At 65.7% G+C, this 52,667-nt stretch carries 40 protein-coding genes and 1 pseudogene; 24 read left to right on the top strand and 17 right to left on the bottom strand.

Annotated elements, in window-relative coordinates:
• Positions 1–170 precede the first annotated feature (170 nt).
• From BST27_RS15925 to BST27_RS15915, 3 genes are read right to left on the bottom strand one after another with little or no spacing between them, the layout of a single operon-like run.
• On the bottom strand, positions 171–1,616 hold the full coding sequence (locus BST27_RS15925; RefSeq protein WP_069419917.1) for an amino acid permease: 1,446 nt from the start codon (positions 1,614–1,616) through the stop codon (positions 171–173).
• Between the two features lie 37 nt (positions 1,617–1,653).
• Positions 1,654–2,631 (bottom strand): amidohydrolase family protein, encoded by a 978-nt coding sequence (locus BST27_RS15920; RefSeq protein ID WP_069419918.1) that lies wholly within the window; start codon positions 2,629–2,631, stop codon positions 1,654–1,656.
• Positions 2,632–2,635: 4 nt separating this feature from the next.
• On the bottom strand, positions 2,636–4,168 hold the full coding sequence (locus BST27_RS15915; RefSeq protein WP_083148535.1) for an aldehyde dehydrogenase family protein: 1,533 nt from the start codon (positions 4,166–4,168) through the stop codon (positions 2,636–2,638).
• Positions 4,169–4,251: 83 nt separating this feature from the next.
• On the opposite strand from BST27_RS15915, the gene BST27_RS15910 reads away from it, so the two are divergent.
• The gene (locus tag BST27_RS15910) at positions 4,252–5,148 is read left to right on the top strand and encodes a LysR family transcriptional regulator (protein ID WP_069419919.1); all 897 of its coding nucleotides are present in this window, start codon (positions 4,252–4,254) and stop codon (positions 5,146–5,148) included.
• On the opposite strand, the gene BST27_RS15905 is transcribed toward BST27_RS15910, so the two are convergent.
• Entirely contained in the window at positions 5,135–5,791 is a 657-nt protein-coding gene (locus BST27_RS15905; protein ID WP_069419920.1) for an enoyl-CoA hydratase-related protein, read from the bottom strand. The genes BST27_RS15910 and BST27_RS15905 overlap by 14 nt on opposite strands.
• Entirely contained in the window at positions 5,788–6,414 is a 627-nt protein-coding gene (locus BST27_RS15900) for a TetR/AcrR family transcriptional regulator (protein WP_069419921.1), read from the bottom strand. Before BST27_RS15900 ends, BST27_RS15905 begins: the two co-directional genes overlap by 4 nt.
• Positions 6,415–6,791: 377 nt before the next feature.
• Between BST27_RS15900 and dnaK the strand changes: the two genes are divergently transcribed.
• Genes dnaK through BST27_RS15880 form a run of 4 tightly spaced genes read left to right on the top strand, consistent with a single transcriptional unit; the run spans position 6,792 to position 10,949 of the window.
• The gene (dnaK, locus tag BST27_RS15895) at positions 6,792–8,669 is read left to right on the top strand and encodes a molecular chaperone DnaK (protein WP_069419922.1); all 1,878 of its coding nucleotides are present in this window, start codon (positions 6,792–6,794) and stop codon (positions 8,667–8,669) included.
• The gene (grpE, locus tag BST27_RS15890) at positions 8,666–9,358 is read left to right on the top strand and encodes a nucleotide exchange factor GrpE (RefSeq protein WP_069419923.1); all 693 of its coding nucleotides are present in this window, start codon (positions 8,666–8,668) and stop codon (positions 9,356–9,358) included. Before dnaK ends, grpE begins: the two co-directional genes overlap by 4 nt.
• Before the next feature lie 41 nt (positions 9,359–9,399).
• Positions 9,400–10,566 (top strand): molecular chaperone DnaJ, encoded by a 1,167-nt coding sequence (gene dnaJ / locus BST27_RS15885; protein WP_069419924.1) that lies wholly within the window; start codon positions 9,400–9,402, stop codon positions 10,564–10,566.
• The gene (locus BST27_RS15880) at positions 10,566–10,949 is read left to right on the top strand and encodes a heat shock protein transcriptional repressor HspR (protein WP_069419925.1); all 384 of its coding nucleotides are present in this window, start codon (positions 10,566–10,568) and stop codon (positions 10,947–10,949) included. Before dnaJ ends, BST27_RS15880 begins: the two co-directional genes overlap by 1 nt.
• Before the next feature lie 30 nt (positions 10,950–10,979).
• Here BST27_RS15880 and BST27_RS15875 read toward each other — a convergent pair whose 3' ends face one another.
• From BST27_RS15875 to BST27_RS15865, 3 genes are all read right to left on the bottom strand, one after another.
• Entirely contained in the window at positions 10,980–21,464 is a 10,485-nt protein-coding gene (locus BST27_RS15875; protein WP_083148533.1) for a PPE family protein, read from the bottom strand.
• Between the two features lie 118 nt (positions 21,465–21,582).
• The gene (locus BST27_RS15870) at positions 21,583–22,509 is read right to left on the bottom strand and encodes an aldose 1-epimerase (protein WP_069419927.1); all 927 of its coding nucleotides are present in this window, start codon (positions 22,507–22,509) and stop codon (positions 21,583–21,585) included.
• 24 nt (positions 22,510–22,533) lie between these two features.
• Positions 22,534–23,706: an FAD-binding oxidoreductase gene (locus tag BST27_RS15865; protein WP_069419928.1), complete on the bottom strand. Its 1,173-nt coding sequence runs from the start codon at positions 23,704–23,706 to the stop codon at positions 22,534–22,536.
• 168 nt (positions 23,707–23,874) lie between these two features.
• On the opposite strand from BST27_RS15865, the gene clpB reads away from it, so the two are divergent.
• Positions 23,875–26,421 (top strand): ATP-dependent chaperone ClpB, encoded by a 2,547-nt coding sequence (gene clpB, locus BST27_RS15860; RefSeq protein WP_069419929.1) that lies wholly within the window; start codon positions 23,875–23,877, stop codon positions 26,419–26,421.
• A 65-nt stretch (positions 26,422–26,486) separates the two neighbouring features.
• Here clpB and BST27_RS15855 read toward each other — a convergent pair whose 3' ends face one another.
• Positions 26,487–27,299: an enoyl-CoA hydratase/isomerase family protein gene (locus BST27_RS15855; RefSeq protein WP_069419930.1), complete on the bottom strand. Its 813-nt coding sequence runs from the start codon at positions 27,297–27,299 to the stop codon at positions 26,487–26,489.
• Positions 27,300–27,442: 143 nt separating this feature from the next.
• On the opposite strand from BST27_RS15855, the gene ttfA reads away from it, so the two are divergent.
• From ttfA to BST27_RS15830, 5 genes are read left to right on the top strand one after another with little or no spacing between them, the layout of a single operon-like run.
• Entirely contained in the window at positions 27,443–28,309 is an 867-nt protein-coding gene (ttfA, locus tag BST27_RS15850; RefSeq protein ID WP_079219658.1) for a trehalose monomycolate transport factor TtfA, read from the top strand.
• A gap of 7 nt (positions 28,310–28,316) precedes the next feature.
• A complete protein-coding gene (locus BST27_RS15845) occupies positions 28,317–29,090 on the top strand; it encodes an SDR family NAD(P)-dependent oxidoreductase (protein ID WP_069421002.1) in 774 nt (257 codons plus the stop codon).
• Between the two features lie 4 nt (positions 29,091–29,094).
• Positions 29,095–29,628, top strand: coding sequence for an orotate phosphoribosyltransferase (gene pyrE / locus BST27_RS15840; protein WP_069421003.1), 534 nt, complete (start codon positions 29,095–29,097; stop codon positions 29,626–29,628).
• A gap of 10 nt (positions 29,629–29,638) precedes the next feature.
• Positions 29,639–30,535 (top strand): hypothetical protein, encoded by an 897-nt coding sequence (locus BST27_RS15835; protein ID WP_069421004.1) that lies wholly within the window; start codon positions 29,639–29,641, stop codon positions 30,533–30,535.
• Positions 30,532–31,194 (top strand): TrmH family RNA methyltransferase, encoded by a 663-nt coding sequence (locus BST27_RS15830; RefSeq protein WP_372515495.1) that lies wholly within the window; start codon positions 30,532–30,534, stop codon positions 31,192–31,194. Before BST27_RS15835 ends, BST27_RS15830 begins: the two co-directional genes overlap by 4 nt.
• A 15-nt stretch (positions 31,195–31,209) precedes the next feature.
• Here BST27_RS15830 and BST27_RS15825 read toward each other — a convergent pair whose 3' ends face one another.
• Together BST27_RS15825 and BST27_RS15820 are read right to left on the bottom strand one after the other, a co-directional pair.
• Positions 31,210–31,425, bottom strand: coding sequence for a dodecin family protein (locus tag BST27_RS15825; protein WP_069421006.1), 216 nt, complete (start codon positions 31,423–31,425; stop codon positions 31,210–31,212).
• 71 nt (positions 31,426–31,496) lie between these two features.
• Positions 31,497–32,471, bottom strand: coding sequence for a LysR family transcriptional regulator (locus BST27_RS15820; protein ID WP_069421007.1), 975 nt, complete (start codon positions 32,469–32,471; stop codon positions 31,497–31,499).
• 45 nt (positions 32,472–32,516) lie between these two features.
• On the opposite strand from BST27_RS15820, the gene BST27_RS15815 reads away from it, so the two are divergent.
• The 10 genes and pseudogenes from BST27_RS15815 (at position 32,517) to BST27_RS15770 (ending at position 44,403) form a co-directional block, all read left to right on the top strand.
• Positions 32,517–33,674, top strand: coding sequence for an XdhC family protein (locus tag BST27_RS15815; RefSeq protein WP_079219659.1), 1,158 nt, complete (start codon positions 32,517–32,519; stop codon positions 33,672–33,674).
• A 32-nt stretch (positions 33,675–33,706) separates the two neighbouring features.
• The gene (locus BST27_RS15810) at positions 33,707–34,597 is read left to right on the top strand and encodes an FAD binding domain-containing protein (protein WP_069421008.1); all 891 of its coding nucleotides are present in this window, start codon (positions 33,707–33,709) and stop codon (positions 34,595–34,597) included.
• Positions 34,598–34,599: 2 nt separating this feature from the next.
• Positions 34,600–35,097: a (2Fe-2S)-binding protein gene (locus BST27_RS15805; protein ID WP_069421009.1), complete on the top strand. Its 498-nt coding sequence runs from the start codon at positions 34,600–34,602 to the stop codon at positions 35,095–35,097.
• Positions 35,094–37,493, top strand: coding sequence for an aerobic carbon-monoxide dehydrogenase large subunit (locus BST27_RS15800; protein ID WP_069421010.1), 2,400 nt, complete (start codon positions 35,094–35,096; stop codon positions 37,491–37,493). Before BST27_RS15805 ends, BST27_RS15800 begins: the two co-directional genes overlap by 4 nt.
• Before the next feature lie 27 nt (positions 37,494–37,520).
• Positions 37,521–38,228, top strand: a pseudogene (locus tag BST27_RS15795) (XdhC family protein); the annotation flags it as partial.
• 176 nt (positions 38,229–38,404) lie between these two features.
• Positions 38,405–39,007, top strand: a complete 603-nt coding sequence (locus BST27_RS15790) for a nucleotidyltransferase family protein (RefSeq protein WP_069421012.1) — start codon at positions 38,405–38,407, stop codon at positions 39,005–39,007.
• Complete coding sequence (locus BST27_RS15785; protein WP_069421013.1) at positions 39,004–39,882, top strand: AAA family ATPase; 879 nt, start codon at positions 39,004–39,006, stop codon at positions 39,880–39,882. Before BST27_RS15790 ends, BST27_RS15785 begins: the two co-directional genes overlap by 4 nt.
• Positions 39,883–39,894: 12 nt before the next feature.
• Positions 39,895–40,557, top strand: a complete 663-nt coding sequence (locus tag BST27_RS15780) for an SRPBCC family protein (protein WP_069421014.1) — start codon at positions 39,895–39,897, stop codon at positions 40,555–40,557.
• A 68-nt stretch (positions 40,558–40,625) separates the two neighbouring features.
• The gene (locus BST27_RS15775; RefSeq protein WP_069421057.1) at positions 40,626–41,783 is read left to right on the top strand and encodes a vWA domain-containing protein; all 1,158 of its coding nucleotides are present in this window, start codon (positions 40,626–40,628) and stop codon (positions 41,781–41,783) included.
• A 418-nt stretch (positions 41,784–42,201) separates the two neighbouring features.
• Positions 42,202–44,403, top strand: a complete 2,202-nt coding sequence (locus BST27_RS15770; protein ID WP_069421058.1) for an acyltransferase family protein — start codon at positions 42,202–42,204, stop codon at positions 44,401–44,403.
• A gap of 14 nt (positions 44,404–44,417) precedes the next feature.
• On the opposite strand, the gene eat is transcribed toward BST27_RS15770, so the two are convergent.
• Entirely contained in the window at positions 44,418–45,791 is a 1,374-nt protein-coding gene (gene eat / locus BST27_RS15765) for an ethanolamine permease (protein WP_069421015.1), read from the bottom strand.
• A 32-nt stretch (positions 45,792–45,823) separates the two neighbouring features.
• On the opposite strand from eat, the gene BST27_RS15760 reads away from it, so the two are divergent.
• Positions 45,824–46,921: a glycoside hydrolase family 76 protein gene (locus BST27_RS15760; RefSeq protein ID WP_069421016.1), complete on the top strand. Its 1,098-nt coding sequence runs from the start codon at positions 45,824–45,826 to the stop codon at positions 46,919–46,921.
• An 8-nt stretch (positions 46,922–46,929) separates the two neighbouring features.
• On the opposite strand, the gene BST27_RS15755 is transcribed toward BST27_RS15760, so the two are convergent.
• A complete protein-coding gene (locus BST27_RS15755; RefSeq protein ID WP_069421017.1) occupies positions 46,930–47,619 on the bottom strand; it encodes a DedA family protein in 690 nt (229 codons plus the stop codon).
• A 62-nt stretch (positions 47,620–47,681) separates the two neighbouring features.
• Here BST27_RS15755 and fbaA point away from each other — a divergent pair, with 62 nt between their 5' ends.
• On the top strand, positions 47,682–48,716 hold the full coding sequence (fbaA, locus tag BST27_RS15750) for a class II fructose-bisphosphate aldolase (RefSeq protein ID WP_069421018.1): 1,035 nt from the start codon (positions 47,682–47,684) through the stop codon (positions 48,714–48,716).
• 83 nt (positions 48,717–48,799) lie between these two features.
• On the opposite strand, the gene BST27_RS15745 is transcribed toward fbaA, so the two are convergent.
• Complete coding sequence (locus tag BST27_RS15745; protein ID WP_069421059.1) at positions 48,800–49,642, bottom strand: Rv0361 family membrane protein; 843 nt, start codon at positions 49,640–49,642, stop codon at positions 48,800–48,802.
• A gap of 71 nt (positions 49,643–49,713) precedes the next feature.
• On the opposite strand from BST27_RS15745, the gene BST27_RS15740 reads away from it, so the two are divergent.
• Entirely contained in the window at positions 49,714–50,127 is a 414-nt protein-coding gene (locus tag BST27_RS15740; RefSeq protein WP_069421019.1) for a DUF3151 domain-containing protein, read from the top strand.
• Here the strand turns inward: BST27_RS15740 and BST27_RS15735 are convergent.
• The 3 genes from BST27_RS15735 to BST27_RS15725 all read right to left on the bottom strand — a co-directional run bounded on the left by BST27_RS15735 (position 50,124) and on the right by BST27_RS15725 (position 52,667).
• Entirely contained in the window at positions 50,124–51,017 is an 894-nt protein-coding gene (locus tag BST27_RS15735) for a cation diffusion facilitator family transporter (protein WP_069421020.1), read from the bottom strand. The two genes, BST27_RS15740 and BST27_RS15735, sit on opposite strands and share 4 nt — an antisense overlap.
• A 281-nt stretch (positions 51,018–51,298) precedes the next feature.
• Positions 51,299–52,051, bottom strand: coding sequence for a site-2 protease family protein (locus BST27_RS15730; RefSeq protein ID WP_069421021.1), 753 nt, complete (start codon positions 52,049–52,051; stop codon positions 51,299–51,301).
• A gap of 10 nt (positions 52,052–52,061) precedes the next feature.
• On the bottom strand, positions 52,062–52,667 hold the full coding sequence (locus tag BST27_RS15725; RefSeq protein WP_083148531.1) for a peptidase M50: 606 nt from the start codon (positions 52,665–52,667) through the stop codon (positions 52,062–52,064).

Here is a 52,667-nt window from a genome sequence, read left to right as displayed (position 1 = left end):
GCGTCCCCAGTGTTCGTTGAGACTGCGGTGGTGGCGGGGGTTACTCGCATTTTGTCGCCACAGGCGCAGTGTCAACGTGCGCGCGTCCCCAGTGTTCGTTGAGACTGCGGTGGTGGCGGGGGTTACTCGCATTTTGTCGCCACAGGCGCAGTGTCAACGGCCGGTGAAGGCTACGCCTGAGGCGCATCCTCCGCCGCCGCAGCGGTCGCCGCGGCGGCCTCGCGCACGCGATTACGCACCAGGAACCACCCGCCGATGAGCGCGGGAATGCCCAGCAGCGCGGCCGCGAACATCCACTTGCCGAACACGTCGTCGAAGAACATCAGGATCAAAACGCCCAGCAGGAACGCCAACGTCACGTAACCGCTGTAGGGCGACAGCGGCATTCGGAACTTCGGCCGTTCTACCTGCCCCGTCGTCGACAGGTGGTGGAACCGCAGTTGGCACGCCACGATCGTCACCCAGGCGACGATGACGCCCGTGGCAGCGATGTGCAGCACGATCTCGAATGCCTGGCTCGGCTTGATGGCATTGAGGACGATGCCGAACAGGCCGATCCCTGCGGTGAGCAGGATGCCGCCGAATGGCACGCCGTTCTTCGACATCGGCGCGGTGAATTTGGGACCACTGCCGTTGATCGCCATCGACCGCAGGATCCGGCCCGTGGAATACAGCCCGGCGTTGAGGCTGGACAGCGCGGCGGTGAGCACCACAAGGTTCATCAGGTCATCGCCCCAGCTCAGGCCGAGCCTGTTGAAGAACGTCACGAACGGGCTCTCGTGGGCGCGGTAGGCGGTGTAGGGGAGGAGAAGGGCCAGCAGAATCGTCGACCCGACGTAGAAGACGGCAATGCGGAACACCACCGAGTTGATCGCACGCGGCATGATCCGTTCCGGATCCTCGGTCTCGCCCGCCGCGATGCCGACGAGTTCGATTGCGGCGTAAGCGAAAACCACCCCTGAGGTGACGAGTACCAGCGGCAACAGCCCGACCGGCAACAGCCCGCCGTGCTGGCTCCACAGTGACCACCCGGTGTCATGGCCGTCGACCTTGAAGCGGCCGGCCAAAAAGATCGTCCCGACGACCAGGAACGTGACCAGCGCCAGCACCTTGATCAAGGCGGCCCAGAACTCCAGCTCACCGAAGAGTTTGACCGAGATCAGGTTCATTGCCAGCACGACCAGCAGCGCGATCAGCGCCAGCGTCCACTGCGGGATGGCCTGGAAAAAGTTCCAATAGTGGCAGTAGTGGGCGATGGCGGTGGTGTCCACGATCCCGGTCATCGCCCAGTTCAGGAAGTACATCCAGCCGGCGGCGTAGGCCACCTTCTCGCCAAAAAATTCCCGGGCATAGGAGACGAACGATCCCGACGACGGGCGGTGCAGGACCAGTTCGCCGAGGGCGCGCAGAATGAAGAACACGAATACGCCGCAGATGCCGTAAACAATGAACAATCCCGGCCCGGCCGTTTCGAGCCGTTCGCCGGCGCCGAGGAAAAGACCCGTTCCGATCGCGCCGCCGAGGGCGATCATCTGCAGTTGTCGGTTCTTGAGAGCCTTGTGATACCCCTCGTCTTCGCGGCTGAGCCGCTCGACGTCGGTGTCTGACGGTGCCATCGAGCTCCTATCGCCGCGAAGCGGATTGGCTGTCAGGCTAACTCACGGCGAGGTCCCGCGCCGACGAGAGATTGAGTAGCTGTTGAGCGTTGCCGTGCGCGATGCGTTCTCGATCCCCATGGGAAAGGGGAAGGTTGTCGAGGAACGCGCGGTTCGCCGACATGGAGCCGAAGGGGTAATCGGTCGAGAACGCCACTCGGTCGACGCCGACTTGAGCGACCAGATTGGCGAAGGTCGCCTCGTCGGTGAAGTTGGCGAAGGTGTAGTAGAAGTTATGCCGGAGGTAGGCACTGATCGCACGTTCCAGACCGGTCAGTTCCGGCTTCAGCGTCGCGTCGAATCGCGGCAGCATGAACGACGTCCCTTCGCCCATGTGCCCGATGATGAATTGCAGCGTCGGATGGCGGTCGAACACCCCGCCGAGAATGAGGCGCAGGACGTGCGTGGCCGTGTTGACGTGCCAGCCCCATCCGACCGTGGCCAACGCGAACGTGACGTCCTTGGCGAACCCGGCGTAGCAGGACTCGATAACCGCGGCGGGCGGGATGGTGGGATGAAGGTAGATCGGAACGTTCAGCGCCGCCGCGCGCTCGAGGACGCCGTCGAAGCGCGGGTCGTCCAGGTAGACGCCCTGGCAGTGGCCGTTGACGGCGGCGCCCACAAAGCCGAGTTGATCGACGGCCCGTTGGAGTTCGTCGGCCGCCGCGTCGGGGGCGCTGATCGGTAGGGCGGCAAAGCCGTGCAGCCGGTCCGGGAAACGCCGCACCGCTTCGGCAAGTTCGTCGTTACAGGCTCGGGCCATCAGAATTGCTGCCGGACCGTCCAGCTGCTCGACGCCGGGTGCCGCCAACGACAGCACCGCAACGTCGACACCGGCGTCGTCCATCGCGGCGATGCGCGCGTCACCGAGCTCGGCCAGCTGTTCCGCCAGGCCCGGCCGCTCATGCAACCAGTCGCCCGGTCCGCTGAGGAATTGCGTTGTCGCGTAGTGCTCTTCGAGGGCTATGGTCCGCATGTCGTCAGTCCTCCAGCACTCTGGCGGCCGCGGTCCAGTGCGGAAGTTGGTGCGATCGCTCCGGGCAAGGGGTCGCGACCCGCTGCGCCCGGCTCTGCCGCGCTTGCGATCGCTCCGCGTCGGCCGCCAGCCGAATGGTCTTGCTGTATCCGTATTCGGTCAGGGTCTCGCGGGCATGTTCGCGACCGAACCCGCTGTGCCCGACGCCGCCGAAGCCGGTGCCGACGGCTATGCGGACGTAGTTGTTGACGAAGACGGTCCCGGCCCGGATCTGCCGGCTCACCCGCAGCACCCGGTCGCTGTCCTGGCTGAATACGCCTGCAACGAGCCCGAATTGGGTGTCGTTGGCGATGCGCACCGCCTCGTCCTCGTCGGCGAACGGAATCAGCGCGACGACCGGACCGAAGATCTCCTCGGTGGCCACCCGCATCTTGGGGGTGACGTCGGTCAGCACCGTCGGGGCGACGTAGTAGCCGTCGGCCAGTCGGGGGTCGGTCGGCAGGGGGGCCTGGGCGGCTATTCGAGCGCCCTCGGACACGCCGATGTCGAGGTACTCCAGGACGCGCTTCTGCTGTTCGGCGGTGACCAGCGGCCCGACGTCGGTGGTCGGGTCGGCGCCGTCGCCCACCTTCAACCGGCTCACCGCGGCGGTGAACCTCTCGGCGAACTCATCGAAGATGCTGTGCTGAACCAGGATTCGCGATGCCGCGGTGCACGCCTCGCCCTGGTTGAAGAAGCCGCCGTCGATCGCCGCGAGCAGCGCTTGGTGCAGGTCGGCGTCGTCGAAGACCAACAACGGGTTCTTGCCACCCAGTTCCATGAGTGTCGGGGTGAGGTTGTCGGCGGTGGTCCGCAGCACCGCGGCGGCCGTCTGCGGCGAACCCGTGAAAGACACCTTGCCTACCAAGGGATGCCCGGCGAGCGCGGCACCGACTTCGCCACCGCCGGGTACGACGTGCAGCAGGTCATCGGGCAGTACCGACTGGATGAGTTCGGCCATGCGCAGCACCACCGACGGCGCCTGCTCCGGCGGCTTCAGCACGACGGCGTTGCCCACCGCCAGCGCCGGCGCCGTCTTCCCCGCGGTGTGGATGGGAGGCCAGTTGAACGGCACGATCCCGGCGATCACGCCATAGGGCTCCAGGGTGGTGACGTCGAAGACGTTGCCGTAGTCGCGGGCGTGACTGGGCAGCGCCTCGACCAGGCTGCCGAAGTACTCGAAGATCTCGATCGCGGCCTCCACATCGAACTGGCGTGCCTGGCTGACCGGCTTTCCCATTTCGAGCGACTCGAGCGCCGCGATCTCGTCTGCGTTCGCGCGGATCACGTCGGCAATCCGGCGCAGCACGCGACCGCGCTCACGTGCTGGACGCCGCTTCCAGTCCAGGTGTGCCGCGTGTGCCGCACGCACTGCCTGGTCCACCTGCTGCGGTCCGGCCCCGTGGACGAGGGCGACCGGCCGCCCGGTGGCCGGGTTGTCGACGGTGAACCGGTCGTCCGGGCGCGACGACGACCAGCGGGTACGGGTGACCTCCACTGCGCCGAAGCTACGCCGGAGTTAGGCATCGCAGCCAATGAAACTTTCAGATAGTTGCCAGCACGATCCGTGATAATCGCTGGATGGAGCTCCGCCAGCTCGAATATTTCCTGGCCGTCGCGGACAACCTGAGCTTCACCCGGGCCGCCCGGCAACTGAACGTCGTCCAATCGGGCGTCTCGGCGACCATCAAGGCGCTCGAACGCGAACTGGGCGCGGAACTTTTCGTTCGGCACCCCACGGGCACGGCGCTCACTCCGGCGGGCCAGGAGTTGCGCCCGCACGCCCGCGCGACCCTCGACGCCGCCCGCGCGGCCAAGGATGCCGTCAATGCCACCCGCGGGGCCGTCCGCGGCGCCGTCACCGTCGGAACCCTTACTTCGATCACCGTCATCGACCTGCCTGCGCTGCTGGCCGAATTGCACCGGCGGCACCCCGAGGTGCTGGTCCAGCTGCGCGCGGCCAGCGCGGGATCGGCGGGCCTGGCCCGGCAACTGCGCGACGGCGATCTGGACATCGCATTCCTCGTCTTCACCGGGGCGCCGCCGACCGACCTGCGGGCACGGCTCGTCGCGGCCGTCCCCCTGCTATTGGTGGTCCCGGCCGGGCATCCGCTGGCGAGTCGAGGCGAGGTGCCGCTGTCCGCGCTGGCCGGCTTGCCGTTCGTCGACAGCCCGCCGGGATACGGCACCAGGGCGGTGGTCGACAAGGCGTTCGCGGCCGCCGGTGTAGAGCGGACGGTCACGATCGAGGTCGCCGACCTTGGCACGGCCGCGGGCTACATCCGGAACGGGCTGGGTGTCGGATTCTTGAGCTGGTCCATCCTCGACGGCATCGACGACTCGGGCCTGGTGACGGTCCGCATCGCCGATCAGGACCTGACTTGGCGCCTCTATGTCGCCACGTCGGCGGCCCGACCGCCCAGCGCGGCCGCTAGGGCGCTGCTGGCCCTGATCGAGGACGAGCTCAGATCGCGGTGAGTGCCTTGACCGCTTCGCCGAACATCGTCTGTTTGATGGCACCCAGCGTGCCCTGGTCCTTGGCGCCCAGCGGGCGCAGCAGTTCGACGGCGGCGGCGGTCACGGCACCCTCGGCCGCGGTGGCGTCGACGATTCCGATGCTTGCGGCGTCGACGCCACCGAAGCGGCGGCCCGTCGTCATCGAGGCGACCGCCGTCTGCGGAGCCAGCTTGGCCTGGATCAGTGCGGCCATACCCGGGGTGAACGGAATGTTGATGTCGACCTCGGGGAAGCAGAAGTAGCCCCGGTCGGCGCGCATCACCCGGAAGTCGTGGGCGACCGCCAACATTGCGCCCGCGCCGAACGCGTGCCCGACGACGGCGGCCGCAGTCGGAATCGGCAGGGTGAGCACGCGGGCCAGTAGGCCCTGGACCCGCCCGACGTACCACTGGGTCTGGTCACCGTGTGCGCCCAGCCAGTCCAGGTCCAGGCCGTTGGTGTAGAACTTGCCGGTCGCGGTGGTGACCAGGCCGTGCGGACGGCTGGCGACGATCTCGTCGAGCTTGGTCTCGATTTCATCGAGAAAGCCTGGCGAGAAACGGTTTTCGTCGTCACCGAGGTCAAGAATGGCGATCTTTTCGGCATAGGTCAGGGTGATCGTCACGCTGCTGTCCTTTCTGGTGGCGGACCGATGTCCAGTACTGCTGTCACGGCGGCGCGGAGTTGCTCGCGTGCGGTACTGCTGCCCAGGCGGTTTCGGCGCAGCAGGATCGCGGTGGGCAGGTCGACGATGCACGTGGTGATGGTGTCGACGGCTCCGGCATCCTTGCGTTCCCATACGCGCAGCGCCAACCGGATCATCAGGCCTATCAACCGCGTCTCGAGCGTCTTTATCTCAGAACCGATTTCATCGGGCAGATCCGGTTCGAGCAGCTCCTCTCGACGGACCACCAGAAGCAGCATCGACGAGTTCGGATACTGCTCGGCGAACACCGCGGGCGCGTCGGCGGCGGCGACGACCGCGTCCACTCCGGCCTGTCGGCCCGGCGCCGACAGCGCCTGATCGACTAACGCGGTTTGGGCGTCGAGGAAGCGGCGACCGGCCCGTAGCCACACTCGGCCCAGCAGTCCCGCCCGCGACCCGAACGTGTGGTACACCGCGCCGTTGGAAACGCCGACGGCCGCGCTGATCGCGCGGATGGTCACCGCCGCCGGGCCGGACGTGACGGCCAGCGACTCGGCCGCGTCCAGCACGCGGTCCGTGTCGTACACGCGGGGGCGGGGCATTCATCAGACAGTAACAGAGCGTTCGCTCTGTTACTAGCGCCCGGGTGTGTGCAGGGTGAGTTCCGGAAAGGTGCTTGACCTGCTGGACTTGAGGTGTGGTGTGGAGCTTCCCCAGGGAAGAGAAAACCCGCCCCCATTAAGACAGGCCACCCGGTTGACTGTGGCTGCGTCCCGCGCCGATCGCTCAGGTGCAAACCCGCAAACAACTTGTGCAAACCCGGGAACAAGACGCGAACTACCCGCGTTAGCATGGTCAGCAAGTTGAGCGAACCAGACTCAAGCTTGGGTTGACAGGAGATCCTCGTCAGGAGCAGTCTTGAGCGGGGTTCACTCAGCATAGTGCAAAAGAACAGGCTATTTACTCAGGAGGAATCACTATGGCTCGTGCGGTCGGAATCGACCTCGGGACCACCAACTCCGTCGTCGCGGTTCTCGAAGGTGGCGACCCCGTCGTCGTTGCGAACTCCGAGGGCTCACGGACCACTCCCTCCATCGTCGCGTTTGCGCGCAACGGTGAGGTGCTGGTCGGCCAGCCCGCGAAGAACCAGGCCGTGACCAACGTCGACCGCACGATTCGGTCGGTGAAGCGGCACATGGGGACGGACTGGACCGTGGAAATCGACGGCAAGAACTACACCGCCCCGGAGATCAGCGCTCGCGTTCTGATGAAGCTCAAGCGCGACGCGGAGGCGTACCTCGGTGAGGACATCACCGACGCGGTCATCACGACCCCCGCCTACTTCAACGACGCCCAGCGTCAGGCCACCAAGGACGCCGGTCAGATCGCCGGCCTCAACGTGCTGCGCATCGTCAACGAGCCGACCGCAGCCGCACTGGCCTACGGCCTGGACAAGGGCGAGAAGGAACAGACCATCCTGGTCTTCGACCTGGGCGGCGGCACGTTCGACGTGTCCCTGCTGGAGATCGGTGAGGGCGTGGTCGAGGTTCGTGCCACCAGCGGTGACAACCACCTCGGTGGCGACGACTGGGACCAGCGCGTCGTCGACTGGCTGGTCGACAAGTTCAAGGCCAGCAGTGGCATCGACCTGACCAAGGACAAGATGGCCATGCAGCGGCTGCGCGAAGCGGCCGAGAAGGCCAAGATCGAGCTGAGCTCGAGCCAGAGCACCTCGATCAACCTGCCCTACATCACCGTCGACGCGGACAAGAACCCGCTGTTCCTGGACGAGCAGCTGACCCGTGCGGAGTTCCAGCGGATCACCCAGGACCTGCTGGACCGGACCCGTAAGCCGTTCCAGTCGGTGATTGCCGACGCCGGCATCTCGGTCGCCGACATCGACCACGTGGTGCTGGTGGGTGGTTCGACCCGTATGCCCGCGGTGACCGACCTGGTCAAGGAGCTCACCGGCGGCAAGGAGCCCAACAAGGGGGTCAACCCGGACGAGGTTGTGGCCGTCGGCGCCGCGCTGCAGGCCGGTGTGCTCAAGGGCGAGGTGAAAGATGTTCTGCTGCTTGATGTTACGCCGCTGAGCCTCGGTATCGAAACCAAGGGCGGCGTGATGACCAAGCTGATCGAGCGCAACACCACCATCCCGACCAAGCGGTCGGAGACCTTCACCACGGCCGATGACAACCAGCCGTCCGTGCAGATTCAGGTCTACCAGGGTGAGCGTGAGATCGCGGCGCACAACAAGCTGCTCGGATCCTTCGAGCTGACCGGTATCCCGCCGGCGCCGCGCGGTGTCCCGCAGATCGAGGTCACCTTCGACATCGACGCCAACGGCATCGTGCACGTCACCGCCAAGGACAAGGGCACCGGCAAGGAGAACACGATCCGGATCCAGGAAGGCTCTGGCCTGTCCAAGGAAGAGATCGATCGGATGATCAAGGACGCCGAGGCGCACGCCGAGGAGGACCGCAAGCGGCGCGAAGAGGCTGATGTCCGCAACCAGGCCGAGACGCTGGTCTACCAGACGGAGAAGTTCGTCAAAGAGCAACGTGAGGCTAAAGAGTCTGGGGGCGGCTCTACGGTCCCCGAAGACACGCTGAACAAGGTGGACGCCGCGATCGCCGACGCGAAGACGGCGTTGGCGGGTAGCGACATCACCGCGATCAAGTCGGCGATGGAGAAGCTGGGTCAGGAGTCGCAGGCTCTGGGCCAGGCGATCTACGAGGCGACGCAAGCCGCGGGCGGCGGAGATGCCGGCGGGTTCCAGCCCGGCGGTAGCGCCGGACCGGGTGCTGACGACGTCGTGGACGCGGAGGTGGTTGACGACGACCGGGAGGCCAAGTGACGGGCGGAAACGAAACACCGCATGACGGCCAGCAAGAGCCGGTAACCGTCACCGACAAGCGGCGGATCGACCCCCAGACGGGTGAAGTTCGGCAGACCCCTCCCGGCAATTCGCCGGGAGGGAAGGCCGCCGGGGAGTTCGCGGGCGAAACGCCGGAAGAGGCGGACAAGGCCGCCGAGTTGGTGCGCGATCTGCAACGGGTACAGGCCGATTTCGCCAACTACCGCAAGCGGGCGCTGCGCGACCAGCAGGCGGCGGCGGACCGGGCCAAGGCCACCGTCGTCAGCCAATTGCTGGGCGTGCTCGACGATCTCGACCGCGCCCGCAAGCACGGCGATCTGGAGTCCGGCCCGCTGAAGTCGGTCGCCGACAAGCTGGCCAGCGCTCTGTCCGGTCTCGGGCTGAAGCCGTTCGGCGCCGAAGGCGAGGACTTCGACCCGGCGTTGCACGAGGCCGTGCAGCACGAAGGTGACGGCGGCCCGAACTCAAGGCCGGTGATCGGCACTGTCATGCGGCAGGGTTACCGACTGGGCGAGCAGGTGCTGCGGCACGCGCTCGTCGGCGTCGTCGACACGGTTGACACGCCTTCCGGCGAAGCCGAGAAAGCGCCTGCTGTTGACCCTTTCGAGCAGATCCTCGAAAGCGAGCAGGCCGACTCGGGTGATAAAGACAGCGGCTCGGGCGAATAGGGCTCAAAATCAACGGGAAAGGTGAGAGGGGGTGACGCGACATGGCCCAGCGTGAATGGGTCGAAAAAGACTTCTACAAGGAGCTAGGCGTCTCTCCTGACGCTACTGAGGACCAGATCAAGAAGGCGTACCGCAAGCTGGCTTCGGAGTTTCATCCGGACAAGAATCCCGAGGGCGCAGAGCGGTTCAAGGCGGTGTCCGAGGCCTACAGCGTCTTGTCGGACGAGGCGAAGAAGAAGGAGTACGACGAAACCCGGCGGCTCTTCGCCAACGGCGGGTTCGGTCGGCGGCGCTTTGACACCGGTGGTTTCGGCGGCTTCGGCGGCGGCGACGGCGTTGAGTTCAACCTCAACGACCTGTTCGACGCCGCCAGCCGGGGCGGCGGCACCAACATCGGGGACTTGTTCGGCGGCCTGTTCGGACGCGGCGCAAGTCCCCGGCCTAGCCGGCCGCGGCGCGGAAACGATCTGGAGACCGAGACCGAACTCGATTTCGTCGAGGCCGCCAAGGGTGTGGCGATGCCGTTGCGGCTCACCAGCCCGGCGCCGTGCACCAACTGCCACGGCAGCGGCGCGCGTCCGGGCACCAGCCCAAAGGTGTGTGCCACCTGCAACGGCGCCGGTGTGATCAACCGCAATCAGGGTGCGTTCGGCTTCTCCGAACCGTGCACCGACTGTCGGGGCAGCGGCTCGATCATCGAGCACCCCTGCGACGAGTGCAAAGGCACCGGAGTCACCACGCGAACCCGCACCATCAATGTGCGGATTCCGCCGGGCGTCGAGGACGGACAGCGAATCCGGTTGGCCGGCCAGGGTGAGGCGGGCTTGCGTGGGGCGCCCTCGGGTGACCTGTATGTGACGGTGCATGTACGCCCCGACAAGGTGTTCGGGCGTGACGGCGACGACCTCACCGTGACGGTCCCGGTTAGCTTCCACGAATTAGCTTTGGGCTCAACGCTTTCGGTGCCGACATTGGACGGTACCGTCGGGGTTCGGGTGCCGAAGGGCACCGCCGATGGCCGCATCCTGCGGGTCCGCGGCCGGGGTGTGCCCAAGCGCAGCGGCGGAAGTGGTGACCTGCTCGTAACCGTCAAGGTCGCCGTTCCACCGAACCTGGAAGGCGCCGCCCAAGAGGCGCTGGAAGCCTACGCGGCGGCCGAAAGAGCCAGTGGATTCAACCCAAGGGCGGGATGGGCAGGTAACCGCTGATGGCCAAGCACCAGAAAAGGGAAGAAGCTCGGACCTTCATGATCTCGGTGGCCGCCGAGCTGGCCGGAATGCACGCGCAGACCCTGCGCACCTACGACCGGCTCGGCCTGGTCAGTCCGCAGCGCACTTCCGGTGGCGGGCGGCGTTATTCGCAGCACGACGTGGAACTGCTGCGTGAGGTGCAGCGCCTTTCGCAGGACGAGGGCGTCAACCTCGCGGGCATCAAGCGGATCATCGAGCTGACCAACCAAGTCGAGGCGTTGCAGGCGCGCTTGCAGGAGATGTCAGAGGAGCTGGCGGCCTTGCGTGCCAAGCAACGCCGCGAAGTTGCGGTGGTGCCGAAGAGCACCGCCTTGGTCGTCTGGAAGCCGCGCAACCGCTGAGCGGTGCCACCGCCGTGACGGCCGAACGGCCTAGGGCACCAACACGTTGTCCTGCAGGATGCCGGACAGGTGGTCGCCGTAGTTACCGAAGCCGGAGAGGAAGGCTTGGGTAAGGATGTCCAGCACGGTGCTGTTGTAGAAGCCGGAAATGAAGTTGCCCAGGTTCGCCCAGCCCGATTCCAGGGTGCCGAAGTTCTGGAAGCCCGACAGTCCCGGACCGCCGGCGTTGAACATGCCCGACACCTGGGCGAACGCATTTCCGATACCCGACACGGCGCCGTCGGCGGCGTCGTTGAAGAAGCCGGACGCGCCGCCCGCACCGGAGTTGAAGAAGCCCGACGACGGGGTGTCGGTCGAGTTGAAGAAGCCCGGTTGCCCCTGCCACCCGAAGCTGAGCTCGAACGGCCCCACCGTGCCCGAACCGTGGAAGCTGAGCGGGTTCTGGATGACCATGTTGAGCGGCGTCTCGGGGTTGAGGACGCTCGGATCGATGGTGTAGGGCCCGACCTCGATGGTGTAGATGTGGAACGGCGGAAGGGTGCCGCTGAGTACACATCCGACGAACGGGATGTAGATGATGCAGACCGTGATCTGCAGGCTGAGCGGAATGGAGAACTGGGACAGGGTGAACATGTCCTGGGTGATGGCGTTGATCGTGCCGGTGATCGGAATCTCGATATTGCCCTGAACGTCGTAGTCCCAAGGGATTTCGGGAATGGTGGTCCGGTACTCGAAGCCGCCCAGGCCCTGGTAGTCGCCTCGCCAAAAGGCGCCGTTGCTGTAGTTGCCGCCGATGAAGAAGCCGGTGTTGACGTTGCCGGAGTTTCCGATACCGGTGTTGGAGTTGCCGGTGTTGAACCAACCGGTGTTGTAGTCGCCCTGGTTGAAGTCGCCGGTGTTGTAGTCGCCCGGGTTGAAGCTCCCGGTGTTGAAGTGGCCGGTGTTGTAGAAACCGGTGTTGAAGTTGCCGGTGTTGCCGATACCGGTGTTGACCATGCCGGCGTTGAAGAAGCCGGTGTTGACGGTGCCGGTGTTGCCGATGCCGGTGTTGTACTCGCCGGAGTTGAACAGGCCCCAGTTGCCGTTGCCGGAGTTGCCGATACCGAAGTTGTTGGTGCCGGAGTTGAACAGGCCGACGTTGCCGTCGCCTGAGTTCCAGCCGCCAAATCCGGTGAGCGCGTTGCCGGTAAGGCCGATGCCGATGTTCCCGTCGCCGGTGTTGCCGAAGCCGATGTTGTTGGTGCCGGTGTTGCCCCAACCGATGTTGAAGCTGCCGGTGTTGCCGAAGCCGATGTTCTGGATGGCCGCCGAGAGCCCCGGGCCGGCGTTGCCGAAGCCCCAGTTGCCGCTGCCGATGTTGCCCCAACCGATGTTGAAGCCGCCGATGTTGCCGCCGCCCAGGTTGTAGTCGCCGACATTGCCGTTGCCGATGTTGAAGGCGCCGATGTTGCCGCTGCCCACGTTGTAGACGCCGATGTCGGCGCTGCCGAAGTTCCAGAATCCGAGGTTGGCCAGGCCCACGTTGAAAGTCGTTGAGCTGGCACCGTCTTGGAACCAACCGGCCAGGAAGGAGCCGATGTTGTCGAATCCCGAGATGATGGACGGGTTTCCGGGGGTGCCGGTGCCGGTGTTGAGCCAACCGGAGATGGTGTTGCCGAGGTTGGCGAAGCCGGACTGCAGCGTCCCGTAGTTCTGCAGGCCAGAGTTGCCGACCAGCGCGGTGGCGAAGTTGAAGATGCCCGAGTTGTTGCCGAAGTTCTGCAGGCCCGACGCGCTGCCCTGGCCCCAGTTGAGGAAGCCCGACGACAGTCCGCTGGTCTGGTTGAAGAAGCCCGGCTGGGGCACCAGGTCGATGAGCGGGATGTAGGCGGGTCCGCCGCCGAAGTTGCCGACGATGTTGATGAGGGTTTGCGGGTTGCCGGGTCCGTACGGCGGGGGATTGCCGATGTTGATCGTGATCACCGCCGGGTTGGTGTCCCCGAAGCTCAAGGTGATCGGCGTGTTCTGCGGCGCGTTGACGTCGCCGCCGTGGAGGTTGATGGGGTTGACGTTGGCGATGACGGTGCCGCTGAGGATGCCTAGGTCGAGCGTGCCGAAGGCGCCGAACGAAGGAATCGTGATCGCGGGGATGGACACCGGGGTGATGCTGACGGTGATCGGGATGTGGACCGGAACCTCGACCGTCAGGAAGCCGGTGGTCCGCTGCGCGACCATGGTGTAGTTGGCCCACAGCAGGCCTTGGCGGTCGGCGCGCCAGAGCATGCCGTTGTTCTGGCTGCCGGTGCTGAAGCTGCCGGTGTTGAAGTCGCCGACGTTGGCCCAGCCGGTGTTGTAGTTGCCGGGGTTGTAGGCACCGGTGTTGAAGTCGCCCAGGTTGGCCCAGCCGGTGTTGAAGGCGCCGAAGTTGAAGAGGCCGGTGTTGTAGTCGCCCGGGTTGACCAGACCGGTGTTGAAGTTGCCAGTGTTGAAGAAGCCCGAGTTCCAGGTGCCGGTGTTGCCGATCCCGGTGTTGCCGGTGCCGGTGTTGACGATGCCCCAGTTTCCGGTGCCGGAGTTGCCGAATCCGACGTTGCCGGTGCCGGAGTTGAACAGGCCGATGTTGAAGCTGCCGGAGTTGGTGCCCCCGATGCCGATCTGGTTGTCGCCGGACAGGCCGATACCGAAGCCGCCGTTACCCATGTTGCCGATGCCGACGTTGCCGTTGCCGGAGTTGAAGAACCCGATGTTGCCGGTGCCGGAGTTGAACAAGCCCCAGTTGCCGGTGCCGGAGTTGAAGAAGCCGGTGTTGGCGATCCCGGAGTTCAGCGATTCGAACCCTTGCAGGCCGTCGCCGGTGATTCCGATGCCGATGTTGTTGGAGCCGGTGTTGAAGAAGCCGATGTTGTTGGTGCCGGTGTTGCCGATGCCGATGTTGAAGTCGCCGGCGTTGGAAAGGCCAATGTTGTTGTCGCCGAAGTTGAACAGGCCCATGTTGTCCAGGCCGAAGTTCAATGGGCCGAGTCCGACCTGGCCGGTGCCGGTGAGCCCGATGCCGATGTTGCCGTCGCCGGTGTTGCCGAAGCCGATGTTGCCGCTGCCGGTGTTGCCCCAGCCGAAGTTGCTGTCGCCGATGTTGCCGAAGCCGATGTTGTTGAGCGCGGCGGTCAGGCCCGGGCCCATGTTGCCGAACCCGATGTTGTTGTCGCCGATGTTGCCGAAGCCGATGTTGTTGAAGCCGATGTTGCCGAAGCCGATGTTGTTGCTACCGGAGTTGGCGCTGCCGAGGTTGAAGTCGCCGAAGTTCGCGCTGCCGATGTTCAACGCGCCGACGTTGGCCAGGCCCGCGTTGAAGATCGTCGATCCGTCGACGCCGCGGAACAGACCGGCCAGGTCGGTGCCGATGTTGAACATGCCCGAGAAGTTGGCCGCGGTCGTCAGGTCCGCGGTGCTGGTGTTGTACCAACCCGAGACGGTGTTGCCCAGGTTCGCCCAGCCGGACACCAGCGAACCGAAGTTCTGCATGCCCGAGTTGCCGACGGCCTCCAAGGTGGAGTTCCAGTAACCCGAGTTGGGGCCGAAGTTCCCGAAGCCCGAGGCGCTGCCGTTGCCCGAGTTGAAGAAGCCGGACGACGGGGTGCTGGTCGTGTTCCCGAAGCCCGGGTTCGCCGGAATGTCCAGTAGCAGAACCCGGATCGGGCCGGCGCCGCTGCGGATGGAGATGGGGATCGAAATGCTGTCGCCGCCGATGGAGACATTGATGACGGGCAGGATGCCGCTGACCGGCGGAATGAAGATGGGCCCGATGCCGAAGTTGGTGATGCCGATGGCGTTGATCGTGATGCGTGGCAGCGTGAACCCGTTGAGCAGCAGGCTGCCGAGGTTGAGGTTGATCGGAATGTTGATCGGAATGTTGAGGTCGAAGGCCAGCACCGAGAACTCCGGGATGTTGATCTCGGTGTGGGTGCCCCACAGACCCTGGTAGTCGCCGCGCCAGAGGAAGCCGTTGTTGAAGCTGCCCGCGTTGAAGGCGCCGGTGTTGACGTCGCCGGCGTTCGCCCAGCCGGTGTTGAGGTCGCCAGTGTTGAAGCTGCCGGTGTTGTAGTCGCCGGAGTTGAAGCTACCGGTGTTGGTGCTACCGGTGTTGAAGCTGCCGGTGTTGTAGACGCCCGGGTTGGCGAAGCCGCTGTTGGCGATGCCGGTGTTGTACCCGCCGGTGTTCGCGGTGCCCGCATTGCCCATGCCGGTGTTGAGCTCGCCGGCGTTCCACAGGCCCCAGTTGCCGGTGCCGGCGTTGGCGAGGCCCTGGTTGCCCACGCCCGAGTTGCCGATCCCGACGTTTCCGGTGCCGGAGTTGAAGAAGCCGACGTTGTTGGTGCCCGAGTTGAACAAGCCGATGTTGCCGGAACCCGAGTTCCAGCCGCCGAACCCTTGCTGGTTGTCGCCGGAAAGACCGATGCCGATGTTGTTGTTGCCGGTGTTGCCGAACCCGATGTTGTTGCTGCCGTTGTTGCCGAAGCCCTGGTTGAAGTCGCCCAGGTTGCCCAGGCCGAAGTTGTTGCTGCCCAGGTTCCCGAAGCCGAAATTGGCGTCCCCGCGGTTGCCGGAGAAGATGTTGAGGTTGCCGATGTTGCCGCTGCCGAAGTTGCCGTCACCTACGTTGCCGAAGCCGATGTTGCCGTTGCCGACGTTGCCGAAGCCGATGTTGTTGAACCCGATGTTCGCCACGCCGATGTTGGACAACGGGTTGTTGCCGAGGAACCCGGAGAGGTCCACGCCGATGTTGCCGTAACCGGAGACGTTGGACGGCAGCGCAAAACCGAGCGTGCCGGTGTTGAGGAAGCCCGAGACGGTGTTGCCGAGGTTGGATACGCCGGACAGGAACTCGCCGAAGTTCTTGTAGCCCGAAATTCCGGACGTGCCCGAGCTGAGGTTGAAGAAGCCGGAGGTGTTGCTGCCGGTGTTGCCGAAGCCGGAGACCGTCCCGGGGCCGTTGTTGAAGAAGCCCGACGACGCAAGGATGGTCCTGTTCCAGAACCCTGGGGCCACCGGTACGTCGATGAACGGAAGCTCGATGGGCAGCAGTCCGCCGTTGCCGGTGATGTTGATCAGCGGAGCGCCGCTGTCGTGGGTGGTGCCGATACGAATCCCTATGTTGGGCAAGTTGATTCGCAGCGTGGGGATGGTGATCGAACTCACCGAGACAACCCGGTTGAAGTCAACGCCGATGACATTGATGTCGACACTCAGCGAAGGAATGGTGAACGACGAGACGGTGAGCAGGCCGAGCGAGCCGGTGATCGGGATGTCGAGGAAGATCGGCACCCGCAGGTTCACCGGGATCGGCGTGTCCGGAATGCTCTCGGTGAAGTTGGTGCCCCACAGGCCCTGGTAGTCGCCACGCCAGAACATGCCGTTGCTGTAGTTGCCGCTGTTGTACGAGCCGGTGTTGACGTTGCCCTGGTTGGCGAAACCGGTGTTGTAGTTACCCGTGTTCGACCAGCCGGTGTTGTACCAGCCGACGTTGAAGCTGCCGGTGTTGAAGCTGCCCGCGTTGAAGCTGCCGGAGTTGTAGTTGCCGGTGTTGCCAATGCCGGTGTTGACGTTGCCGGGGTTGAACCAACCGGTGTTGATGTTGCCGGAGTTGAAGAGACCGGTGTTGGTGAAGCCCGCGTTGCCGATGCCCCAGTTGCCGGTGCCGGAGTTGCCGATGCCGACGTTGCCGGTGCCGGAGTTGAAGAAGCCGGCGTTGTTGGTGCCCGAGTTGAACAGACCCACGTTGCCGGTGCCGGAGTTCCAGCCGCCGAAGCCTTGCTGGTTGCTGGCGGTGATGCCGATGCCGATGTTGTTGTTGCCGGTGTTGGCGAACCCGATGTTGTTGCTGCCGGTGTTTCCCCATCCCTGGTTGGCGTCGCCGGCGTTGCCGAGGCCTTGGTTGAGGTCGCCTGCGTTGCCCCATCCGACGTTGAGGTTGCCCAGGTTGCCCAGGCCGTTGTTGTAGTCGCCGAGGTTTCCGGCGCCGACGTTGAAGTTGCCGAGGTTCCCAAACCCGATGTTGTTGTTGCCGGTGTTGCCGAACCCGACGTTGTTGTCGCCGACGTTGCCGAACCCGATGTTGTTGTTGCCGACGTTGCCCAATCCGACGTTGAACACCTGCGGACCGGGTGGGGGCGCCATGTTGATGAAGCCGCCCGAGAGGTTGCTGCCGACGTTGTAAAAGCCCGAAAGGTTGGCCGGCGCCCCGATTCCGGTGTTGTAGTAGCCCGAAACGGAGTTGCCCAGGTTGGCGAAGCCGGACAGCAGCTCGCCGTAGTTGTTGAAGCCGGAAGCGCCGTTCAACGAGACGTTTTGGAAGCCCGAGATGTTGGCGCCGATGTTCGATATGCCCGATACCGTGCCCGGGCCGCCGTTGTAGAAGCCGGACGACGGCAGGGCGCTGGTGTTGAAGAACCCGGTCGTCGGCTTGATGTCCAGGAGTGTCCAGTCGGCGGGTCCGATGCTGGCCGTGGCGGGGACGCGGACCATGGTGGTGTCGCTGCCGATCCTGAAGTTGACCTGGGGACCGGAGATCGTGACCCGCGGGATGGTCAGCGAGTTGACTTCGCCGTTGAACAGCGGGAGACCGATGTTGATGGCCAAGCCGAACGGAACGTTGGAGACGGTGATGCCGTCGTAAACGGTGTTGGTGAAGCCGGCGGTGATCGGGATGTCGATCGGAACTTCCACGGTCACGTGGGCCGGAATCTCGGGAATGTGGATGCGGTAGCCGCCACCCCACAGTCCTTGCTCGGGGCCTCGCCAGAAGAACCCGTTGCCCATGTTGCCGGTGATGAAGGCGCCGGTGTCGATGTCGCCCTGGTTGGCAAAGCCCGTGCTGTAGTCGCCGACGTTGTACCAGCCGGTGTTGTAGTCACCCCGGTTGGCGATGCCGGTGTTGAAGTCTCCCGTGTTGTAGCAGCCGGTGTTGTAGTTGCCTGGGTTGCCGACGCCGGTGTTGAACATGCCGGTGTTGAACATGCCGGTGTTGACCCGGCCGGCGTTGCCGATGCCGGTGTTGAGTTCGCCGGAGTTGCCGATGCCGAAGTTGCCGGTGCCCGAGTTTCCGATGCCGATGTTGTTGGTGCCGGAGTTGAAGAAGCCGATGTTGCCGGTGCCAGAGTTCCAGCCGCCGAAGCCTTGCTGGCTGTTGCCGATCAGGCCGATGCCGACGTTGTTGTTGCCGGTGTTGCCGAAACCGATGTTGTTGTCGCCGGTGTTGCCCAACCCGATGTTGTTGCTGCCGCTGTTGCCGAAGCCGAGGTTGAAGTCGCCCAGGTTGCCGAAGCCGAAGTTGCCGCTGCCGATGTTGCCGCTGCCGAAGTTGAAGCTGCCGATGTTGCCGTCGCCGAAGTTCGAGCTGCCGATGTTGCCGCTGCCGAAGTTGAACCCGCCGAGGTTGCCATCGCCGAAGTTCGAGGCGCCCAGGTTCGCGAAGCCGACGTTGAAGATCTGTCCCATCGGCGTGTTGAACAGGCCGGACATGTTCTGGCCGATGTTGTACAAGCCCGAGATGTTGGCCGGCGTGACGAGATCCAGCACGCTGGTGTTATAGATGCCCGAAATGCTGTTGCCCAGGTTGGCAAAGCCGGATAGCTGCGCCCCGTAGTTCTGGAAGCCGGAGACGCCCAGCGCGCCCATGCTCGCCGGGCCGCTGTTCCACATGCCCGAGATGTTCTGGCCGAAGTTCTGGAAGCCCGATACGCCTCCGGCGCCCGAGTTGAAGAACCCGGACGAGGGGTTGGTGGTCGTATTGCCGAAACCGGGAGCCGCCGGCACGCGCAGGAAGACGATCTCGCGGCTTTCCACCGCGCCGATGATGCTGATCGGCACGGAGACCGTGGGTCCGCCGATGGAGAGCACGACCGTGGGTGTGTTCAAGTACGACGTCGAAAGGGTGATGGGGCCGAGGTAGAACAGCCCACCCAGATAGGTGGTGTAGGGGAAGATCGCTCCCGCTTCCGTCACCGGGATCTGCATGGTGGGGAAGGTCATCACCATGTTCACCGGAATGACCATCGACTGATCGATGTCCATTCCCGGGGTGTGGTAGGTCAGGTCGATGCCGATCCAGCCCTGGTTGTCCAGCGATTCGCCGAAGCCGTTGTTGAAATTGCCGGAGTTCGAGAAGCCGGTGTTGACGTTGCCGGTGTTGAAGAAGCCGGTGTTGGTGTTGCCGGGGTTGAAGTTGCCCGAGTTGGTGTCGCCGACGTTGTAGCTGCCGGAGTTGAAATCGCCGACGTTGAAGCCGCCGGTGTTGAAGCCGCCGGTGTTGTACCAGCCGGTGTTGAAGCTCCCGGTGTTGCCGATCCCGGTGTTGAAGGTGCCTGCGTTGAGGAAGCCGGTGTTGCTGATGCCGGGGTTGTCGAAGCCCCAGTTGTTGATGCCGGCGTTGTAGAAGCCCCAGTTTCCGGTGCCCGAGTTGCCGATGCCGAAGTTGTTGGTGCCCGAGTTGAAGAAACCGACATTGCCGGTGCCCGAGTTGAACAGGCCGCTGTTGCCCAATCCTGAGTTCAGCGCGCCGAACCCGATCTGATTGTCGCCCGTGAGGCCGATTCCGTAGTTGTTGTTCCCGGTATTGGCGAAGCCGACGTTGTTGCTGCCGGCGTTCGCGAATCCTTGGTTGAAACTGCCGGCGTTGGCGAAGCCGAAGTTGTTGCTGCCGAAGTTGCCGCGGCCGATGTTGTAGCTGCCCAGGTTGCCGAAGCCAAAGTTGAACGAGCCGAGGTTCCCGCCGCCGTAGTTGAAGCTGCCCAGGTTGCCCGAGCCGAGGTTGGAATTGCCGATGTTGCCGGAGCCGAGGTTGACCGCACCGAAGTTGCCGAGGCCAACATTGCCGTCGCCAAAGTTGCCGTTACCGAAGTTCGCGTTGCCGACGTTGCCGAACCCGAAGTTGTTCCGGCCGATGTTCCCGAAGCCGTAGTTGGCGGGTGACGCGGGACCCCCGAAGAACCCGGAAATGTTGGCGCCGTTGTTGAAAACGCCGGAGATGAACGCGGGTGTCCCGACGGCCAGGAAACTCGTGTTCCAGATCCCCGAGACGGTGTTGCCGGAGTTGATGAGACCCGACGAGTTCATGCCGCTGGTCGCGAAGCCCGATACGAAGCCCTCGGAAGTGTTGAAGATGCCGGACGCGTTGGTGCCGGACACGAAGAAGCCGGAGACGGCGCCGTCGCCGCTGTTGAAGAAACCCGACGACGGGGTGGTGGTGGAGTTGAAGTAGCCCGGGCCGCCGGTGAAGAAGTAACCCTGGCCGTCACCGCGCCACAGGAACCCGTTGTTGTAGTTGCCGCTGTTCCAGAAGCCGGTGTTGACGTTGCCGGAGTTGGAGACGCCGGTGTTGTAGTTGCCGCTGTTCAGCCAACCCGTGTTGAAGTTGCCCTGGTTGAAACCCCCGGTGTTGGCGGACCCCGGGTTGAAGCTGCCTGTGTTGTAGTTGCCGACGTTGCCCCAACCCGTGTTGGCCACGCCGGCGTTGAAGAAGCCCGTGTTGGCGTCACCGGAGTTGCCGATGCCGGTGTTGTAGCTGTTTCCGGAGTTGCCGATGCCCCAGTTGCCGGTGCCGGAGTTCCCGATGCCGATGTTGTTTGTGCCGGAGTTGAACAAACCGATGTTTCCGGTGCCGGAGTTCCAGCCGCCGAAGCCGTTCATCGCGTTGCCGACGAGTCCGATGCCGGTATTGCCGTCACCGGTGTTACCGAAGCCGATGTTGTTGTTACCGGTGTTGCCGAACCCGATGTTTCCGCTGCCGGTGTTGCCGAAGCCGATGTTGTTGAACCCGGTGGTCAAGGCGGGACCGAAGTTGCCGAACCCGATGTTGTTGTTGCCGCGGTTGCCGCTGCCGATGTTGCCGCTGCCGAAGTTGCCGGAGCCGAAGTTCGAGTCGCCGACGTTGCCCATGCCGATGTTGCCGAAGCCGATGTTGGCGAAACCAAGGTTGCGGAAGGTGTGCAGGAACCGGGGGAGGAAGATGTCGGCCAACCGCTCGAAGGGTTCGAAGAACGGCGCCAATACGGCGACGGCATCCGCTGCCCCGGCGTGATAGGCGAACATGGCGGCCACGTCCTGGGTCCACATCATTTCGTACTGGGCTTCGGCCGCCGCGATCGCTGGGGCGTTCTGACCCAGCACGTTCGACATCACCAACTGCACGAACGTGGAGCGGTTGGCCGCGATGATTTCCGGGTGCACCGTCGCCGCTTGGGCGGCCTCGAACGCCGCCGCCGCGAGCCGAACCTGGGTGGCCGCTTGGTCGGCTTGGGCCGCCGCAGTGTTTAGCCAACCCGCGTACGGTGCTGCCATCCCGGCCATTGCCGCCGCTGCCGGCCCCTGCCACACGTCCTCGACGAGGCCGGAGGTCACTGATGCGAATGAGTTCGCGGCTTGGCCCAGTTCGGCGGCCAGCCCTTGCCAGGCTGCCGCCGCGTCCAACATCGGTCCGAGGCCGGCTCCCAGAAATAATCTCGCCGAATTGATCTCTGGAGGCAGCACCGCAAAGCTCATTATCCGTCCCTCACTGCAACCAAGGCCGTCACCGAAGTGACGCCGGTGTCATCTCATTTCGTCAGGCGCTCGTTGGCAGCAATACGATTATTTAACAGATGCCTGACGGAGTCCCCATTTAGTCCGGAAAAGTATTGGCAACCTCACGGATTCGCTGCAGCCGGATGGCGAAAGCCGCTACAGCCGTCTCGCCTGGAGTCGCGCAGCGATACCCCCCTCGACGCAAGGCATCGGTGGGCGCGGCCATCGGCTCGAAGCACACCACATCCTCGCTGGGTGGTGCGAAGATCTGCGCCGCCGAGTATCCGCATTCGAAATGCACCTCAATGCGGTGGTCGCCGCCGGAAACCGCGAACACCGCCCCGTCTTCGACGCTGTCATAGGCGTCGTCAAAGGTTGTGTCTCCTAGTTTTTGGGACGCGGGTGGTTGGTTTGTGGACTTGCCGGTGGGAAGTCCCCGTTGGTCCAGTGCCAGGTGGCGCAAAGCGGGCGTCTCGATGGTCCACTCGCTGCGCGGTACATCCGGCAGGCGTAGGTACGGATGGAAGCCGAAGCACAACGGGACCGCGACGTTGCCGGTCGCCGTCACCGTGGTGTGTACGCTCAGCGTTTGCTGGATCAGTCGCACGGTCACAGTGAGCAGGTGTGGGTACGGAAAACTGGCGAGCAGTTGCGACTCGGCGCCGAAATTCAGTTCGGCGGTCAGTTCGTTTTCTGTTTGGGCAGTAATTCGCCAACCTGGGTATGCGGCCAGTACGCCGTGGATGGGCAACCCGTTGGGGTCGGCGCGGACGCCGTTTTCGCCCGGGGTCAGGGTGACCGTCTTGTTTACCGCGGTATAGGCGTTGTCGCCCAACCGATTCGCCCGCGGGTACAGGATCGGGATGCCCATCGTCTTGCCCGCGGTGAGATAGGCATCCAGGCCGCGCCGCTGGCCTAGCAGTTCGACGCCGGCATCGCTCAGCGACGTGCCGATCATTCCGGCCTCGGGCACGAACTGCGCGGTCACCGACGACGTCGGGTCGCTCAACTTGACGACATGCACGACTGTCTAGCTTAGGTGCCTGGTCTAGCGGCTGAGCGGATCGTGCTGAATGCGTTCGGGCGGAGCACCTTTCGCAACCAACGCGGCCTTGGTTGCGTTGACCATGGCCGGCCCGCCGCAGATCAGGATCTGGCGGTCGCCCCAACCGCCGTACTTGGTGACCACGTCGGCCAACCGGCCGATCTGGTGCACATGCAGGCCGCGCGGCGGCGAGACGTCTGGATAGTCGGCGGCCCACGACGGATCACGCCGGTACTCAGAGACGGGAGAGACCGAAAGCCACGGATTGTGCGCGGCGACCTGCCACAGCGTTTGCAGGTCGTAGAGCTCGCACCGGTAACGCGCGCCGTAGAAAAGGTGCACCCGCGGGTTCTCGGCGTAGCGGCTGAGGTCCATGATCAACGCCCGCAATGGCGACAGGCCGGTGCTGCCGGCGACCATCAGCACGTCGCTTCCGTCGCGGTCGACCCGTAGGCCGCCGTGCGGGCCGGCCAACCGCCAGCGGTCACCGGGTCGCGTTTCGCTGACGATGGCATTGCTCACCAGGCCGCCAGGGACCACTCGGACGTGGAACTCGATCCGCCCTTCCGGATCGTGCGGAATGGCGGGGGACAGGTACCGCCACCGGCGGGGGCATTGCGGGACTTGGACGTTGACGTACTGCCCGGCGTGGTAGGCCAGTGGTCGGTCCAGGTGAAGCCGGACTACCGCGAGGTCGCGCGACACCCGCGTGTGCTCGACGACGGTTGCGTCCCACCATGCGGGACCCTCGTCAGAATCCGCGGCGCCGCTCATCACCCCGGTGATCAGGTGGAGCGATTGGTCGGCGGCCGCATGGACGGAGTCGGTCCAGGCGCTGCCGAGGTGGGTGCGCAACGTCGAGAACAGCGCGCGCCGCATTGTCTGGTACTGGGATGGCAGCACGCCGTATTTGCGGTGATCGCGACCTAACTGCGCCAGAAAGGCGACCGGCTCGTCTGCCCGCTGGTCGACCAATTCGCCGTACACCCAGTGCATCGCCTGTGCAAAAGCGGCTCGCTGGGCGTCCATTTCGGGTGGGAACAGGTCGCGAACCGGGACGTCCAGGGCGAACCATTGGTCATAGAACCGGCGGACGAGTTCGTTCGGTTCGGCGGGATCGCCCTGGCGGAAGGCGTCGCGGAGCACTCGCAACGCATCGCGATCCTCAAGCCCCACGGCCGCCGATTCTAGGCCGACGCCGAAAAGCAGTAGCTTTTCGTTTCTCGTCTACCGCCGCGTGCCGAAAAAAACTAGAGTTGAGCGGAACAGACTCAACCTTGCCGACGTTGGACTAGCCGACAAGCATTTTTTCTCAGCCCGACGGGCGCACGAACGGGAGGTGTCGTGGACTCTTTCAATCCGACAACCAAGACGCAGGCGGCCCTGACATCGGCTTTGCAGGCGGCCTCGGCTGCCGGCAATCCCGAGATCAGGCCCGCTCATCTTCTGATGGCGCTGCTGACGCAGAACGACGGGATCGCTGCACCGCTGCTGGAGGCTGTCGGTGTCGCGCCCAGCACCGTCCACCATGAGACGCAGCGCCTGCTGGACCGGCTGCCGCAGGCCAGCGGTGCCAGCTCGCAGCCGCAGCTGTCCCGGGAATCGCTGGCGGCCATCACTGCGGCACAGCACCTGGCCACCGAGATGGACGACGAGTACGTCTCGACCGAGCACCTGATGGTCGGGTTGGCCACCGGTGACTCCGATGTCGCCAAGCTGCTGACCGGACACGGTGCCTCGCCGCAGGCACTGCGTGAGGCATTCGTCAAGGTGCGCGGTAGCGCGCGGGTGACCAGCCCCGACCCGGAGGCGACCTACCAGGCGCTGGAGAAGTATTCGACCGACCTGACCGCGCGCGCCCGCGAAGGGAAACTGGACCCGGTCATCGGACGGGACAACGAGATACGCCGCGTCGTTCAGGTGCTGTCCCGGCGCACCAAGAACAACCCGGTCCTCATCGGTGAACCCGGCGTCGGCAAGACCGCGATCGTGGAGGGGTTGGCCCAGCGCATCGTGGCCGGCGACGTGCCGGAGAGCCTGCGCGACAAGACCGTCGTTGCACTGGACCTGGGTTCGATGGTGGCCGGCGCCAAGTACCGCGGCGAGTTCGAGGAACGCCTCAAGGCCGTGCTGGACGACATCAAGAACTCGGCCGGGCAGATCATCACCTTCATCGACGAGTTGCACACCATCGTCGGCGCCGGCGCGACCGGCGAATCGGCGATGGACGCCGGCAACATGATCAAGCCGATGCTGGCCCGCGGCGAGCTTCGTCTGGTGGGCGCCACCACACTCGATGAGTACCGCAAGTACATCGAGAAGGACGCCGCCCTCGAGCGCCGCTTCCAGCAGGTGTTCGTCGGTGAGCCGTCGGTCGAGGACACCATCGGCATTCTGCGTGGGCTCAAGGACCGCTACGAGGTGCACCACGGTGTGCGCATCACCGACTCCGCGTTGGTGGCCGCAGCGACGCTGTCCGATCGCTACATCACCGCGCGTTTCCTTCCGGACAAGGCCATCGACCTGGTCGATGAGGCCGCCAGCCGGTTGAAGATGGAGATCGACTCCCGCCCCGTCGAGATCGACGAGGTGGAGCGGCTGGTGCGGCGGCTCGAGATCGAAGAGATGGCGTTGTCCAAGGAAGAGGACGAGGCCTCCAAGGAACGGCTGGAGAAGCTGCGCGCCGAGCTGGCCGACCAGAAAGAGAAGCTGGCCGAGCTGACCGCCAGGTGGCAGAACGAGAAGAACGCCATCGACATCGTGCGTGAGCTCAAGGAGCAGCTGGAGGTGCTGCGCGGGGAGTCCGAGCGTGCCGAGCGTGACGGTGACCTGGCCAAGGCCGCCGAGCTGCGCTACGGGCGCATCCCGGAAGTCGAGAAGAAACTCGAGGCGGCGCTGCCACAGGCCGAGGCTCGCGAGAACCTCATGCTCAAGGAAGAGGTCGGCCCCGACGACATCGCAGAAGTGGTGTCGGCCTGGACCGGCATCCCCGCGGGGCGCCTGCTGGAAGGCGAGACCGCCAAGCTGCTGCGCATGGAGGAGGAGCTGGGCAAGCGCGTCATCGGGCAGAAGAGGGCAGTGCAGGCCGTGTCGGACGCGGTCCGGCGCGCGCGGGCCGGGGTCGCCGACCCCAACCGGCCGACGGGCTCGTTCATGTTCCTGGGACCCACCGGCGTCGGCAAGACCGAGCTGGCAAAAGCGTTGGCGGACTTCCTGTTCGACGACGAGCGCGCCATGGTCCGGATCGACATGAGCGAGTACGGCGAGAAGCACTCGGTTGCCCGGCTGGTGGGTGCCCCGCCCGGTTACATCGGCTACGACCAGGGCGGCCAGCTCACCGAGGCGGTGCGGCGCAGGCCGTACACGGTGATCCTGTTCGACGAGATCGAGAAGGCGCATCCGGACGTGTTCGATGTCCTGTTGCAGGTGCTCGACGAGGGCCGGTTGACCGACGGGCAGGGCCGCACGGTCGACTTCCGCAACACCATCCTGATCCTGACGTCCAACCTAGGGTCGGGCGGCGACGACGAGATGGTGATGGCGGCGGTGCGCGCGGCCTTCAAGCCGGAGTTCATCAATCGGCTCGACGACGTGATCATCTTCCACGGACTCGAACCCGGGGAATTGGTGCAGATCGTCGACATCCAGTTGGCCCAGTTGCAGAAGCGGCTTGCCCAGCGTCGCCTCACGCTCGAGGTGTCGCTGCCGGCCAAGCAGTGGTTGGCGCACCGCGGCTTCGACCCGGTGTACGGCGCCCGACCGCTGCGCCGGTTGGTGCAGCAGGCGATCGGCGACCAGCTGGCCAAGATGCTGCTGGCCGGCCAGGTGCACGACGGCGACGTGGTGCCCGTCAACGTCAGCCCGGACGGCGACTCGCTGGTCCTGGGCTAACCGAGACAACTCGCGAAAGCGCCCCGAACCGATGGTTTGGGGCGCTTTCGCATCTGCTGACCAACCTAGCGATCGCCTAACTCGAAGGCCCGCGTCTGGGCGCCGGCGTCGATGACCGCCTGCAGTCGCTGGCGGGCCTCGGGTTGGGCGAGGGTTTCGCGGAACAGTTGATCTTCGACCCGCAGTCCGGTGGCTATGTCGCCGTCTTGCAGGGCCGCATCGACGGCGCGTTTGGCGTTCGCGATGGCAAAGGCCGGAAACGACGCGATCCGGCCCGCCAGTCTGTCGACGAACCGTCGCAGCTGTTCCGCCGGCAGCGCTCGGTCGACGTATCCCCAGGCTTCGGCCGTCGCCGCGTCGACGTCCATGCCGCCGAGAATCACCTCCAGCGCCCGACCCCGGCCGACCAGCCTCGGCAGCCGCTGCGTGCCGCCACCGCCAGGAATGATCCCCACCGCCACCTCCGGCTGGCCGAAGACCGCCTTGCCGAGTGCGGCGTACCGCATGTCGAACGCCATCGCCCACTCGCTGCCGCCACCGCGGCAGACGCCCTCGATGACCGCGATGGTTGCCTTCGGCAGCGTGCGGAAACGCTCCATGGCGAGGTGAAACGGCGACAGGTCGTCGTGCAGCGCGGTGTCGTCGGCGGGTAGGTCCATGATCAGCCCGACGTCGGCGTGCGCGACGAAGATTTTCGGGTCGGCCGAGTCGACGACCAGCACGCGCACTTCGTCGTCGGCCGCGACCTCCTCGGTGAGGCGGCCGATCTCTGCTATCAGCGGCACATCCAGCAGGTTGATCGGCGGATTGTCGATCGTCGCCCGGCATATGCCGTGGTCGACGGCGATGCGGATGAGCTCATATTCTTCGTAGGGCACGGTCGGCTCCTGGAGGTCGTCTGGAAGTATCTGGATGTCACTGTCGGGGGCGTCGCTGTCGATTCCAGACCAGCAAACCTTAATTTGGTTGTGACCAGGTCGGATTCTGTGTTACCCGCCGGCAACAGATAGGCTGTTCACCGATGGTCCCGCTTTGGTTCACCCTGTCCGCGCTGTGCTTCGTCGGCGCGTCGGTGTTGCTATATGTCGACATCGATAAACGCCGGGGGCGCAGCCGTCGGCGGAGGTCTTGGGCGCGCTCCCACGGGTTCGACTACGAGCGCGAATCCAACGACATTCTGCAGCGCTGGACGCGCGGAGTGATGTCGACCGTGGGCGATGTCCCCGCCCAGAACGTCGTGCTGGGTCAGATCCGTGGTGAAGCGGTCTACATCTTCGACCTGGACGAGGTCGCCACGGTGATCGCGTTGCACCGCAAGGTGGGCACCAACGTCGTCGTCGACCTGCGGCTCAAAGGGCTCAAAGAGCCTCGGGAAAACGACATTTGGCTGCTGGGCGCCATCGGTCCACGCATGGTCTACTCCACCAATCTGGACGCGGCCCGGCGGGCCTGCGACCGCCGCATGGTGACCTTCGCACACACCGCGCCCGACTGCGCCGAAATCATGTGGAACGAGCCGCACTGGACGTTGGTCAGCATGCCGATCTCAAGTACCAGGTCCCAGTGGGACGAGGGTCTGCGGACCGTGCGCCAGTTCAACGACTTGCTGCGGGTGCTGCCGCCACTGCCCGCCGACAGCCCTGCCGAAGCGGGAGAGCCGGTGCCCCGCGCCACCGCGCCGGGTCGACCACTGGCACCGGCCGGCCGCGCCGAACTCCCGCCGCGGCGCTCCCAGCCGGACCCCGCCGCCGGCGTGCTCCCCGACCCCGCCCGCCGGGCGGCCGAGCCGGTCCGTCGTGACGAAGGCCGGTCCGCCGGCGAGCGTCGTCAACCGCCGTCCGGACGTAACGGCCACAACGGCCAGCAGGCCTCGAACTACCGCCACTGATCGCGCCATGCCTCGTCCTGTTGCGTTGATTACTGGGCCCACCTCGGGCATTGGCGCCGGCTATGCACGTCGTTACGCCCGCGATGGCTACGACCTCGTGCTCGTCGCCCGCGACGCCGGCCGGTTGGAGGAGTTGGCGGGGGAACTGGCCGTTCACGGGGGGAACATCGAAATCCTGTCCGCCGACCTGGCCCAAGCCGCCGACCGCGACAAAGTCTGCGATCGGCTCGCCGAAGGCGTTCGGGTACTGGTCAACAACGCCGGTTTCGGCACATCCGGCGAGTTCTGGGAGTCCGATCCGGCCCAGCTGCAGAAGCAGCTCGACGTCAACGTCACCGCCGTCATGCACCTCACCCGGGCCGCGTTGCCGCCGATGCTGGAGGCCGGGGCCGGCACCGTCATCAACATCGCCAGCGTCGCGGGCCTGCTGCCCGGGCGCGGTTCGACCTACGCGGCATCCAAGGCGTGGGTGATCTCGTTCACCGAAGGCCTTTCAAATAGCTTGCAGGGCACCGGCGTTGGCGTGCACGCCGTTTGTCCGGGCTACGTGCACACGGAGTTTCACAGCCGGGCGGGGATCGATATGACCTCAGTGCCGTCGTTCCTTTGGCTCGAGGTTGACGACGTGGTCAGCGAGAGCCTGGCCGACGTGGCGCGCGGCAAGGTGCTTAGCATTCCGAGCGTGCAGTACAAGTACTTGGTCGCCGCTGGGCGGGCGATGCCACGACGGCTGACGCGGGCTTTAACCAAGAGATTCGGGAGTGGTAGTGGCCGCACCTGAGCCTATGACCGAACGCGAGGAGTTGACGGATCTGGTGCGGCGGCTGTCGGTGGTGCATGGCCGCGTCACGCTGTCGTCGGGCAAGGAAGCCGACTATTACGTCGACCTGCGTCGCGCCACCCTGCACCACCGCGCGTCGGCGCTGATCGGCCGGTTGATGCGCGAACTGACTCAGGACTGGGACTACTCGGTGGTCGGCGGCCTGACACTCGGTGCGGATCCGGTGGCGACGGCCATCATGCACGCGCCGGGCCGTCCGATCGACGCGTTCGTGGTGCGCAAGGCGGCGAAAACTCATGGCCTGCAACGACTTATCGAAGGCTCCGAAGTTTCCGGTCAGCGGGTGCTGGTGGTGGAAGACACCAGCACGACGGGCAATTCGGCGCTGACGGCGGTACACGCCGTTCAAGAAGCCGGCGGCGAGGTGATCGGGGTGGCCACCGTGGTGGACCGCGCCACCGGCGCCGCCGAGGCGATCCAAGCCGAAGGTTTGCCGTATCGCAGCGTGCTGGGCCTTGCCGATCTGGGGCTGAGCTAGGCCACCTGCCGTGCGCACACTCCTGGTGATCGTCCTGGCGATTGCATGCGCGGTGGGGTGCTCGCGTTCGGATCAACCCCGTCGCATCTACGGCGCCCAGGAAGCCCGGTTCGGCGAATCGCTTGCGGTCCTGGGCTGGAACATGTCGGTGGCGAATATGCGCTGGGACGACGACTACCTGCTGATCGACGTCGACGCCGCCCCCACCGACCCGAAGGTATGGCACGCCAAGCCCGAAGAAATCCGGTTCGGCCTCTACGGTGCGCTGTCGCACCCGCTGGAGGCCACCGGGCTCGGCAGCTGCGGCGACGCGTTGAACCGCGTCGCTGACGTCACCTCGCCCCTGTCGGCGCCTCCAGACCGGCTCACCGGGACCGTCTGCCTGGGCCCGTTGAAGGACCGCGCCGCGGTGCGCGGCGTCTACGCCTACTCGCCGGGTGACCGTATCCCGAACACCGCCGCCGCCTACCCGGCCGCGTTCCCGGTGGGGCTGCTGCCGACGAACCAGAACGACACCGGCCTGGTGGTGAAGACCACGAGCGTGGAGGCATGGCGCGCCGACGGCAAGCCGGTGACCCAGCCTCAGCTCGGCGACCCGGCGGCCTTCACCGGCAACGGCTACATGCTGCTGGGGCTTGATGCCAGCGGCGTCGCGGCTCGCTACGCCGACGAGTCGGCGGCCCGCGGCGGTCCCTTGATGTTGCTGGCCACGCCGACGCTGCCCGGGCGCGGCCTGAACGCGGCCTGTTCGAAGTACGGATCGTCGGTGTTGATCCTGCCCGACGCGTCACGGGATTCCGTGCAGGTCAACGCATCGCTGTGCACCCAGGGTGAGATCAATGACGCGTTGTTGTACGCGACCATCGCCGTGGTGGGCACGCACGCCGGGCTGTGGACATCGCAGTGACCGAACCCGGCGAACCCGGCGAACCCGGCCCCACCGAGTGGGGGGTGTCCGGCGGGGGCGTCGGGCCGTGGCAGGGTGATCTGCCGGACGACCCGCGGTACGACCCAATCCTGTTGCGTGAAGGCGATACTCGCAATGTCGTCGATGAGTATCGGTACTGGACCCGCGAGGCTATCGTCGCCGATATCGACACCCGTCGGCATCGGCTGCACGTGGCGATCGAAAACTTCGGCCACGACGCCAACATCGGTTCGGTGGTGCGCACCGCCAACGCTTTTGCCGTCGACACCGTGCACATCGTCGGCCGTCGACGCTGGAATCGCCGCGGCGCCATGGTCACCGACCGCTATCAGCGCCTGCGTCACCACGACACCACCGCGCAGTTGCTGGACTTCGCGGCGGACGCCGGGTTGACCGTGGTGGCGGTGGACAACATTCCCGGGGCGGCGCGCCTGGAAGAGACGCAGCTGCCGCGCGATTGCCTGTTGGTCTTCGGTCAGGAAGGGCCCGGCATCACCGACGACACCCGGGCGGGCGCGGCGATCACGGTGTCGATCGCCCAGTTCGGATCGACGCGCAGCATCAACGCCGGCGTCGCCGCCGGGATCGCGATGCACGCTTGGGTCCGGCAACACGCGGACCTGGGCCGCGCGTGGTGAGCGGAACGAGCGCGGCTACTGGGGTCTTGCGGGCCGCATCTTGAACGACACCTCCAGCTTGATGCGGAAGGTGATCCTGCCGGAGGAGTCCACGGCCATGTCCTGCTCGATGACCCGGGCAACCCGGATGTCGTCGACACTGGACCGCGCGCGTTCCACCGCCTCCGTCGCGGCATGCTCCCACGAGGTGGGGCTGGTGCCGATGATGTCGATCACCTTGTACACGCTCATGGGGGCAAGCGTATAGCTTCAGCGGCGAAAACGGACCGAGCGTTTTCGAGGGTCAGGGCAGAGGCGGCGCATCAACTCCACAGCGTGACGTGAACCTTCGGCCGAAACCTCGTCACGCCAACTCCGCTGCCCCTGATCATCGCCTGGATACACCGGGGCGTGGTGATGAAGCGGACGAGCTCGGACACCGCGGGTTGCCGGGCGGACGGCGGCAGGGTCGCCGCGCACCACTCGCCGGATTTGTCCAGGCCGGGACCGTTCACATGCACCAACCGCCCGGCAGCGAGGTCCTTGGCGACGGCGAAGCCGATGCTCAAGGTCGCCCCGCCGACGCGCTGCACCTCCTCGAGCGCGGCGGCGTCGCTTTGGAAGATACGTTGCTGTGACTCAGGAATTGCCAAGTCGCGCAACATGGTTGCGATCTCGCCGTCCGCGATGCCGGCCGACGGGCCGAGCATCCACTGTTCGTGGCGCAGCTGTGCGGGTGTCGGAAAGCCTGCCGCCAGAGGGCCGTTGGGTGCCGCGACGGTGATGATCTGATACTTCAAGAAGGGCCGGACGAAGATCGAACCGTCGGAACCATAGGAAGTTGCCGAGCTTTCAGCGGCCGGGCCGATGGCGATGTCGACGGCGCGCGAGCAGATCAGATCGCGGAATCGGCTCGTCGGGTGCACGCTGAGTTCGACCGAGAGGTCATCGGCCCGCGACGAGAACAGCTCGATCAGGCCCGGTGCGGCATGCTCGGCGAAGGTGCTCGACGCGGCGATGCGCAGCAACCGGCGGCCATGCGCGGCCTCGGTCACCTCGATCGCCGTCTGCTGTTGCAGGCCAAGGATTTCCACCGCGCGGCTGGCCAGCCGCAGCCCGCCGGGGGTGAACGCCAGCCCGGCGCCGGTCCGAGTGAACAGCGGATCGTCGAGTTCTTTGCGCAGCGCGGCGACGTGCATCGATATTCCGGCGTCGGACATGCCGAGTTCCGTGGCGGCGGCCCGTACCGAGCCCAGTCGCACCACCGCCGAATAGGCCCGAAGTTGAGCCGGAGTCATGCGACCACATTACTTCGGTTGCCGGGTTGGCCTACCTTAAGAGGCGTGCGTGACGTGTTGGCCGAGCTCATGTCGGTCTGGCGTGCCGGCGACACGGCCGGCGTGGGCACGGTGGTGCGGACGCTGCGTTCGGCGCCGCGGCCGCCGGGCGCCTCGATGGTGGTCGCGCCGGACGGTTCGGTGAGCGGGTCGGTCTCGGGCGGCTGCGTGGAGGGCGCCGTCTACGAACTCGCCACCGAGGTGATGGGCGGCGGTGAGCCACGGCTGGAACGGTATGGGATCAGCGACGGCGATGCCTTCGCGGTCGGCCTGACCTGTGGCGGCATCATCGACATCTTCATCGAATCCATATCCCAGGCAACGTTTCCCGAACTCGGCGAGGTGGCCGACGATGTCGCGGCGCAGCGCTCGGTCGCGATCGCGACGGTGATCGCTCATCCGGATCCGCAGCGGGTGGGCCGCCGCCTGGTAATTCGTCCGGAGACCGCGGCGGGGACGTTGGGTTCGGCGCGCGCCGACTCCGCGGTCACCGACGACGCGCGGGGCCTGCTCGCGTTGGGCCGCAGCGAGGTCCTCGAATACGGCGCCGACGGGCAGCGGCGCGGTGAAGGCATGGAGGTGTTCGTATCCAGCTTTGCCCCGCGGCCGCGCATGCTGGTGTTCGGCGCCATCGACTTTGCCGCGGCGGTGGCTCGCCAGGGTTCATTCCTCGGTTATCGGGTCACCGTTTGCGACGCGCGTTCGGTGTTCGCCACGGCGGCCCGCTTCCCGACCGCCGACGAGGTGGTCGTCGAGTGGCCACACCGCTATCTGGCCGCCGAGGCCGAGGCGGGCAACATCGACGAGCGGACGGTGATCTGTGTGCTCACCCACGATCCCAAGTTCGATGTTCCGGTGCTCGAGGTGGCGCTGCGACTCAACGTCGCGTACGTGGGGGCGATGGGCTCGCGGCGTACCCACGAAGACCGCCTGCGACGGCTGCGTGAGGTGGGGTTGGCCGACGCGGAGTTGAGCCGGCTGGCCAGCCCGATCGGGTTGGACCTCGGGGCGCGCACCCCGGAAGAGACCGCGGTGTCGATTGCCGCCGACATCATCGCCCGCCGGTGGGGTGGCGGTGGCCGACCGCTGGCCGAACTCCCCGGCCGAATCCACCATGACGTGCAGGTAGAGGGCGAGTTAAAGGATCACTTAACTCGACATTGACGCCCTGTCAGCTCGGGCGGAGACTTCCGACCATGCAAGTACCAGGGCCCTTCGAATACGAACGTGCGACGAGCGTCGATCACGCGATCGGACTGCTTGACCGGTTGGGCGATACCGCTCGCCTAGTCGCCGGCGGACACAGCCTGCTGCCGATGATGAAGCTGCGCATCGCCAACCCCGAATACCTCGTCGACATCAACGACCTGGTGCCGGAGCTGGGATACGTGATCACCGATCCCACCCTGGTGCGCATCGGTGCAATGACCAGACATCGCGAAATTCTCGAGTCGGACACCCTGGCGGCGGTGTGCCCCATCTTCCGGGACGCCGAACGGGTGATCGCCGATCCGGTGGTCCGCAATCGCGGCACCCTGGGCGGTTCGCTGTGCCAGGCCGATCCCGCCGAGGACCTGTCCACCGTGTGCGAGGTGCTCAACGCCGTCTGCCTGGTGCGCGGGCCGTCGGGCGAGCGCGAGATCGCGATCGACGACTTTCTGGTGGGCCCGTACGAAACCGCGGTGGCGCCCAACGAGATCCTGATCGAAGCCCGAATCCCAGTGCGCCACAACACCTCCAGCGCCTACGCGAAGGTGGAACGGCGGGTCGGTGACTGGGCCATCACGGCGGCTGGGGCTAGCCTCACCCTCGACGGAGACTCGATAGCCGCCGCCCGGGTCGGCCTGACCGCGGTGAATCCCGACCGCGCAGCGCTGGCCGAGTTGAGCGAGTCGCTGGTCGGCCAACCCGCCACCGAAGAGGTCTTCGCCGAGGCCGGTCGCCGGGCCGCGCGAGCCTGCGAACCGGTGTCCGACGTCCGCGGCAGCGCCGAGTACAAGCGGCACCTCGCCTCAGAACTGACCATCCGAACGCTGCGCACGGCAGCCCAACGTGTGCGCGAACAAGTTGCGCCGGAAGGAAACTAACCATGCAGGTAAACATGACCGTCAATGGCGAACAGGTGAGCGCCGAGGTCGAACCGAGGATGCTGCTGGTGCACTTCCTGCGTGACCAGTTAGGCCTCACCGGAACGCACTGGGGTTGCGACACCAGCAACTGCGGAACCTGCGTGGTCGACGTGGACGGCGTACCGGTGAAGTCCTGCACGATGCTCGCCGTCATGGCCTCTGGTCACAGTGTCCGGACGGTCGAGGGCTTGGCCGCGCCGGATGGCACGCTGGACCCGGTGCAAGAGGGGTTCATGCGCTGCCATGGACTGCAGTGTGGATTCTGCACGCCGGGAATGATGATCACCGCCCGCGCCCTGCTAGACCGTGACCCCGACCCGGACGAACAAACCATTCGGGAAGCCATCTCCGGGCAGATATGCAGATGCACCGGATACACCACGATCGTGCGGTCCATTCAATGGGCGGCGCAGCACAGTACGGGCCAAGCAGTGGAGGCCGCGGAGGCGACATCATGACAACCATCGAGTCCCGTCCACCATCACCGGAAGACACCGCGGACAACGACCAAAAGCCTTGTGGCTACGGCCGAATGCTGCGCAAGGAGGACCCCCGGTTCATCCGTGGACGCGGCCGCTACGTCGACGACGTCGTGCTGCCGGGCATGCTGCACATGGCCATCCTGCGCTCGCCCTACGCGCATGCCCGCATCGTCAGCGTGGATACGACCGCGGCCATGGCCCATCCCAAGGTCAAGTTGGTGGTCACCGGCGCGGCGCTGGCCGAGAAGGGCCTGGCCTGGATGCCGACGCTGTCCAACGACGTGCAGGCCGTGCTGGCCACCGACAAGGTGCGTTTCCAAGGTCAGGAGGTGGCCTTCGTCGTCGCCGAAGACCGGTATTCGGCCCGCGACGCGCTGGAACTGATCGACGTCGAGTATGACCCGCTCGATCCCGTCGTTGACGTGCGCAAGGCGCTGGACCCGTCGGCTGAGGTGATCCGCACCGACCTCGACGGCAAGACCGACAACCACTGCTTCGACTGGGAGACCGGCGACGCGGCGGCCACGGATGCGGTGTTCGCGAAGGCCGACGTGGTGGTCAAACAGGAGATCGTCTATCCGCGGGTACACCCGGCGCCGATGGAAACCTGCGGTGCCATAGCCGATTTGGACCCGGTCAGCGGGAAACTCACGCTGTGGTGTACCAGCCAGGCGCCGCACGCACACCGCACGGTGTACGCGCTGGTCGCCGGTCTGCCCGAACACAAGATCCAGGTGATCTCGCCCGACATCGGCGGCGGCTTCGGCAACAAGGTGCCGATTTATCCCGGGTACGTGTGTGCGATCGTCGGCTCGCTGCTACTCGGCAAGCCGGTCAAATGGATGGAGGACCGCAGCGAGAACCTGACCTCCACCGGGTTCGCTCGCGACTACATCATGCTGGGGGAGATCGCCGCCACCAAGGACGGCAAGATCCTGGCGATCCGCTCCAACGTGCTGGCCGACCACGGCGCGTTCAACGGCACCGCGGCGCCGGTCAAGTATCCCGCCGGCTTCTTCGGGGTGTTCACCGGCAGCTACGACCTCGAGGCCGCCTACTGCCACATGACCGCCGTCTACACAAACAAAGCACCCGGCGGCGTGGCCTACGCGTGCTCCTTCCGGATCACCGAGGCCGTCTACTTCGTAGAGCGCCTGGTCGACTGCCTGGCCTACGAGTTGAAGATGGACCCCGCCGAGCTGCGGCTGCGAAACTTGTTGCGGCCGGCGCAATTCCCGTACAAGAGCAAGACGGGCTGGGTGTACGACTCGGGCGACTACGAGACCACCATGCGCAAGGCCATGGAGATGATCGGCTATGACGCGTTGCGTGCCGAGCAGAAGGCCCGGCGCGAGCGTGGCGAGCTGATGGGCATCGGCATGTCCTTCTTCACCGAGGCCGTGGGCGCCGGTCCGCGCAAAGACATGGACATCCTGGGGCTCGGCATGGCCGACGGGTGCGAGTTGCGTGTGCACCCGACCGGCAAAGCCGTTGTGCGCCTTTCGGTCCAGACGCAGGGCCAGGGGCACGAGACGACGTTCGCGCAGATCGTCGCCGAGGAACTGGGCATCCCGCCCGACGACATCGAGGTCGTGCACGGCGACACCGACCAGACCCCGTTCGGCCTGGGCACCTACGGCAGCCGGTCGACTCCCGTCTCGGGTGCGGCCGCCGCGCTGGTGGCGCGCAAGGTGCGTGACAAGGCCAGGATCATCGCCTCGGGCATGCTCGAGGTGTCGGTAGCCGACCTGGAATGGGAGAAGGGCTCGTTCCACGTCAAGGGCGACCCGTCGGCGTCGGTGACCATCCAGGACATCGCGATGCGCGCACACGGCGCGGGGGATCTGCCGGAGGGCATCGAAGGTGGCCTGGACGCGCAGATCTGCTACAACCCGGAGAACCTGACCTACCCGTATGGCGCGTATTTCTGTGTGGTGGACGTCGATCCGGGCACCGGGGTGGTCAAGGTACGGCGCTTCCTCGCCGTCGATGACTGCGGCACCCGCATCAACCCGATGATCATCGAGGGCCAGGTGCATGGCGGCATCGTCGATGGCATCGGCATGGCGCTGATGGAGATGATCGCCTTCGACGAGGACGGCAACTGTCTGGGCGGTTCGCTGATGGACTACCTGATCCCGACCGCGCTCGAAGTGCCGCACCTGGAAACGGGATTCACCGTGACACCGTCGCCGCATCATCCGATCGGTGCGAAGGGCATCGGCGAGTCGGCGACCGTCGGATCGCCGCCGGCGGTGGTGAACGCGATCGTGGATGCGTTGGCGCCGTACGGGGTTCGCCATGCGGACATGCCGCTGACCCCGTCGCGGGTGTGGGAGGCGATGCAGGGTAGGGCGAAGCCGCCCATCTAAATACGAGTTGATAGGAGGAGTGGCGCAATTTCGCACACCACGATAAGCGAACGGGCCGCCCAACTGATCGCCGCGCGCACGCCCTTTGTGCACGCGACGGTGGTCCGTGCCCAGCAGCCCACTTCGGTGCGGCCCGGGGACGAGGCGATCCTGTTGCCGGACGGCACCATTGAAGGTTTCGTCGGCGGTCAGTGCGCGCAGAACTCCGTCCGCAAGGCCGCGCTCGGCGCCTTGCAGGCCGGCGAGAGCGTGTTGCTGCGCGTACTGCCCGACGGCGACATTCACTTTCCGGAGGCCCCGGGCGCCTGTGTGGTGGTCAACCCGTGCCTGTCCGGCGGGTCGCTGGAAATTTTCCTGACGCCGCAGTTGCCGGCGCCACTGATCCGGGTCGAGGGTGCCACCCCGATCGCCGAGGCACTGATCCAGGTGTGCGAAGTTCTCGGCTATGACGCACGGCGCGAAACCGACCTCGCCGACACCTCGGCGGTGGTGATCGCCAGCCATGGCGGGCCGGAAGCCGAAATGATCCGCGCCGCACTGGATAATGGCGTCGGGTACATCGGGCTGGTGGCAAGCAAGGTGCGCGGCGCGGCGATCCTCGAGCAGCTCGAACTCACCGATGCCGAGCGGGCTCGCGTGCACACGCCGGTCGGATTGCCCATCGGCGCGAAGACCCCGGCCGAGATCGCCGTGGCGATCGCCGCCGAACTCGTCGCCGCTCTGCGCCGCGACGGCATCTCACGTCCGTTGAGCGAACCACCGGCGCAAGCCCCACACCAAGCGACAGACCCCGTGTGCGGCATGACGGTGACCATCGCCCCCGACACCGAGCACCTCCAACTCGGCGGCGTGGATTACTGGTTCTGCTGTCCGGGCTGCCGGACGGCTTTTGCCAGCCGCAGTGTCGGCGCATGACTGTCACCGGTGTCGTGCTGGCGGCCGGACGGTCGCGTCGGCTCGGTACGCCCAAACAGCTACTGCCATACGGCAATACCACCCTGCTCGGCGCGACCCTCGACGTCGCCCGGACCGTCGGGTTCGACCAACTGATCGTCACCCTCGGTGGCGGCGCGGAGACGGCGCGGACCATTCGCGAGCAAGTGCCGCTGCACCGAGCGGAAGTGGTGACGGTTGGAGACAGCGGCACCGGCTGCTCGGCGTCCCTGCGCGCCGCACTGCAACGGGTGGACCCGCGCGCCGACGGCATCGTCCTGATGCTCGGTGACCAACCGGGGGTTGACCCCGCAACGATCCGTCGGGTGATCAGTTTGCGCGGTGCCGATATCCTGGTATGTCACTACGCGGACGGTATTGGGCATCCGTTCTGGTTCGGCCGCAACGTATTCGACCAACTATCCGCTTTGCACGGCGACAAGGGGGTCTGGAAGCTGATCGAGTCCGGCCGCCATCAGGTTGACGAACTCGCCGTGGACGGCCCCGTGCCGCTTGACGTCGACACTTGGGATGACTACCAGCGCCTGTTGGCTACTGCTGGCAGTGGAGCGCGCGCATGATGTTCACCGGACCCGGCGACCTGGCCCGCCAATTCGACTCGCACGATTACCTGCTCGACACCGGAACCGCGTCCGCGATCTACCTGGCCGTCTCGCTGGGTAGGCCGCTGCTGCTCGAAGGTGAGCCCGGTGTCGGTAAGACGACAGCTGCCAAAACCCTTGCCGCGGTGCTAGATACGCCCTTGGTTCGGTTGCAGTGTTACGAGGGGCTGACCGCCGGCGAAGCGTTGTACGACTGGAACTATCAGCGTCAGCTATTGTCCATCCGGTTGGCCGAGGCGCAGGGTGCGGCCATCGACGAGGCCGACCTGTACACCGAGAAGTATCTGGTGGATCGTCCCATCCTGCAGTGTGTGCGGCATCGCGGTCCGACCTCTCCGGTACTGTTGATAGACGAAATCGACCGCGCTGACGACGAATTCGAAGCTCTGCTGCTGGAGTTTCTCGGCGAATCCACCGTCACCGTTCCCGAACTCGGCACCTTTGTCGCCGAGCGCCCGCCCATCGCGGTGCTCACCTCCAATCGCAGCCGCGACCTGCATGATGCCCTCCGGCGTCGCTGCCTCTACCACTGGATCGACTACCCGGAACCGGCGCGGGCGGCCGCGATCGTGCGCCGGACAGTACCCGGAGCGTCGGCGCCGCTGATCGAACACGCCACCCAATTCGTCGGGCGCGCACGCGATCTCGACTTGGACAAACCGCCCGGGGTGGCCGAGACCATCGACTGGCTCGCCGCATTGGTGTCGCTGCGGGTGTCCGACCTCGTCGACGAGTCGGTTGAGACCGCGCTGGCCACCCTCGGGGCGCTGGCCAAGACCCCCGACGACCGAACACTGATCCGCGATGCGTTCATCGAGTACAGCCGTACCTGAAAGGACTCAAGCATGAAGATTGCCAACGAGTTCACCGTCAGTGCGCCGATCGAGCAGGCCTGGGACGTGCTGTGTGACCTGGAGCGGGTGATCCCACTCATGCCTGGCGCGCAGCTGATCGGCCACGAGGGCGACGACTACCTGGGGAAGGTGAAGGTCAAGGTCGGTCCGGTCACCAGTGAGTTCAGCGGCAAGGTGCGCTTCGTCGAGCAGGACCGTGACCAGCACCGGGCGGTGATCGACGGCAAGGGCAAGGAGGCGCGCGGCACCGGCAACGCGGCTGCCACGGTCACCGCCCAGCTTCACGAGGACGGCGAGCGCACCCGGGTCACCGTGGACACCGACCTGAAGATCGTCGGCAAGTTGGCCCAATTCGGTAGCGGAATGCTGCAGCAGGTGTCCGAGAAGCTGCTGGGCCAGTTCGTCGATTCGCTCGAGGCCGAACTGAAGGCCGAGAACGCACCGGCAGCAGCCGCCGCCAGTCCGGCCACCGCCGCGGCGCCGGGATCGCCGGACGCCGGCACCGAAGCCCACGCCGCTCCGGCCGACTCCGAGCCGGCTCCCATTGATCTGCTGGAGCTCGCCGGGGGAGAGCAACTGAAGAAGTACGGCGCCGCAGGACTTGCCGTGGTAGCGCTGCTGGTGCTGCTGTGGGTGTTCTGGCGGAGACGCTAATCGCGGTGACCCCACCCCCAACCCCACCCCTGCTGCGTGGCGTCGACCTGGCGGCATTCGCGGCCGCGATGGTCGCGCGTCTGCGTGGCGCCGGCGTGTCGGTACCTGGTAGTGGCCAAGCAAGTTTCGTGCAGGCGCTGCGGCACCTGGTGCCCAACACCCGCACGGAACTGTATTGGGCGACGCGGCTAACCCTGGTCAACCGGATGGAAGAGCTGCCCGTCTTCGAGGCGGTGGTGGGCGAGATCTTCGGGAGCGTTCAACCTGGCGACACCAGAACTCCTGAGTCGGTCCTGCCGATTGCGGGCCCAAAGACACCGGCGGCCGGCATCCTCGTTCCCGCGGTCAGGTCGTCGGGCGGCGAGGCCGAGTCGGTGCCGTGGGCGACGCGGACGCCCGCCGCCTCCGACGACGGTGGCGGCGCCAGCGTTGAGCTGCCCGACCTGCTGCCTAGCCGCCTCGCGGCGTTGGCAGACGAACCGTTCGACGAATTCGATCCGGAGGACCTGCGTCTGCTCGGCTCCTGGCTGGAATCCTCGGTACAGCACTGGCCCCGGCGACGCAGCATGCGGATCGAACCAAGTCCGCACGGTAAACGCATCGACCTGCGCGCCACGATGAAGGCGTCGCGCTCAACCGGCTGGGAAGCGGTGCGCCTGGCGCGAACTCGGCCGAGATTACGGCCCCGCCGGGTAGTGCTGGTTTGTGACGTCAGTCGGTCGATGCAGCCCTACGCCATGATGTACCTGCACCTGATGCGCGCGGCGATGTTGCATCAGGCGCGGATTCGGCCGGAGGTCTTCGCCTTCTCGACGTCATTAACCCGGCTCACCCCGGTGCTGTCGCATCGCTCGGCGGAGGTGGCGCTGGAACGGGCCAACGCCAAAGTGACCGACCGCTATGGCGGCACTTCCATAGGGGGCAGCATCGCCGCCCTATTGGCGCCTCCGCATGGCAACGCATTACGTGGCGCGGTGGTGATCGTGGCGTCGGATGGTTGGGACAGCGATCCGCCCGAGGTGCTCGAACACGCGCTCGCCAGGCTGCGTCGTCGCGTCCACACGCTCGTTTGGCTGAATCCTCGTGCCGCCCAGCCCGGCTTTCAGCCGCTGGCCGGTTCCATGGCGGCCGCCCTGCCGTATTGCGACATGTTCTTGCCGGCGCATTCGCTCAATGCCCTGTATGAGGTTGTGCAGGCCGTGGCCGATAGGGCGCAGCCGCACTAAGACCGGGCGGACCGCTTCGGTGACACCGGACCCCGACGGTTGGGGGGCTCCACCGGCGAATTCGCCGACGACCTGAGTTTCTGCGCATCGTTTCGACGTCGAGGCCTTGATCCCGGCATCTTCGGACCCCCGAAAGCCAACCTCTCGGCACGGATATGGTCCCCTGGGCCAATTGACGGTACGGAAACACTAAAAAGATTGCTTAGATGTCAATTATCGATTTATGTCCCATGAACGAAACTATAGCTTTAAAGTGTGTCCTGGCGTCCCGCTACGGCACAGGGTTCGTCACTTGATGTTGGCGAAACGGGGGAACGTCATGACCTATGAGGCACCGACCGAAGACAAGTCTTCGTCCGTCGCGCCGACGCTCCGCCGAGTAGCAGGGGCGCAGGTGGTCACACGTACGCGAACGGAAATGCCTTCCCACCGCGTACCCGCTCAGAAATCGGTCCCGGCGGGATTTCGGGGTGACATCGAGGGGCTACGCGCCGTGGCGGTGCTGGCCGTTGTCCTCTTTCACGCCGATGTGCCCGGTGTGGGCGGTGGCTTCGTCGGCGTGGACGTGTTCTTCGTCATTTCAGGTTTCTTGATCACCAGTCTGCTGTGGCGCGAGGTCAGCAGCACCGGCACCGTCACGCTGCGCCGCTTCTATGGGGCGCGTGCGCGCCGACTGCTGCCGGCGTCGGCCACGGTAATCGTCGTCACCGTGATAGCCGCGGCGATCTTGTTGCCCGCGTTGGACTTTCAAGGCGTCCTGATGGACGGGTTCGCGTCTGCGCTGTACGTCGGCAACTACTGGTTCATCTACCAAGGGGTCGACTATTTCGGCCGCGACGTGTCGCACTCACCGTTTCAGCACTACTGGTCGCTGGGCGTGGAGGAGCAGTTTTATTTGGTGTGGCCGGTGCTGATCGTGGGCATCGCCCTGGCGACAAGGCTCGTCCGGCGGATGCGACGGCGCCCCACCACCGACGGTCGCCCGTCGAAGACCCTGCTACTGGTCGTCCTTGCACTGGTCGCGGTGGTGTCTTTCGCCCTGTCGCTCATGATGACCTACGTAGTGGCTGCGATGGCGTTCTTCTCGTTGCCGACGCGGGCTTGGCAGTTGGCCGTCGGCGGCTTGGTGGCACTTACGGCCGGGCGGTGGGGTCGGCTCCCAGCGCGAGCGGCGGTGCCCGTGGGATGGGCCGGATTGGCACTGATCCTGTTGTCCTGCAACGGAATCAGCTCGAATACAGTGTATCCGGGCACCGCGGCGCTGCTGCCGGTAACGGGTGCGGTGCTGGTGATCGGCGCCGGCTGTGCGGCAGCGACGCAGGGTTGTAGCAGGGTCCTGGCCACCCCACCGATGACGTCGATCGGCCGGTTGTCGTACTCGTGGTATCTGTGGCACTGGCCCGTAATGGTGCTCGCACCAACGCTATTCGGCGGCCCGCTCGGGTTGGTGGACAGGTTGGTTGCGGTCCTCGCTTCTGCTGGGCTGGCAGTGCTGGCACTGCGTCTCATCGAGGACCCCGTGCGATTCGCGGCTCCCGTGCGCGGGTCCGCTTTCGCCAGTCTGGCGGTTGGTGGCCTCGCGTCGTCGGTAGCAGCGGGACTCTGCGCGGTGATGTTTGTTCAGTCGTCGTCGTGGGTGACCATCGTCGCGCGCGGTGCACCGGCAGCAACACCCGCGATCACCGTGGCGCCGATTGTGACCGGGGACAACGTTGAGGCACACGATGCTGCGGTGCAGTACGCGTTCGCTCAGATACAAGCCGCCGTCGCGGCATCTGCCGACCTCGAGGCCGTACCGTCCAACCTCAAACCGTCGCTCGGCGTTGCCGCGGCGGAATATGCGCAATTGAGATTCGATGGCTGCTTGCGTTTGCCCTCTGAAGGTGGTCAGCCCGAGTGCGCGACCGGCAATACCGCCTCGCCGACGAGGGTGGTCCTGGTCGGTGACTCCCACGCTGGGATGTTGATCCCGGCTTTCCGGCAGATTGCCGAGCAGCGCTCCTGGCGCGTCGAAACACTGGCCAAGGCGGGCTGTCCATTGCTGGATTTGCCGCTCGTCACCAACCCCTTCTTCAACCGGCTGGTCGAACTGGTCAATCGGTGCGAGCAATGGCGCGCCAACATCATGGCCCGGCTGCATGCCGAGCGACCGCAGCTGATCGTGCTGGACATGTTCCGGGGGTACGTTGCCAACGCCCGCGGCGGCTGGCGAACAAGTTTCACGTCATACGACAGGGCGTGGCTCGCCGGCCTGACCCGCCTGGTGGAGCAGCTGCGCGGCCTTGGGTCCAAAGTGCTTGTGCTCGGGCCGGTCCCGAATCTGAACAACACCCTCGTTCCACAATGCTTGCTGCGCAACATCGATGACGCAACCGCTTGTTCGCCGCCAATGTCGGTCGCGGTCAACCGATCTGGCATCGAAGCCGAGTTCACCGCCACCGAGGCCGGTGGCGGACAGTACGCCGACATCACCGAACTTTTCTGCACCAGGAATCGCTGCCCCGTCATCGTCGGCGACACCCTGCTTTACATGGACCAATTCCACCTGACCATCGAATACTCGAGGCTGCTGGCACCGGCAATCGGGGCGCTGGTCGACCGCGCGTTCGCCCGCGGTTGACGCTGGCGAACCCGTCAGCCGGCCAACTCTTCGTCCGGAGCATTCGCGACCAACCGGTGTCGGCTGTAGGCGCCGAAATACAGCAGGAACGCGGCGAATACCGCCAAACAGCACACGGTGGCCACGATGTCGACCAGGAACGTGGCGATCAGTGCCAGCGTGGCCACCACCAACGCGAAGCCGGTGGTGGCGATGCCACCCGGAGTGCGGTACGGACGGTGCATCTCGGGTGCGCGTCGGCGCAGCACTACGTGACTGACCATGATCAGCACGTAAGACAGGGTGGCCCCGAAAACGGCCATGTTCAGCAGCAGGTCGCCCTTGCCGGTCAACGACAACCCGAAACCGATGAGCCCGGGGACGATCAGAGCCAGCGTCGGCGCTTTCCGTGAGTTGGTGACCGACAGCATCGTCGGCAGGTAACCCGCACGGGACAGCGCGAACAACTGCCGCGAATACGCATAGATGATCGAGAAGAAGCTCGCGACCAGGCCGGCCAGTCCGATGTAGTTGACCGCCTTGGCCGCACCGCTGGGCCCGAGCGCGGCCACCAGCGGGTTTCCCGACGTTGACATCGCTTGCGCGCCACCGGAACCCGTCGTCAGCAGCAGCACCAGCACGCACGTCGCGAGCAGCACGGCGAACGCCGCGGTGATGCCACGTGGCACGTTGCGGGTCGGATCGGCGGTCTCTTCCGCGGCCAGCGGCACCCCCTCGATCGCGAGGAAGAACCAGATCGCGAACGGCAACGCCGACCACACGCCGAGATAGCCGTGCGGCAGAAATGCGGATGCACCCACGGCATCGGTGGCCGCAATGTCAGTGAGATTCGCCGCGTGAAAACGGCCCACGGCGGCGACACAGAAAATGGCGATACCCACCAGCGCTACGGCGGTGATCGCGAACATCACCTTCAAAGCCTCGCCGACCCCGGCCAGATGAATTCCGATGAACAGCGCGTAGATCGCCAAATACACACACCAGCCGTCGCGAATCCCGAAGAGCCCCAACGACTCCACGTAAGCGCCGATGAAGGTGGCGATCGCCGCCGGTGCGATCGAGTATTCGATCAGCACGGCGGTGCCCGTCGCGAACCCGCCCAGCGGTCCGAGCGCCCGTCGGGCGAACGTGTACCCGCCGCCGGCGGCGGGCAGCGCCGACGACAGCTCGGCCATGCCCAGCACCAGGGCCAGATACATTGCGGCGATCACGACCGAGGCGATCACCAAACCACCAAAACCGCCCTGCGCCAACCCGAAATTCCAGCCGGAATAATCGCCGGACACCACGTAGCTGACACCAAGTCCCGCCAGTAGCAACCATCCGGCGCTACCGGTCTTCAATTGCCGCTTTTCTAGGTAGGCGGACGGCTCCGGGTGGCTTTCCACAGCGCTCCAACGTTAGGGCAGGATCGGCAAGTATGGATCAGGTATGGGCGAACCGGGCCGCCAGCTCTGAAACCGCCGTCACGCAACGGCACCTGACCCGGGTCTGGGGGTTGCCCGGAACCCAGCTCGGCGTGGTCTCGTGGCCGCCGGAGCGCAGGGACCGGTTGTTCGGCACCTGGCACTACTGGTGGCAGGCGCACCTGCTGGACTGCCTGCTCGACGCCCAGCTTCGCGACCCGCAGCCGGAACGGCTCGTCCAGATCAAGCGTCAGATCCGCTCGCACCGGCTGCGCAACAACTTCCGCTGGACCAACAGCTATTACGACGACATGGCCTGGTTGGCGCTCGCGTTGGAGCGTGCCGCACGGATCGCCGGCATCGACCGCAAACGCGCCTTGGCCAAGCTCGACGACCAGTTCTACAAGGCATGGGTGCCCGAGGACGGCGGCGGCATCCCGTGGCGCAAGCAAGATCAGTTCTTCAACGCCCCCGCCAATGGACCGGCCGGCATCTTCCTGGCCCGGTACGAGGACCGCACGCGCCGTGCCCAGCAGATGGCCGACTGGATTGATGAAACCTTGATCGACCCCGAGACGCACCTGGTGTTCGACGGCATCAAGGGCGGCTCATTGGTGCGTGCGCAATACACCTACTGCCAGGGGGTGGTACTCGGCTTGGAGACCGAATTGGCAAAGCGCACCCACGACGACCGCCACCCGCCGCGCGTGCACCGTCTGGTCGCGGCGATCAATGAGCACATGGCATCCCGTGGAGTGCTGAAGGGCGCCGGTGGCGGCGACGGCGGGCTGTTCGCGGGGATCACCGCGCGTTACCTGGCGCTGGTGGCCACCGACCTGCCGGGTGATTCGGCGGAGGACGTGGCGGCCCGTGACACCGCCCGAGCGATCGTCCTGGCCAGCGCGAAATCCGCGTGGGACAACCGACAGACCGTGGATGGGCTGCCGGTCTTCGGGGCGTTCTGGGACCGGGACGCGGAGTTGCCGACCGCCGGTGGCACGCAGGCCCAGTTCGTCGCCGGTGCCGTCAACAGTTCCGAGAAACCCGAACGGGACCTGTCGGTGCAGCTGTCCGGCTGGATGCTGATGGAGGCCGCGTACGCCGCGAGTTGACCTGCCGACTACTCGACGGTGGCGTCGGTCTCCTCTTCCGTTGGCTCTCTCTTTTTCGCGCCCCCGCGCCGCGAGCGGTAGCCCTTCCAGGCTGCGATGAACGCCGGCATCAGCGACACGAAGAGGATGCCCAGGATGATCTTTTCCAGGTTGTCATGGACGAAGGGCACGTTGCCCAGGAAGTAGCCCAATGTCGTGACACCGCCGCCCCACAGCGTGCCGCCGACGATGTCGAATCCCAAGAACACCGGGTAGCGCATGTAGGAAATCCCGGCGACCACCGGCGTGAACGTCCGCAGGAACGGCGCGAACCGGGCCAGGATGATCGCCCACGGCCCGTATTTCTCGAAGAACGCGTGCGACTCGGTCACGTAGTGCTTCTTGAAGAACCGCGAATCTTCCTTCTTGAACAGCGCCGGTCCGATGCGCCGTCCGATGAAGTACCCGGTCTGGTCGCCCAGCACCGCAACGACGGCGACGGCGGGCGCCAGGATCCAAATGTCGATTGTCCCCTTTGCTGCCAGCAGGCCCCCGGTAAACAGCAGCGACTCACCAGGCAGCAGCGGGAAGAGCAGACCGGTCTCGATGAAGACGATGATCAAGATGCCGGGTAGCACTGCAGACCCGAAAACGCCGCCGGGGCCCAACCAATACCAGGGGTCGAGGATGTCGCCCAATGCGGCAACCGAGGTGCTCATGATGCTTCAACATACCGGCGTTGCCATACTGGGTGGACCAAAGTCTTCGAGGAGGAAGTGCCATGCCCATCGCAACGCCCGAGATCTACGCCGAGATGTTGGGACGTGCCAAGGAGAATTCGTACGCCTTTCCGGCCATCAACTGCACTTCTTCGGAGACCATCAATGCAGCGCTGAAGGGCTTCGCCGAAGCCGGCAGCGACGGCATCATTCAGTTCTCGACCGGTGGCGCCGAATTCGGGTCCGGCCTTGGGGTCAAGGACATGGTGACCGGTGCGGTCGCCTTGGCGGAGTTCGCGCACGTCGTCGCCGCCAAGTACCCGATCAACGTCGCACTGCACACCGACCACTGCCCGAAGGACAAGCTCGACACCTACGTCCGGCCGCTGCTGGCGATCTCGTCGGAGCGCATAAGCGCCGGCAAGAACCCGTTGTTCCAGTCGCACATGTGGGACGGATCGGCCATCCCGATCGATGAGAACCTGCAGATCGCCAAGGAGCTGCTCAAGGAGGCGGCCGCCGCCAAGATCATCCTGGAGATCGAGATCGGCGTGGTCGGGGGCGAAGAAGACGGCGTCGCCAACGAGATCAACGACAAGCTCTACACCACGCCCGAGGACTTCGAGAAGACGATCGACGCGCTAGGTGCGGGCGAGCACGGCCACTACCTGCTGGCCGCGACGTTCGGCAACGTGCACGGCGTCTACAAGCCGGGCAACGTCAAGCTGCGCCCCGACATCCTGGCCCAGGGCCAGAAGGTGGCCGCGGCCAAGCTCGGACTCGGCGACGACGCGCAGCCCTTCGACTTCGTCTTCCATGGCGGTTCGGGCTCGGAGAAGTCCGAAATCGAGGAGGCGCTGCGCTACGGCGTGGTGAAGATGAACGTCGACACCGACACCCAGTACGCGTTCACCCGCCCGATCGCCGCCCACATGTTCACCAACTACGACGGCGTGCTGAAGGTCGACGGTGAGGTCGGCAACAAGAAGGTCTACGACCCGCGCAGCTACCTGAAGAAGGCCGAAGCCGGCATGACCGAGCGGGTCATCGAGGCGTGCAATGACCTGCACTGCGCCGGGAAGTCGCTCAGCAGCTAGCGGCAGCTGGCGCCGACCAGACGCAAAATCCCCTATTTTCGTTTCCGAAATAGGGGATTTTGCGTCTGCTCAGCGGGTGCAGGCTAGCTGCTGGGGGATTGGCAGACCTTCCATTGGTCGTCACGAAACTGCAGGTCCAGGCTCCGTGTCGAGCGAACCTGCGGGTCGTGGGCCATGTAGGCGGTGACGTTCGCCTCGGCCTGCTGACCGTGCACGATGACCTGGTCGATGCTGGCGATCACCGGGTACTGCCTGGCCGCCGACACCCGTCGGTAAGTCTCTGCCCAGTCCTTCTCGTCGAACTCCGCGTAGCTGTCGCGTTCCGCGCCGCACGTTGTACTGCGCAGCGTCTTCAGGTCGCCGGTCTGTATCGCGACGTCGTAACCCTGGATGGCGCTGCGGACCCGCTCTTCCTGTGAGGGCTGTGACTGCTGGGTCCGGGTGAACAGCAAGGTGCCCAGGATCGCAATCGCCGCCAGCGCCAGCACGATCACGACGATCGCCAGCACCCAACCCCAGTTGCGGTGTTCCGACGCTGGCTTCTTCCCGCCGGATCTAGGTGGAATCGCTTGTGGCACCGCCGTTTTCGGCGGGAGCTGCCTGGGTGGTGGCGGGGTGTTGGGCGGCGGGGCCTGCGTTTGGAAGACTTCGGTGGCGGCCTCCGGGGCGGTGGCGATGATCTGCGTCTCTTTTTCGTCGAAGCCGGGTGCGGTGAAGCGGCGTTCACGCAGTGCATCGAACGTCGAGTCGTCGTTCTCGGCCCCCGGTTCGGGCTTGGCGAGCGCCAGGGTCTCGGTTTCGGCCTCGTGGTTCACCGGAGGCTGGCTCCGCGGGCCAGCGACGCCGGGATCTGTGGCTTGCTCACCGGCGGATTCGCCCCTGGGTTCCGGTCCGCCGCGGTCTGCTTCGGATGGGTTGGTGGGCATGATGTGGAGCTTAGCGACCATTGCGCGGGGTTGGCTCATCGCCGAGCCAGACCATCCGCAAAATAGACACCATGACGCCGACGCGTGACCTTCTTGGACCTGATCCAGTCCTACTACCGGGTGACAGCGAGGCTGAGGCCGAACTGTCCGCCGGCCAGAATCCCGGCCTCGTCGCGGCCGCGCATCCGGCCGCGTCGGTGGCGTGGGCGGTGCTCGCCGAAGAGGCGTTAGCCGAGGACAAGGCGATCACCGCCTATGCCTATGCCCGCACGGGCTACCACCGCGGCCTGGATCAGCTGCGTCGCAACGGCTGGCGGGGCTTTGGTCCGGTGCCGTATTCGCACGAGCCCAATCGCGGGTTCCTGCGCTGTGTGGCGGCGCTGGCGCGGGCCGCCGACGCGATCGGGGAGACCGACGAATTCCGGCGGTGTCTGGATTTGCTCGACGATTGCGACCCCGAGGCGCGCCCCGCTTTGGGGCTCTAAAAAGTTTCCTCGCAGTGCCCGCCCGGGCAGTCGATCTGAACGGTGGCGTGGTCCAGACCGTGGGCGGCAAACACCCCTCGGGCGTCCCGTAGCACCAGCGCGGAGTCGCGTTCGCTGGTCAGGTGTGCCGTTGCCATGTCCTTCCCGGGCGACAGCGTCCACACGTGCAGGTCGTGCACATCGGTCACGCCGTCCACCGCACCCAGTGCGGAGCGCAGCGCCTCCACGTCGACGTGGGCGGGTGACGATTCGGACAGGATCCGCAGCGCCGCCCGGGCCAGCGCGATCGCTCTGGGCAACACCCACAGGGCCACCAGCACCGCGACCACCACGTCTGCGTATGGCCAATGCGTCGTGACGGTCACGATGCCGGCGATCAACACGCCGATGCTGCCGACGGTGTCTGCGACGACTTCCATGTAGGCACCCCGGACCGCCAGGCTTGCCTCCGAGTGCGAGCGCAACAGCATCGCGACCGCGAAGTTGGCGGCCACCCCGGCGAGTGCCACCACGATCATCGGCACGCCGGGGACTTCAGGTGCTCCGCCGAGTCGGTCTATCGCCTCGACGAGGATGAACAGCGCCACCCCAACCAGCAGCACCGCATTGGCCACCGCCGTGAACACCTCGGCGCGATGCCACCCGAACGTGCGGCTGGGCGAGGAGCTGCCGCGTCGAGCCAGCACGACTGCCGTCAGCCCCATGAACACGGCCACGACGTCGGTGAGCATGTGACCGGCGTCGGCCAGCAGCGCGATCGAATTGATCAGCAGGGAAGTGGTCAGTTCGACTGCGAAGAACGTGGCCAGGATTCCCGCGGCGAGGATCATCCGCGGGATCATCCGGGAATGTTCGGTGTCTCCCGGGGTGTGACTGTGGCCGGCGCCCATAGCGCACTAATATATGCGTGAAATTGCATATATCGCAATAGGCGGGGGGTTGGGGTGCTGCCTCGGCTGTTGGGTCGTTGAGTGTGGGGGTTTTTGCCGGTTGCGGCGTGGTGGGGGTGCTTAAGGCCCACATTCGGCGGCGTCAGGCGCCGCTGCGCCGGCAGCGGGGTCGTTGAGTGTGGGGGTTTTTGCCGGTTGCGGCGTGGTGGGGGTGCTTAAGGCCTACGTTCGGCGGCGTCAGGCGCTGCGCGTCAGGCGAACCGCGCCGCGGTAAGCCCAGGTCAGAGCCAGGCGCTCCAGAAGCGAGTCAGCGCGCTCCCGGCGCCGGCCAGCCAGGGCGGGACCCCGAAGGGCGCGAAGCACCAATACACAAGGGTGAAGAACCACTGGGCCAGCGCCGGCGTCAGGAACAGGACCAGCAGAAACAGCAGCCCGAACTGCTTGGCCGGCGCCAGCGCCCGTTGCGTCTCCGGAGTCAAGTGGGGTTCTAAGGCGTCGTAGCCGTCCAGACCCGGGATAGGCAACAGGTTCAGCAGGACGGCGGTGAGCTGAAGAAACCCCAGAAAGGCCACGCCCGCCCACAGCACCGCATGTGCGGGGTCGTACCAGATCCGTGTTATGACAAGCAGCAGCACGGCCAGCACCAGATTCATCGCCGGACCCGCCAAGCTGACCAGGGTCCGGCGTCGGGGGGTCATGAAGAAGGTATGCAGATACACCGCACCGCCGGGCAGCCCGATTCCACCCAACGCGATGAACAACATGGGCAGGCCCAGCGACAGCATGGGGTGGGCGTAGCGGCGTGGGTCCAGCGTGAGGTAGCCCCGCACGGCAACGTCGCGGTCGCCGAAGCGCCAGGCGGTGAACGCGTGCCCAAACTCGTGCAAGCACAACGAGACCAGCCAGCCCGAGATGACGAACACGAACACGCCCACATAGGACAGCGGCTGCCGAGTCGACCCGGCGGCCCAGGCCAGCCCACCCCCGACAGCGGTCAGCGCGACCAGGCCCAGGAAAAGGGGACTGGGTTTCACCGCTGGAAAACTACCGGACCAGCAGCCAGCCCTCCACGTTGCGGTAGAACGTCGACCGGCGGACCGTGCGGGGCGCCGGAACTCCGTCCCGCATCACCGAGGCGCCGGTAGTGCCGAGTTGAGCGGCGCGCCCGAGGACCCAACGGCGCCATGGCCGCCCGTCCCGCAGGGCGACCCGCAACCCGGGCAGGCTCAGCGTGGGCTCGATATCCGCGCCGGCGGCGTCCCCGTCGAACAACACGGTGTCGTCGACCACCGCCTCGCCGTGGATCACCGCGCGCCCGTCGGCCGGCAGCCAACTGCCGCGGCCGACCAGTACCGTTCCGGTTTCGTCGCGGATCAGCGGCACCCGGCTGGCGACGCCGCGCCGGGCCCGCCGAGCAGCGCGCCGTCCGGCTGGCGCGCGATAAGCGCGGGTCGCAAAGGTACGTCGACGGGGCGCGTAACCCACCTCGACGTCGAGCCGGTCGGCGCGCAGCAGACGGGACAGCACGGCGGCGAGGTCGGCGTCGGCGCCGACCACGATCAGCCGCTCAAATGGGCCCGGCGCGTCGTCGACAGCCAGCGTGGGTAGGCCGGTCAACGGGCGAGGTAAAGGACGGTCGCCGAACACCAA

This window comes from Mycobacterium intermedium, assembly GCF_002086275.1.
GTDB lineage: Bacteria > Actinomycetota > Actinomycetes > Mycobacteriales > Mycobacteriaceae > Mycobacterium > Mycobacterium intermedium.
Note: the sequence above shows the minus strand (reverse complement) of the source record. Positions and strands in the feature narration are given on the sequence as shown.

Coding starts and splice junctions, on each gene's coding strand:
- BST27_RS15910 (WP_069419919.1), top strand. CDS start 4,252: ATGGAGCTCCGCCAGCTCGAATATTTCCTGGCCGTCGCGGACAACCTG.
- BST27_RS15745 (WP_069421059.1), bottom strand. CDS start 49,642: ATGCCCACCAACCCATCCGAAGCAGACCGCGGCGGACCGGAACCCAGG.
- BST27_RS15900 (WP_069419921.1), bottom strand. CDS start 6,414: ATGCCCCGCCCCCGCGTGTACGACACGGACCGCGTGCTGGACGCGGCC.
- BST27_RS15825 (WP_069421006.1), bottom strand. CDS start 31,425: ATGAGCGTGTACAAGGTGATCGACATCATCGGCACCAGCCCCACCTCG.
- BST27_RS15770 (WP_069421058.1), top strand. CDS start 42,202: ATGCCTTCCCACCGCGTACCCGCTCAGAAATCGGTCCCGGCGGGATTT.
- BST27_RS15755 (WP_069421017.1), bottom strand. CDS start 47,619: ATGAGCACCTCGGTTGCCGCATTGGGCGACATCCTCGACCCCTGGTAT.
- BST27_RS15760 (WP_069421016.1), top strand. CDS start 45,824: ATGGATCAGGTATGGGCGAACCGGGCCGCCAGCTCTGAAACCGCCGTC.
- BST27_RS15775 (WP_069421057.1), top strand. CDS start 40,626: ATGGTCGCGCGTCTGCGTGGCGCCGGCGTGTCGGTACCTGGTAGTGGC.
- BST27_RS15740 (WP_069421019.1), top strand. CDS start 49,714: ATGACGCCGACGCGTGACCTTCTTGGACCTGATCCAGTCCTACTACCG.
- BST27_RS15790 (WP_069421012.1), top strand. CDS start 38,405: ATGACTGTCACCGGTGTCGTGCTGGCGGCCGGACGGTCGCGTCGGCTC.
- BST27_RS15780 (WP_069421014.1), top strand. CDS start 39,895: ATGAAGATTGCCAACGAGTTCACCGTCAGTGCGCCGATCGAGCAGGCC.
- dnaJ (WP_069419924.1), top strand. CDS start 9,400: ATGGCCCAGCGTGAATGGGTCGAAAAAGACTTCTACAAGGAGCTAGGC.
- BST27_RS15805 (WP_069421009.1), top strand. CDS start 34,600: ATGCAGGTAAACATGACCGTCAATGGCGAACAGGTGAGCGCCGAGGTC.
- BST27_RS15820 (WP_069421007.1), bottom strand. CDS start 32,471: ATGACTCCGGCTCAACTTCGGGCCTATTCGGCGGTGGTGCGACTGGGC.
- BST27_RS15880 (WP_069419925.1), top strand. CDS start 10,566: ATGGCCAAGCACCAGAAAAGGGAAGAAGCTCGGACCTTCATGATCTCG.
- dnaK (WP_069419922.1), top strand. CDS start 6,792: ATGGCTCGTGCGGTCGGAATCGACCTCGGGACCACCAACTCCGTCGTC.
- pyrE (WP_069421003.1), top strand. CDS start 29,095: ATGACCGAACGCGAGGAGTTGACGGATCTGGTGCGGCGGCTGTCGGTG.
- BST27_RS15845 (WP_069421002.1), top strand. CDS start 28,317: ATGCCTCGTCCTGTTGCGTTGATTACTGGGCCCACCTCGGGCATTGGC.
- BST27_RS15800 (WP_069421010.1), top strand. CDS start 35,094: ATGACAACCATCGAGTCCCGTCCACCATCACCGGAAGACACCGCGGAC.
- BST27_RS15810 (WP_069421008.1), top strand. CDS start 33,707: ATGCAAGTACCAGGGCCCTTCGAATACGAACGTGCGACGAGCGTCGAT.
- BST27_RS15875 (WP_083148533.1), bottom strand. CDS start 21,464: ATGAGCTTTGCGGTGCTGCCTCCAGAGATCAATTCGGCGAGATTATTT.
- BST27_RS15735 (WP_069421020.1), bottom strand. CDS start 51,017: ATGGGCGCCGGCCACAGTCACACCCCGGGAGACACCGAACATTCCCGG.
- BST27_RS15925 (WP_069419917.1), bottom strand. CDS start 1,616: ATGGCACCGTCAGACACCGACGTCGAGCGGCTCAGCCGCGAAGACGAG.
- BST27_RS15920 (WP_069419918.1), bottom strand. CDS start 2,631: ATGCGGACCATAGCCCTCGAAGAGCACTACGCGACAACGCAATTCCTC.
- fbaA (WP_069421018.1), top strand. CDS start 47,682: ATGCCCATCGCAACGCCCGAGATCTACGCCGAGATGTTGGGACGTGCC.
- ttfA (WP_079219658.1), top strand. CDS start 27,443: ATGGTCCCGCTTTGGTTCACCCTGTCCGCGCTGTGCTTCGTCGGCGCG.
- BST27_RS15785 (WP_069421013.1), top strand. CDS start 39,004: ATGATGTTCACCGGACCCGGCGACCTGGCCCGCCAATTCGACTCGCAC.